This is a genomic window from Nonomuraea soli (assembly GCF_013761175.1).
GTDB classification, from domain to species: domain Bacteria; phylum Actinomycetota; class Actinomycetes; order Streptosporangiales; family Streptosporangiaceae; genus Nonomuraea; species Nonomuraea soli.
The window spans coordinates 1-55,022 of sequence record NZ_JACDUR010000003.1 but is presented as its reverse complement, the minus strand read 5'-3'; the positions used below and the strand labels follow the sequence as shown (position 1 = coordinate 55,022).

Sequence of the window (55,022 nt, the reverse complement as noted above, 5' to 3'; positions counted from 1 at the left end):
AGGATCTCGGGGTCGCCCAGCAACGCCGCGGCGATGCCCAGGCGCTGCGACATGCCCAGCGAGAACCCTCCGATGCGGCGCCTGGCGACGTCGGACAGGCCCACGGCGGCCAGGACCTCCTCGACACGTCCGCGCGGGATGGCGTTGCTCTGGGCGATGGCCAGCAGGTGGTTGCGCGCGCTCCTGCCCCCGTGCACCGCCTTGGCGTCGAGGAGCGCGCCGATGGTGCGCAGCGGATGCTTGAGGTCCTGGTACGGCACGCCGCCCACGGTCACCTGGCCGGCGCTGGGCCGGTCCAGGCCGAGGATCATCCGCATGGTGGTCGACTTGCCCGCGCCGTTGGGGCCGAGGAAGCCGGTCACCTGGCCCGGGTTCACCTCGAAGGAGAGATCCGCCACGGCCGTCGTCTGGCCGTAGCGTTTGGTCAGATGTGCCGCCCGTATCGCTGTCATGCCTCAAGGCTTCCAACCGGGGCGTCGATCGGCCTCCTGCGCGAGAACCGTTCCGCGCGCGGGGCTCTAGGACGGGGGTCCTACTCCCCGGGAGTGACCAGTCCCGCCTCGTAGGCCACGATCACCGCCTGCGCCCTGTCGCGCACCTCCAGCTTGCCGAACAGGCTCGTCACGTGGTTCTTGACTGTGCTGGGGGAGACCTCCAGCAGGCCGGCGATCTCGGTGTTCGACAGGCCGCGGCCGATGAGGGTGAGGATCTCCTGCTCCCGCGCGGTCAGGCCGGTGACCGAGCCGCGTGGCCGCACCGGGCCGCGCACGAACGTGCCGATCAGCCGCGTGAGCAGGCGCGGCGCGACGGCGGCCTCGCCACGGTGCACGACGCGCACGGCCTCGGCGAGCTCCTCGGGGGAGATGTCCTTGGGCAGGAAGCCACCGGCTCCGGCGCGCAGGGCGGCGACGACGTTCTCGTCGAGGTCGAAGGTGCTCAGCGCCAGCACTCTCGTGCCGGGCAGCGAGGCGGTGATCCGCTCGGTAGCGGCCACGCCGCCCAGCCTGGGCATGTGCAGATCCATGATCACGACGTCGGGTTCCAGCGCGCGGATGACCTCCAGCGCCTCCAGGCCGTCGCCCGCCTCGCCAACGACGCGGATGTCGGGCTCCGAGTCGAGCATGAGCCGGTATCCGGTCCTGACCAGGGCATGGTCGTCGACGAGCACAACGGAGATCACAGGGGTAGCTTCGCAAACACGCGGAAGCCTTTGGAAGGCCGTGGCCCGGTTTCGAGACGCCCGCCGCACAACGCCACCCGCTCGGCCATGCCGCCCAGGCCGAAGCCCGACCCGTTGCCGCCCACCGCGCCCAGGCCGTCGTCGAGCACCTCGACCTCGACGCCGTCGTCGAGGTAGGCCAGCCGCACGCCGGCACGCGCACCGGGGGCGTGCTTGCGGGTGTTGGTGAGAGCCTCCTGCACGATCCGGTAGACCGCGTGGTCGACGTGCGTGGGCAGAGGCACGGCCTGGCCGTCCACGGAGAAGGTCACCGGCAGCCCCGCCTTCCTGACCTGCTCCACCAGGGCGGGCAGTCCGCCGGTGCCCACCCCGGTGGCGGCGTCGGGACCGTCGCCGGAGTCGGCGCGCAGCACGTCGAGCAGGTGGCGCATCTCGGTCAGCGCCTCGCGCGAGGTCTGCTCGGCGGACGCGAGCGCCTCGCGCGCGGCGTCGGGATCGCGCGGCATGACCGAACGCGCTCCGCCCACCAGGGCGTTGATGACGGTCAGGTGGTGGGCGACGACGTCGTGCAGCTCCCTGGCGATCCTGCGGCGCTCGTTCTGCACGGCGGCGTCGGCGAGGGCCTGGGCGTCACGCGCCTTGAGCTCGCCGCGGATGCGGATGTACTGCCCGGCGCCCACACACAACATCGGGGCCGCCAGGCCGACGAGGACCGGCGGGATCAGGCTCAGCCACGAGGTGACCAGCGGCAGGTTGAAGCTGACCACGACGCCGGTGTAGACGACCGCCAGCCCCGCCCCCACTCGCCAGGCGGTGCGACCGGGAGCGTAGCGGCCCAGGCTGTAGAGGGCGATGCCGGCGACGAAGGGCATCGAGCCCGACACCCTGGTCACCGTCGGGACCAGCTCGATGGTGCTGGTCAGGATGGCGACCAGCACCGGGCGGCTGCGCCGTACCAGGAGCGGGAGTACGGCGCCCACGAAGAAGACGGCGCTGGTCAGGACCTCGGACCGGTCGGCGTAGACGGTGGTGAGGACCGCTCCGAGTACCGCGGGCACGGCGAGAACGCACACCAGCGTGATGTCGAAGATCTTGGACCGGTTCACCCGCATGGCCTCGACCCTAAGTGGATATCCGGAATCTATGCTGCGGTAACGTCGGCCCCAAGTCGCGAGGAGGGAGACCCATGTCCGGACCGGCGCGGGTGATCTGGGATGACGACCTGACGTCATACGACTTCGGCCCTGGGCATCCTCTGGCCCCCGTCAGGGTCGAGCTGACCATGGCACTCGCCCGCGAGCTGGGCGTGCTGGACAAGGTGGAGCTGACCGGCTGCGGCCCGGCCACCGACGACGAGCTGTCGCTCGTCCACAAGCGCGACTACGTCGAGGCGGTCAAGCGTGTCTCGGCCGACGGCAGGGGCGACCTGTCGGTGGGCCTGGGCACGAGCGACAACCCGGCCTTCGCCGGTGTGCACGAGGCCTCCGCGCTGATCGCCGGCGCCACCCTGGCGGCCGCGCGGTCGGTCTTCGAGGGCGCCTCCCTGCACGCGGTCAACGTCGCGGGCGGGCTCCACCACGCGATGGCCGGCATGGCGAGCGGCTTCTGCGTCTACAACGACCCGGCCGTGGCCATCGCCTGGCTGCTGTCGCAGGGCGTGTCCAAGATCGCCTACGTCGACGTCGACGTCCACCACGGCGACGGCGTGCAGGCGCTGTTCTACGACGACCCGCGGGTGCTGACGATCAGCCTGCACGAGTCGCCGCGCACGCTGTTCCCCGGCACCGGATGGCCCGGCGAGACGGGAGCGGAGGGCACGGCGGTCAACGTGGCCCTTCCGGCCGGCTGCGGCGACTCCGGCTGGCTGCGGGCCTTCCACGCGGTGGTGCCTCCGCTGCTGCGCGACTTCCAGCCGGAGTTCCTGGTGACCCAGCACGGCTGCGACAGCCACGCGCTCGACCCGCTGGCGAACCTGATGCTCAGCATCGACGGGCAGCGTACGGCCTACGCCGAGCTGCACAAGCTCGCCCACGAGACCGCGGGCGGGCGCTGGATCGCCACCGGGGGCGGCGGCTACGAGCTGGTGCAGGTCGTCCCCAGGGTGTGGACACACCTGATCGCCGAGGCCTCCGGCCACCCGATCGACCCGGCGACCCCGACCGGCGAGGCGTGGCGTGAGCTGGTCCGCGAGCGCACCCGCGAGGTGCCGCCGCTGACCATGACCGACGGCAGACATCCGGAATTTCTGGATATTTCTTCTGGTTATGACCCGGCAGACCCCATCGACCGGGCGATCATGGCCACGCGCAACGCGGTCTTCCCGTACCACGGGCTCGACCCGCTGCCCTGAAGGGAGAGCTCACGTTGTCCAGCCGCGACGAACTCCGCGAGCACCTGGTGAGGACCCGCATCGCGGGCGACGTCGCGACCCCGCGCGAGAACAACCTCGACCACTACGCCTCCCTGGCCCATCGCGACCCGCACTACACCTTCGGCCTGACGGTCGAGCAGCCGTGGTCCTTCCGCGATGTCCTGGCCCTGATGGCCAAGTCCGCGGGCGTCAGCGCCGACCCCAAGCACCGCTACGGCCAGGACACCATCGACCCCGAGCTCACCATCGACGCGCTCGACGCGATGGCCGACCGCGTCGCGGCCGTCCTTGAGCGGCCGGACCCCACGGTCATGCTGGCCACCGGCCACCCGACCGGCCTGCTCGCCATCCACCTGGAGCTGGCGCGCTTCCTGCGCGAGCGCGGGGCGCGGCTGCTGACCCCGGCAGAGGGGTGGAGCTATTGGGGTCAGGCCTTCGGCCGTAAAAGGGTCATACGCTATCTGGGCGATGTCGCCATGCTCGACGACCGCGGCGGATTCGTGCACACCCACGACCCCGCGCCGATGCAGGCGATGCTCGCCGCCCTGGGCGACGAGCGTCCGGATCTGGTCATCGCCGACCACGGCTGGGCGGGTGCCGCGGGCGAGGCCGGCCTGCCTACCGTGGGATTCGCCGACAGCAACGACCCGGCGCTGTTCGTGGGCGAGGCGGAGGGGAAGATCGATGTGGTCGTGCCGCTCGATGACAACGTGCTGCCCCGTTATTACGAGCCGTTGGTGAACAGGCTCGTCACACGAGCCTCAAGGGTCCGTTGAGTCGAATTCGGTCCTGCCTATACCGTCTTTTCGCGCCTGCATTTCGGGAGGCTCGTCGTCCCTTTGCCAACTTTTGGGAGGGGTGGGGCGACTCTTATGTGTACGAAGTTGGACAGTTCCAACCTTCAGGCGAGGGGCACGAACTGGCTGCTGGCCAGCGACTTTGCTGGTTTCGCTGACAGGAGGCTCCGATAACTGGGAAACTAGGGGGTTTGCGCACTCGGAGTCCCGACTTACGCTGACGGCAGTACACGTGCGTGAGCAATGGCACCAGTGGGGATAACCCGGAAACACGTGCGGAAGAGGCGTCCGATGGGTGCAGGCGAAAGACCTCTCAGCGAGGTGAAGTTCCTGACCGTGGCAGAAGTGGCCACTGTCATGAGGGTGTCCAAGATGACCGTGTACCGACTGGTGCACTCGGGCGAGTTGCCGGCCATCAGGGTCGGCCGTTCCTTCAGAGTGCCCGAGCAGGCGGTCCACGATTATCTACGGGAGGCCTACATCGAGGCGGGTTGAGGACGACCTTCTCAGCCCTTCGGGTAGCGTCCATCCGAGACTGGGCGTGAATACGTAGCTGGGCGGGGTGCCCTCCGGTTGGGAAAGACAACCGGAGGGACCCTGGACCCCAGGGGGCGATCTACCACGGATCGCCGGTAGTCTGTGACCCGGTGTGCGCTCGCGCACCGGTTTCACTTGTAGATCACCATAACCCTGGGGGTCCCATGGGCTCTGTCATCAAGAAGCGCCGCAAGCGGATGGCCAAGAAGAAGCACCGCAAGCTGCTCAAGAAGACGCGCATCCAGCGGCGCAACAAGAAGTAGGACGCAGCTGTGAGGCGCCGATGACCCACACCGTGCTCGTCACCGGGGTCTCGCGCCATATCGGCGCGCGGGTGGCGAGCGTGCTCGCGGCCGATCCCGGCATTACCCGAGTCATCGGGGTCGACACCAAGCCGCCGCGTGACGGCGGCTTGTCGCTCGGCAAGACCGAGTTCGTCCGTGTCGATCTGCGCAGTCCCGACATCGCCCAGGTGATGGCGGCTGCCGACATCGACACGGTCGTGCACATGAGTCTGGTGAGCGCCCCCACGAAGGGGGCCGGCCGGGCCGTCATGAAAGAGCACAACGTCATCGGCACCATGCAGTTGCTCGGCGCCTGCCAGCGTTCGGCCACCGTGTGCCGGGTCGTGGTGCGCTCCACCACGGCCGTCTACGGCTCGTCTCCCAGAGACCCCGCGGTCTTCACCGAGGAGTTCGAGCCGCACGACGGTCCCTCGCACGGATACGCGAAGGACGCCGTGGAGGTCGAGGGCTACGTGCGCGGCTTCGCCCGCCGCAGGCCCGACGTGACGGTCTCCATGCTGCGCTTCGCCAACTTCATGGGACCGGGCGTCGACTCGCCGCTGACGCGCTACTTCTCCCAGCCCGTGCTGCCGACGGTGTTCGGCTTCGATCCACGGCTGCAGTTCGTCCACGAGGACGACGCGGTCGAGGTGCTGCGACGCATGGCCACGGAAGACCACCCCGGCACGTTCAACGTGGCCGGGGCGGGCGTGCTTGTGCTGTCGCAGTGCGTCCGGCGCGCGGGCAGGTTCCCGCTACCGCTGCCTTCGCCGGCCTTCAGCATGCTCGGCGAGGCCGCCAGGAAGGCGGGGCTGGTCGACTTCTCTCCCGAGCAGCTGCGCCTGATGAGCCACGGCCGCGCGGTCGACAGCTCGCGCCTGGCCGCCGAGCTCGGCTGGCCGCTGAAGTACACGACCGCGGCGGCCTTCGACGACTTCCTGAGGTGCCTGCGATGACGGCCGAAGAAGCGCGGGTGATCCCGATCAGCGAGGCGCCCTCCTACGAGCCGCCCTCCGGCCAGGAGGAAAGGCTCGCCCGGCTGCTGGCCTTCATCAGGCGGCGGCTCACCGGCGAGTACGAAATCGACGAGTTCGGCTACGACGCCGAACTGACCGACGGCGTGCTCATGGAGCTGGTCCGCCCGCTGTACAAACACTGGTTCAGGGTCGAGACCGTCGGCCTCGACCGCATCCCCGCCGACAGCGGCGCGCTGGTGGTGGCCAACCACTCCGGCACGCTGCCGATCGACGCGCTGATGATGCAGGTCGCCCTGCACGACGAGGCAGGCCGCCCGTGCCGCCTCCTGGGCGCCGACCTGGTCTACCAGCTGCCGTTCCTGGGCCATCTGTCGCGCAAGTCCGGACACACCCTGGCCTGCCGCGAGGACGCCGACCGGCTGCTGCGCAAGGGCGAGCTCGTCGGCGTCTTCCCCGAGGGCTTCAAGGGCATCGGCAAGCCCTTCTCCGAGCGCTACAAGCTGCAGAGATTCGGCCGAGGCGGCTTCGTGGCCTCCGCCATCCGCGCCGGCGTGCCGATCGTGCCCACCGCCGTCGTCGGCGCCGAGGAGATCTATCCCAAGATCGGCGACCTCAAGACGCTCGCCCGCCTCCTCGGCCTGCCGTACCTCCCGATCACGCCGTTCTTCCCATGGCTGGGGCTGGCCGGGCTGGTGCCGCTGCCGTCGAAGTGGATGATCGAGTTCGGCGAGCCGATCCGCACCGACGAGTTCGAGCCGGCCGCGGCCGACGATCCGATGGTGGTGTTCAACCTCACCGACCACGTGCGCGAGAGCATCCAGCAGATGCTCAACGAGCTGCGGCTGCGACGCGGGCACGCCTTCCCGCCGTTCTTCTAGCGGCGCGTGAACCCCAAGGGGACGAAGCGGCGAGACATGTCCGACAGACTCCCCGACGGAAGACCTCCTCCATGACCGCACCCCCGCTCGCCCGGGTCACGGACAGTGACGTGATCCGGGAGTCCCTGGCCGAGCCGGAGGCGTTCGCCGAACTGTTCGACCGCTACTCCGGCATGATCTTCAGATACGTGTCCAAGCGGCTCGGTCCCGAGCCCGCCGAGGACCTGGTGGGCGAGACCTTCGCCGTCGCCTTCGCGCGCCGGCGCTCCTACGACCAGACCTACCTCGACGCCAGGCCGTGGTTGTTCGGCATCGCCACCAAGCTCGTCGCGCGGCACCACCGCTCCGAGGCCGCGCGTTACCGCGCCCTGCTGCGCAGCCCCCAGGACGGGCCCGTCGAGTCGCCCGCCGAGCGGGTGGCGGCCGGGGTCTCCGCCCAGGCGGCCAGGCGGCGGCTGGCGACGGCGCTGGCCGTCCTGCCCAAGAGGGACCGTGACGCGCTGCTGCTGTACGCCTGGTGCGACCTGACCTACGAGGAGGTGGCCAGAGCTCTGGACATTCCCGTGGGAACCGTACGGTCAAGGCTCAACCGGGCCAGGCGCAAGGTGCGGGCCGAACTGGGCGAGACCAACCCGTTGACCGAGGAGGCGTGACATGGACGACCTGACGATGCTGCGCGATCTGGGTCGCGAGCTGGAGAACGAGCCGCCGGCCAGGCTCGTACGGCAACGCGAACGCGTCTTCCGTAAGCCTCGCCCCCGGCTGGGATGGCTGACCATCTCGCTGGCCGCGCTGGCCACGGCGGTGGCGATCGCCGTCCCCGCCGTGATCGCCGACCTGCGGCCGGTCCTTCACGGGATCCCCGCGACAGCACCTCGTACGGCGATGAACGTGCTGCTGGTCGGCTCCGACACCCGCGAGGGCCCGGAGAACGCCAGGTACGGTCCGGCGCTGTCGCGAACGGACGCCGGGGGCAGGTCCGACACGCTGCTCGTGGCGCACATCCCCGCCGACCGCACGCGGATCAGCGTGGTGAACATCCCGCGTGATTCGCTGGTCGAACTGCCCCGCTGCGGGGGCGGGCGGCTCGGCATGATCAACTCGGCCTACAACGCCGGTGGTGTGGCGTGCGCCAGGGAGACCGTCGAGAAGCTGACGGGCCTGCGCGTCGACCACACCGTGGAGATCGACTTCGCCGGGCTCAAGGGCGTGGTCGACGCGCTGGGCGGCGTGGAGTTCACCGTCCCGGAAGACATCAGCGACCGCCAGGCCAAGCTGGAGCTCAAGAAGGGCAGGCAGGTGCTCAACGGCGAGCAGGCGCTGGGCTGGCTGCGGCTCCGTCACCTGGGCGACGGGACCGACCTCGCCAGGATCAAGCGGCAGCAGGCCCTCATGGCGGCCATGGTCGGCCAGGTCAAGCGCAGCCTCGACGATCCGGCGAAGATCAAGCGGTTCCTGGACTCCGCGGTGCGGATGGTCAGGACCGACCTCGATCCGTCGGTGCTGTACACGGTCGCGGGCAGCGAGGTGAAGTTCCTGAGTGTGCCCGTCGGGCCGCATTCCGAGGACCCGAACCGGCTCCGGTGGCTTCAGCCTGATGCGCAGAAGTTGTTCGACAAGCTCAAATAGCTCTTATTGGATAATTCGTCTAATCTCTGGCTCATGAGGAAGAGCGTCGTGCTGCTGGCCGGTGTCGGAGTCGGCGCCGCCGCGGGCCTGCTGGCCCGGCGGCGGCGCGCCCGCCCGGCCGCACCCGAGCCGGCCAGGGGCGAGCAGGTCACCGTGACCACCGCCGACGGGGTACGGCTGGCCGTCGAGGTCGACCGGGTCACCGATCCGAAGGCGGCCGTGGTGTTCGCCCACGGATGGGTGCTCAACCGGCACGCGTGGTTTCCCCAGCGGGAGGCCCTGGCCGGCGAGGCCATGCTGGTCGCCTACGACCACCGCGGGCACGGCGCCTCCACCGCGGGATCCTCCGACTGCTGCACGATCGACCAGCTCGCCGAGGACCTCGAAACGGTCATCGAGGCCGTCGTGCCCGCCGGGGTGCCGGTCGTGCTCGTCGGGCACTCGATGGGCGGGATGACCGTCATGGGGCTGGCCGCGCGACGGCCCGAACTCTTCGGCGAGCGGGTGCGGAGCGTGGTGCTGATGAGCACCTCGTGCGGCGGGATGGCGGGCAACACCTTCGGCCTGCCGGGTCCCGTCGGCCGCCTGGTGCCCCGGCTGACGCCGCTGGTGATGGAGCGGGCGCTGAAGCAGGCGGCGTGGATCGACCGCCGGGCGTCGGTTAGGGCGCGGACCAACCGGCCGGCGACCCGCTACCTGGCCTTCGGGCCCGGCGCGCGGCCGCAGGACGTGAAGCTCGTCAACGACATGATCGCCGCGACGCCCACCGAGGTGATGGTGGGGTTCTTCAACGGCATCCTGGCGCACGACAAGCTCTCGGCGCTGCGCGCGCTCGCCGGGGTCGAGACGCACGTGCTGGTGGGGGCGCGCGACCGGCTCACCTCGCCCGCCCACGCCCGCCGCATCGCCGAGGCGCTGCCGCACGCCACGCTCACGGTGGTGCCCGCGGCGGGGCACATGCTCGGCCTGGAACGCCCCGACACGGTCAACGAGGTGCTCCGACGCCTGGTGAAGACCGCTGGGCGCTGAGGCGTCAGGCCTTTCGGACGCCTGGTGAAGGCAGCACGCCTTGACAAGGCCTTGCGGACGCCTGGTGCAGGCCGAGCCGGGCGTTGAGGCGTCAGGCCTTGCGGCGGTAGTGGCGGCGCAGGGCCAGCGCGGCGGCGATGCCGCCCGCCACGACGCCCGCCCCAGCCGCGACCGGGATGGCGATCATGGTCGCCTTCCGCCCCGTGCGGTAGTCCTTGATCGGCCAGTCGTGCTTCCTGGCGTGCTCGCTCAGCTCCGAGTCGGGGTTGATCGCCACAGCGTGCCCCACCAGCGACAACATCGGCAGGTCGTTGGCCGAGTCGCTGTAGGCGGTGCACCGCGTCAGGTCGAGCCCCTCGCGACGGGCCAGCGCCCGCACGGCCTCGGCCTTGGCGGGCCCGTGCAGCAGGTCGCCGACCAGGCGCCCGGTGTAGACGCCGTCGGCGGTCTCGGCGACCGTGCCCAGCGCGCCGGTCAGGCCGAGCCGCTGCGCGATGACACGCGCCAGCTCGACCGGCGTCGCGGTGACCAGCCACACCCGCTGCCCCGCGTCGAGGTGAGCCTGCGCCAGGGCGCGGGTGCCCGCCCAGATCCGGTCGGCCATCGCCTCGTCGTAGATCTCCTCGCCGAGCCGTACGACGTCTTCGACCTTGCTGCCCGCGACGAAGGCCAGGGCGGTCTCGCGCGCCACGGCGATGTGCTCGGGGTTCTCGCTGCCGCGCAGCCGGAAGGCGGCCTGGCCGACGGCGAACTTGACCAGGTCGGAGGTGCTGAACATGCCGCGCGTGGCCAGCCCCCGCGCGAAGTGGTAGATCGAGGCGCCGCGCATCATCGTGTTGTCGACGTCGAAGAAGGCCGCCGCCTGGGTGTCGGGCGCGACCGGCAGCGTGGCCACCGCCGCCGCTGCCGCGACCTCACCGGCGATCTCCGCTTCCACCTGCTGACGTCGTCGAAGTAGCCGCCTCATGAAGTCAGCTTAAGGGGTCTCATTGAGGGGCTTCGAGCTCGGCGATGTAGTCGAGGTAGCCGTAGACCTGCTGCTGCTGATCGCCGTCCATCTGGTCGAGCATCGGCTCGATCATGTTGCGCTGGGTCTCGGCGAACTTCTTGATCTCCGCCGAGCGGGGCAGCTTGCTGATGCCCGACCTGGTCGACTCGGCCATGTCCTTGAGCGTGGCGGAGACGTGCGGGCCGCCCGTGGGGGAGTGCAGCAGCGCGTTGAGCTCCTCGGCGCGCGTCTGGGCCGACACCAGCTCGCGTTCGGCGCGGTCGACCGGGTCGGCGCTGAGCCGTACGAGAGTGTCCTCCGCGGCCCGCTTGAGCGGGTAGAGCGCGTCGCCCGGCACCGAGTGGTAGGTCAGCACGGCCGAGAGCATCATCGAGGCGGCCAGGCCCGCGGTCGCCAGCTGCGACAACCAGGAGGCGCGGCGGCGGACCGGCGCCCTGGCCGCCGAGGGCGCGTCGCCGGTCTCCGGGCGCGCGGCCATCAGCTGGCGGCGCAACCGCGCGCGGAAGTCCGCGTCGGGGTCGCCGCCCAGCGGTCCCGCTCCCAGCTCCGACAGCTGGGCCAGGAGGCGCTCCTCCTGAGCCCTGCGCTTACGCATGTCCCCCTCTTCCCGGAAGATCCACGGGTGCACAGTGCCTAACGACAGGTCGCCGGGGGAGGTTACGCCAGGTCGGCTCTGAGTGCTCTGGCGAGGGCACGGACGGCTCTGAACTGCAGCGCCTTGATCGCTCCACTCTTCTTCCCCATGATCAGCGCGGTCTCCGCAAGGGAGAGCCCGTGCAGGAACCTCAGCACGATGCACTCCTGCTGCTCGGGGTTGAGATCCCGTACGGCACGCAGCAGGTGGTCGTTGACCAGCGCGGTCACCACGGCGTTCTCCGGGATGTGCGCGCCGTCCAGGGGGACGTCGAGCACCTCTCCCGTGGCCACCTCCAGGCGGTAACGCCCGGACTTGAAATGATCGGTGACCAGGTTTCTCGCGATGGTCACGAGCCAGGCTCCGAAGTCACGGCCCTGCCAGGTGAAGTCGGTGATTCTGCGAAGCGCGCGGAGGAAGGTCTCGCTGGTGAGATCCTCGGCGAGCGGGTGGGAACCCACCCGGAAGTAGATGTAGCGGTAGACCAGATCCAGATATCGGTCATAGAGCGTTCCGAAGGCGTCGCTGTCACCGGTCTTGGCGCGTAAGACCAGGGTGCGCAGCTCGTCTTCGCGCACGGCAGGCTCGCTCGCCCGGGTCGGCTTGGTGAGAGTCCCGGCGAACGTGCCCGCGAGTGGTGCTTCTGGCATCCGGCATCCCTGGGGGTTCGGCGTGCTCGAACACTCTAGAAATCAAGCAGGAATTCCACAATGCACCAACATGCTGAGTTGAGCACGCTGGCATGGGCACCGGCGGGCTCCAGATAACGTGTGGCGCAACCCGTTTCCCCTCTTCGGCTATCCGCTGGGAGGTCTTGTCAGGCAGCATTGGAGTCATCATGGAGATCCTTGTTGCTGTATTGGCGTTCGCCGGCGCGTTGCTCGCCGTCATCGCCGCGGGCGCGCTGATAAGCCGCCTGCGCGAGGAGGCGGAGGGGTATCTCATCGCCTGGACCGTTGCAGCGATCGCCCTGGCTCTGGCGCTCGCGGCGGTGGGCACGGGTTGCCTGATGGGCTTCGGCATCGTGACCTTCAAGATCTTCCAGCTCGGCGGCTCGCTGCTGGCGCCCCTGTGGATGGCCATCGGCCTCGTCCAGCTGCTGGCCGAGCGGGTGCCCGTCAAGTTCGCCGGATGGCTGTTCGGCATCGCCCTGACCGTCGTGGCCTCCGTGGTGATGGTCTTCGACCCGTTGAAGGCCACCGTGACGGGCAACACGCTGCCGACCGGCGGCGCGCACTGGGCGATCATCCCCGGATCCCTGCTGTTCGGCGTGCACGTCCTGGTCACGCTGATCATGATCACGTGCATCGTGGTGGCGGCGCTGCGCTGGCGCACCGGCGACGAGTACGACACTGACAACCTGCACGCGGCGCTGGTCATCGCACCCTCCGGGCTCGCGCTGCTGGGCGCGCTCAGGTTCACCGTGCCGCCGATCTTCACCACCGCGCTGCTGCTCGTGGCGGGCGCGGGCATCTGGTACTCCGTGCTGCGCCCGCTGGCGCCGTACGAAGACGACGAGGAGGATGACGACATCGATCGCGCCTACGCGAAGCGCGCCGTGGACACACCGGCCGTTTCGCCCCGCCGATCCTCGTCCGGGCTGGGCGACCTGGTGGCCGAGTACCGCGCGGGCGACAACGAGCTCGCTCCCGCCCGCGCCGAGTCCTTCGACGCCGGTCCCGCCACGGGCATGTTCGCGGGCGGCGACTACGGCTCGCTCCCGCCGGAGTTCGAGCGGGTCAGCTCGTCGCGCACGACGGGCTACGGCCCGGCCGACGGCGCCGGCGGCGCCGGCGAGTACGGCGCGACCGGTGCCTACGGCGCGGCCGCCGGTTACGGCGCGGGCGGTGCCAACGGCGCGGGCGGTGCCACCGGCGCGGCCGCCGGTTACGGCGCGGGCGCCGCGGCGTCCGGCGAATACGGGCGTCATGGCGCGCCGCAGCACATCCCCGGCGACTACCGGGCCCCGCGCACCGGCCCGCACGCCGCCTTCCCCGCCGAGCCCGTCGCCCCCGCTCCCGCCACCGGCGCCTTCTACCCCGGCGCCGAGATCCAGGCAGCTCCAGGGGGCTCCACCCGCCCCTCGCCGAACATCTTCGGCATGCTCACCGTCTTCACCCTCATGGACGGCTCGGGCGACGCCTTCGACCGGCTCGCCGACGACACCGTCGAGGCCGTACGGCGCAGCGAGCCCGACACGCTCATCTACGTCTGCCACGGGGTGAAGTCGGCGCCGCTGCAGCGCATCATCTACGAGCTCTACCGCGACGAGGTCGCCTACGCCGACCACCAGCGGCAGCCGCACGTCGTGCGGTTCGTCAACGACCGCCAGGCGATGGTGCTGGCGACCAACGTCATCGAGCTCAATGTGAACGCGGCCAAGGTGATGCCGCTCCCCACGGCGATGTTCTGACGCGCTGTCGTTGGCGCCCGGCCGTCGGTGGCTATCCTCCAGGGCGCCCTAACGCTCCAGATCGCCCCATCGCCCATCCCTCGGCCAGCCTTGCCGCAGTCCTCCTCTACAGCCCTCCTCCGTCGCCTGTAGCCCCGCAGAAGGGCTTCGCATCGGGCGCTACGCGCCAGGCGGCTCAGGCTGTTGCTTCCAGTCGCGCCGAGGCCGCGACCCCTGGAGGGCCTCGCTCCGCCCGCGCACCCCGTGGTGAAGCGGTTCGAACCTGGCAGCGCTCACCCAAGGCGGGCGGCGATCAGCCATCTCGGGCCACACTGCCGCCGGAACGGGCAACTGTGTGGCGTACTCCGGTCGCTAGAGGACGCGGGTGCTTCTCCAACACCAACCGCCAGGTTTCCTGGCCTGTTCAGCACCAGACCCAAGGGGGTGCCGTGATCTCGCTGCCGGGATCAGGTTCGTGGAACTCACCCTCACAACCGCTTCCCAACCGACAACTCACGCTCGGCTTCCGCACGTCGGTCGGCGTCGGGGACGAGGGCCTGGCATGGGGGTGAGCGCCAGCCGACGCTCGAGAACTCAGCGACATTGCCGACAAGCCGGCCAGCCATCACCCCGACAGCGCCGCGCGCAGGCGGTCTTCCGAGACACGCCAGAAGTCGTGCTGCACCCCGTCCACCAGCGTCACCGGGATCATCTCCCAGTACTTGTCGTACAACTCCCGGGACGACTCGATGTCGATCTCTTCCCAGGAAACCCCCAGCTCGCCGGCCACTTTGGAGATCACCGAGCGGGCGTCGTCGCACAGATGGCAGCCCGGCTTGCCGAGGAGGGTGACGCGATGCATAGCCCCAGACTATCCACTGACTTTGTGCGTCGGTTCACAAAGGGATTAACCTGAAGGATGGTTCGATTTCATTGACGCGATCCCCACCACGGGGATCGCCCGCACGACCTGGAGCTCCGTGTCCCGTCGCCCCTCTCCGACCCGTGACCGCGGCATTCCCGAGGCGACGGTGGCAAGGCTGCCGCTGTACCTGCGGGCGCTGACCGGGCTGGCCGAACGCGGGATCGCCACGGTCAGTTCGGAGGATCTGGCCGCCGCGGCGGGCGTGAACTCGGCGAAGCTGCGCAAGGACCTGTCCCACCTGGGCTCGTACGGCACGCGCGGCGTCGGTTACGAGGTCGAGTACCTCGTCTACCAGATCTCCAGGGAGCTGGGCCTGACCCAGGACTGGGCGGTGGCGATCGTGGGAGTGGGTAACCTCGGTCGCGCGCTGGCGAACTACGGCGGCTTCGTCTCCCGGGGTTTCCGGGTGGCGGCGCTCCTGGATGCCGACCCCGAAGTGGTGGGCGACACCATCGCGGGGTTGAATGTTGTCCACATCGACGAACTTGAAACCGTGATCAAACGGCGAGGGGTGTCGATCGTGGTCCTGGCGACCCCGGCCCAGGCGGCACAGGCGGTGTGCGATCGCGTGGTCAACGCCGGAGTCACCAGCATCCTGAACTTCGCCCCCGTCGTGCTTTCCGTGCCGGAGAGCGTCGAAGTCCGTAAGGTCGACCTATCGATCGAGCTGCAGATCCTTGCGTTCCACGAGCAGCGCAAAGCGGATCGCGAAAGTGGGGGGCCACTCATGGCCGTGGAGAACCAATGAGCGTTCTCGTGGTTGGACTGAGCCACCGGACCGCTCCGGTGGCGTTGCTTGAGCGTGTCTCGCTGGGCGGCGAGCGGCTGGAGAAGCTGCTCTTCGACGTCCAGCAGGACGTCTGCGTGGCCGAGGTCATGGTCGTCTCGACCTGCAACAGGGTCGAGGTCTACGCCGCGGTGGACAGGTTCCACGCGGCGCTGAACGCGATCACCGAGCTGCTCGCCGTACACACCGGGGTCGGCGCCGACGAGCTGACCCGCAGCCTCTACGTGCACTACGAGGACCGCGCGGTCGAGCACCTGTTCTCGATGGCCGCCGGGCTCGACTCGATGGTCGTGGGCGAGGGCCAGATCCTGGGCCAGGTGCGGCAGGCGCTGCGGCTGGCGCAGGAGTGCGGCACCGTCGGCGCGGTGCTGAACGAGCTGGTGCAGCAGGCGCTGCGCGTGGGCAAGAAGGCGCACGCCGAGACCGACCTGGACCGGGCGGGGCCGTCGCTGGTGAGCGCGGGACTGGAGCTGGGCGGGCCGGTCGAGGGCAAGCGGGCGCTGGTCGTCGGGGCGGGTGCGATGAGCGGCCTGGCGGTCGCGACGCTGCGGCGCGCGGGCGCGGGCGAGATCGTGGTGGCCAACCGGACCTACGACAAGGCCGTACGGCTGGCGCAGGAGGCCGGTGGCCGGGCGATCGGGCTCGACGACGTACGGCTCGACGACGTGGATCTGGTGATCACCTGCACGGGGGCGGGCAGGCACCTGATCACCACCTCGATGATCACCGGTCCGGTGGTCCTGCTCGACCTGGCGATGCCGCACGACGTGGATCCCGCGGTGCGCGAGCTGCCCGGCGTGACCCTGATCGACCTCGAGACGATCAAGGAGTCCGGCATCGGCGCCGGCGGCGAGGCGGTCCAGGCCGTCAGGCGGCTGGTCGCGCAGGAGCTGGAGGCCTACCTCGGCGCCGAGCGCGCCGCCCGGGTGACGCCGACCGTGGTGGCGCTGCGCAGCAAGGCGGCCGACGTGGTCGAGGCCGAGCTCGGACGCCTCATGATGCGCATGCCGGACCTCGACGACAAGGCGCGCGACGAGGTCGCCCAGACCGTCAGGAGGGTCGTCGACAAACTGCTTCACGAGCCAACTGTGCGTGTCAAGCGGCTCGCGACGTCCCCGGCGGGCGATCATTATGCGGAAGCTCTGCGCGAGCTGTTCGATTTGGACCCGAAGATGCCGGAAGCGGTCAGAGAGGTGGAGGGATGAGACTCGGCACCCGTAAGAGCCTCATGGCGACCACCCAGTCGCAGATGGTCGCCGACCTCTACACGGAGCGGACCGGCCAGGCGATCGAGCTGGTCGGCATCACGACGTTCGGCGACGTGACCAAGGCCCATCTGGCCCAGCTCGGCGGCACGGGCGTGTTCGTCAGCGCCCTGCGCGACAAGCTCGTCGAGGGCGAGGTCGACTTCGCGGTCCACTCGCTGAAGGACCTGCCGACCAAGCAGGACGACCGTTTCGTGCTCGCGGCCCTGCCGGAGCGCCACGACCACCGCGACGCCCTCGTCGGCACCGCCAAGCTCGCCGACCTGCCCGCGGGCGCCAAGGTCGGCACCGGCTCACCGCGGCGCATCGCGATGCTGCGTGCCCTGCGCTCCGATCTGGAGTACGTCCCGATCCGCGGCAACGCCGACACGCGCATCGGCAAGGTGCACTCCGGCGAGCTCGACGCGGTCGTCCTGGCCAGCGCCGGGCTGACCAGGCTCGGCAGGCAGGCGGAGGTCGCCCAGATCTTCGAGGTCGAGGAGCTGCTGCCCGCCCCCGGACAGGGGTCGCTGGCCGTGGAGTGCCTGGCCGAGCGCACCGACCTGATCGAGTTCCTCAGCGTGCTCGACTGCGAGCGGACCCGCAACGCCGTGGTCGCCGAGCGCACCGTGCTCAACGCGCTCGAAGCCGGTTGCTCCGCTCCGGTGGGTGCCTTCGCGCTCGACGACGGGCACACTCTGAACATCACCGCCGCTGTCGTCGCCATCGACGGCACGCGGGCGGTTCGCAAGTCCGCCGCCGGTTCCTCTTCGGACGCCGCACGCCTGGGCCGCCTGCTGGCGGCGCAGATGCTGGCCGAGGGGGCCGACAGATTGATGGGGGAGCATTCCCATTGACCGCCGATAGTCCAACCACAGCGTTCGTGGCCTTCGTGGGAGCCGGCCCCGGCGACCCCAACCTGCTGACCCTGCGCGGTGCCGAGCTGCTGGGCAAGGCCGACGTGGTGGTCCTCGACGAGGACGCCTTCGGCCCGCTGCTGCAGCACTGCCGCGAGGGGGTCGAGGTCCTCGCGGGCGACTACATCCCGCGCGCCAAGGCGGGCAAGCTCGTCGTGCGCGTGTGCGAGGGTGACCCGATGCTGTTCTCCTCGATCTCCGAGGAGGCCGCGGCGTGCGCAGCCGCGGAGGTGGACTTCGAGATCGTCCCGGGGGTGCCGCCCGCGACCGCCGTGCTCACCTACGCGGGCATCCCGCCGGCGGCCGCCGTACCCGAGTTCAGGGTCGTCGACGCGGCCATGGAGCAGGACTGGGCCTCCCACGCCGCCTGCCCCGGCACCCTGGTCATCTACAACGGCATCGACCAGGCCGTGCCGATCGCCAAGGCGCTGATCGCGGGCGGCAAGCCCGACTCGACGCCCGCCGCGGTCTCCAGCGCCGGCACGACGACCGAGCAGTACACCGTCGTGACGACGCTCGGCCGCATGCAGCCCGACCTCAAGCACGCCGGCTTCACCGAGCCCGCGATGATCGTCGTCGGCGACGCCGTCGGCATGCGCGACCGGCTGTCGTGGTTCGAGACCCGGCCGCTGTTCGGCTGGCGGGTGCTGGTGCCGCGCACCAAGGAGCAGGCAGCGGGCCTGTCGGAGCAGCTGCGGTCCTATGGCGCGGTGCCCGAGGAGGTGCCGACCATCTCGGTCGAGCCGCCGCGCACCCCGCAGCAGATGGACAGGGCGATCAAGGGCCTGGTCACCGGACGCTACGAGTGGGTCGCCTTCACCAGCGCCAACGCGGTCAAGGCGATCCGCGAGAAGTTCGAGGAGTACGGCCTCGACGCCCGCGCCTTCGCCGGGCTCAAGGTGGCCGCCGTGGGCGAGGCGACCTCGCAGGCGCTGGTGGAGTTCGGGGTCAAGCCCGACCTGCTGCCGACCGGCGAGCAGTCGTCCGAAGGCCTGCTGGCCGAGTGGCCGCCCTACGACTCGATGCTCGACCCGATCAACCGGGTGCTGCTGCCGCGCGCCGACATCGCCACCGACACGCTCATCGCCGGTCTGACCGAGCTGGGCTGGGAGTGCGACGACGTGACGGCCTACCGGACCGTGCGCGCGGCCCCGCCGCCCCAGCCGATCCGCGAGGCCATCAAGGGCGGCGGCTTCGACGCGGTGCTGTTCACCTCGTCGTCGACCGTCAGGAACCTCGTCGGCATCGCGGGCAAGCCGCACAACGTCACGGTCATCGCGGTCATCGGGCCGCAGACGGCCAAGACGGCCGAGGAGTTCGGGCTGCGCGTCGACGTGATGGCGGACAAACCTTCGGCTTCCGCCCTGGCCGCGGCGCTCGCGGAGTACGGTCAGAAGAGACGACAGGCCGCCGTCGCTGCGGGCGATGTTCCCCGGCGGCCCTCTCAGACGCGTCGAGGGGCGCGCCGCCGACTCAAGTAGAGGTTCGTTCTATGACTAGCCAGTTCCCCGCGGCGCGACCGCGGAGGCTTCGCCGTACCCCCGCGCTGCGCCGCATGGTCACCGGGGTGCGGCTGCACCCGTCGGAGCTGATCCTGCCGCTGTTCGTGAAGGAAGGGCTGACCGAGCCCCGGCCGGTCGGTGCCATGCCGGGCGTCGTCCAGCACACCCGCGACTCCCTGCGCAAGGCGGCCCACGAGGCCGCCGAGGCGGGCGTCGGCTGCGTGATGCTCTTCGGCATCCCCGAGGAGAAGGACGGGTACGGCTCGGCGGCCGACGATCCCGAGGGCATCACCCAGGTGGCGCTGCGCGACCTGGCCGCCGAGGTGGGCGACGCCCTGGTGGTCGGCGCCGACACCTGCCTCGACGAGGTGACCGACCACGGCCACTGCGGCGTGCTCACGCCGTCGGGAGAGGTCGACAACGACCTGACGCTGGAACGTTACGCCTCGATGGCGGTCGCGCAGGCCGAGGCGGGCTCGCAGCTGATCTCCCCGAGCGGCATGATGGACGGCCAGGTCGGCTACATCAGGCGGGCGCTCGACCGCGCCGGCCACCCGCACGTCGCGATCCTGGCCTATTCGGCGAAGTTCGCCTCGGGCTTCTACGGGCCTTTCCGTGAGGCCGTCGAGATGCCCGCGAACTTCAGCAACCGCAACGCCTACCAGCAGGACCCCGCGGGCTACCGGGGCGAGTCGCTGCGCGAGGTCGCGCTCGACATCGAGGAGGGCGCCGACATCGTCATGGTCAAGCCCGCCCTGGCCTACCTCGACATCCTGCATCAGGTAAAGGCCATGTCCGACGTTCCCGTTGCGGCCTACCAGGTCAGCGGTGAGTACGCCATGATCGAGGCGGCCGCGGCCAACGGCTGGATCGACCGGGAGCGGGCGATCATGGAGTCTCTCGTCGCCATCCGGCGCGCGGGGGCCGATCTGATCCTCACCTACTGGGCGACCGAGGTGGCGCGGAGTCTCTAACCGGGGGTTTCCCCTCAGGTGCTGAGGCCTGTGCGTTAGAGTGCACAGAACAGTGCGGGTGTGTCCCATGTGAAGGCTTCTCGTGTGCGTTTCTGCCCGGGGTCTGGACCACTCCAGATTTCGGATGGGAGTTGAAGCATGGTCGGCGTACCTCTTGCCCGGCGCACCAGGAAACGGGTCGCGCACCCCACCCGCATCGACATCGTGCTCGGCTATGCGGCTCTGGGCTGGGCGTGCGCTCCCGGCGCGCATCCCATGCGCCACGGCACGCGGGCGTGTTCGTGTGACCGCATCGGCTGTCCCGACCCCGGTCAGCATCCGCTCTCGCCCGCCTGGAACGTGCAGGCCACGACGGACACCGCGATGCTCACCCTGTGGTGGCAGCGTGAGGCCGAGGCGAATGTGATTCTTCCCACGGGCAGGGTCTTCGACGTCTTCGACGTACCCGCCGCCCACGGGCTCTCCGCCCTCTCCCGCATCGACGCCGCAGGCGTCTTCACAGGCCCGGTCGCCGAGAACGGCGACCGGGTTCTGTTTTATGTGGCCACCCGTGGCAACCCGGACGACGAGGACGAGTGGTGGTCGTGCAGTCTCGACTGCGTGCCCTCGGCCATCGAGGACACGCCGGGGCTGCGCTGGCACTGCCGTGACAGCTACGTGCTCGCTCCCGGTTCGACCCTGCCGGGCGGCCGCTCGGCCACGTGGCTGCGGGCGCCCGACCACCGCCCGCTGCCCGATCCGCTGAGGATCCTCGACTTCCTGGTCTAGCCGACCGCGTTCATCGCGGGGTAGAGCTCGCGGGCGTGTGTCCCGCTTGAGCCACCCCGACCGCCGGAGCCTGCCTTGACCACGCTCCGCCATGATCACCTGCGCCGTGCCCGACGCTCACAAGATCCGGGCAAATGGCAACAAAAGGGATTCTTTCTTCACAGCAGTAACGCTCTGTTGTGAACTTCGTGCTCCCTTGACTGCCTCAATAACGGACTGCAATACTCCTTCCAGTTATGGAAGTGATGTTTCCGTTAAGTGGAAACTAGGAAATCCACCCCCCTTCTTCCTGGACGAGTGGTCATGTCAGACACCCCCGTTCTCTCCTCCGCACCAACGCCCAAGAACACGTCCGACGGATATGCGAAGCGCGCCATTTTCGCTTCCGCCTCCGGCTACGCCATGGACGGCTTCGACCTTCTGATCCTCAGCTTCGGCATGCTGGCGATCGCCCAGAGCTTCGGGGTGAGCAAGGCCGAAGCGGGTGCGCTCACCTCCGTCACCCTGTGGGGCGCCGTCGTCGGCGGCGTCCTGTTCGGGGTGCTCGCCGACCGGTTCGGCCGGGCCAAGATGCTGGCCTGGTCGATCATCCTCTTCGCCGTCTTCACCGGATTGTGCGCGCTATCACCGAACCTGGAATCCCTCGCGGTCCTGCGCTTCATCGCCGGCATGGGCCTCGGCGGCGAGTTCGGCATCGGCATGACACTGGCGGCCGAGGCGTGGCCCGCGGCCAAGCGCGCCAGGGCCACCGCGCTGGTCGGCATCGGCTGGCAGGTCGGCGTGCTCGCCGCCGCCTTCATCTCGCCCTGGGCCATCTCGCAGTTCGGCTGGCGCGGCCTGTTCGCCATCGGCGCCGTCCCCGCGGTCATCGCCTTCGTCGTGCGCAAGCGCATCGGTGAGCCGGAGATCTTCCAGCGGGCCAGCACGGAACCGAAACCGAGCTTCGGCACCCAGCTCAAGATGCTCTTCGCCGACCGGCCCACCACGATGGCCACCATCGGCATCCTGGTCCTCTGCTCGGTGCAGAACTTCGGCTACTACGGCGTGATGACCTGGCTGCCGACCTATCTGAGCGACTCGCTGGGGCTCGGACTGACCAAGTCGAGCCTGTGGACCGCCGTCACCGTCGTCGGAATGATGGCCGGAATCTTCCTGTTCGGCCAGTTCGCCGACAAGTTCGGCCGCCGGCCCACCTTCTGGGCCTACCAGGCGGGAGCCGTGGTCAGCCTCCTGGTCTACAGCCAGCTCAGCAACGAGGTCGCGCTCCTGTTCGGCGGCGCGGTGATGGGCTTCTTCGTCAACGGCATGCTGGGCGGGCTCGGCGCGCTGATGGCCGAGAGCTACCGGACGCAGATCAGGTCGCTCGCGCAAAACGTTCTGTTCAACCTCGGCCGGGGCGTCGGCGCCTTCGCCCCCGTGGTGGTCGCGCTGGTCGCCACCGAGCACGGGTTCGCCATCGCCATCGGGGCGCTCGCCGCCCTGTACGTCCTGGAAATGGTCGCCATGCTGCTCATTCCCGAACGTAAGGGCGTCGCGCTCGCCGACTAGGAGGGCCCCCGTGCAACCTCTTGTCCGCGCACTCCAGGTCATGGGCGCCCTGGCCCGGGTGGAGTGCGGGTTGACCCTGCAGGACCTGTCCACGGCCATCTCCGTGCCGATCGCGAGCGTGCACCGGCTCCTGCCCACGCTGGAGGAGGAGGGGTTCGTCGCCCGGTCGCCGAGCAACCGGCGCTACTTCATCGGACCGGCGGCCACCACCGCCGGGTTCGGCCAGACCGGGCGGCACACGCTGCTCGGCGTCGCCTACGACCACCTGCGGGAGCTCGCCAGAGCCGCCGGGCATGCCGTGGTGGTCGCGGAGAACTACGGCGGCCGGGCGGTCTGCACGGCCAGGCTCGACCCGCTGGGCGTGCGCGGAGCGGGTGTCTCCACCAGCGCGCAGGTCGGGGCGAGGCTGCCCTGGCACGCCTCGGCCGCCGCGCGGACACTCCTGCTCGACCTGGACAGGCACGAGGTGTGGCGCCTGCTCAGCGGATGGGAGTTCAACCGCTACACCGCCAGGACGCCGGCGACGGTCGAGGCGGTCTGGGCCCATCTGGAGGAGACGAGGAAACACGGGTACGGCGTCGGCTTCGACGAATGGGAGTCGGGCATCTGGACCCTCTCGGTCCCCGTGCGCGACGGGGCCAGGACCCTGACCGCCACCGTCACCGTGGCCGGTCACGCCTCCCAGGTGGCCGAACCCTCCGTCAGGGCCGGAATCAGGGATCTCACGATCGAGACGGCGGCCGTGATCGCCGCCGAGCTCGGCTACTCGGACGACCGGCGACGGTGGCCCGCCGCCGACCTGAAGGAGGAAGACGTCCATGCGGACACAGGTTGAGCAGGCTCTCGCCACCTTGCTGGACGGCCAGGAGAAGGCCGACGTGCTGACCCACCCGGCCGCGGCCGAGGAGGCGGGCCGGACGCTGGCTGCCCGCCTCGCCGGACTCGAGCCGGACGTGCTCGTGTTCTGGGAGGGCGTGGAGGACGCGGTGCTGGGTCATGTCGTCGCCCGAGCCCTGGGCGTGAGCTGCGTGGCCGCCGTCGAGGTGGCGGGCATCCTCGAATTCGCCACGCGTCTGCCCGAGGGCGCGCGTGTGGCGGTGCTCGCCGACGCCTTCCGCACCGACAAGGAGCTGAACGCCCTCCTCGGGCTCGTACGCAACCGCCACGGCCATGCGGTGGCGGTGGCGAGCCTGGTCACCAGCCCTGTCACGGACGCCTACGCCGCCGCCGGCGGAACGACGGTGACCGCGGCGGATGAAAAGGCCTGAGCAGCTTTTTCCATTTCGAAGAAATGGCCAGGAATCCTGATAGGACTGTAAGCCCCGATTCTCGCGATCGGGGCTTACCAGTTATGGAAAGTGTATTTCTGGAGTTGCGAATATGCGGAGAACCGCGGTGCGTCTGGGCCGCCTCGACCTGTGCAGCCCGGTGATGCCGGCCTCCGGTTGTTTCGGTCCCGAGTTACGCACGGTGACCGCGATGGACCGGCTCGGCGCCGTCGTGACCAAGACCGTCTTCAGCGATCTGCGGTCGGGCAATCCGGCCTCACGGCTGGCCGAGACCCGCGCGGGCATGCTCAACGCGGTCGGCATCCCCAGCCCCGGTCTCACCGGCTTCCGGGAGCGGACCCTGCCCGCCTACCGGGCGCTCGGGCCCAAGGTGATCGTCAGCATCGGCGGACTGGCCGTCCGCGACTACCTGGAGGTCGCCGCCGGGCTGGCCGACGAGGAGTTCGCCGCCTTCGAGGTCAACGTCTCCTGCCCCAACCTGGAACACGGCGGCCTCGACATCGGCACCGATCCGCGCGCCATCGAGGCCATCACCCGGGGGGTCAGGGAGAGGGGCGGCGACCGGCCGGTCATCGTGAAGATGACCCCCAACGTGACCTCCGTCGCCGAGATCGCCCGCGCCGCCGAGGATGCGGGAGCCGAGGCGCTGACGGTGGCCAACACCTTCGTGGGCCTGGCGGTCGATCTGGACAGCCGCCGCCCGCTGCTCGGCAACGTCACCGGGGGCATGTCGGGGGCCGCCATCAAACCGCTGGCGCTGCGCCTGGTGATGCAGGCATCGCGTGCCGTACGGATCCCCGTGATCGGGTGCGGCGGGATCGGCTCCGTGCGGGACGCCGCGGAGTTCCTGGTCGCCGGGGCCAGGGCGGTGCAGGTCGGCACCGCGAACTTCACCCGGCCCACCGTGATGTCCGAGATCGTCGAGGCCTTTCCCGCCCTGCTCGACCGGCTCGGTGCGCGCGACGTCGACGATCTCGTCGGAACCCTGGCAACCGCGTAGAACGGGAGTGTGCGCAAGATGCAGGTGATCGTCAGAGCGCTCAACGTCCTCAAGGCCATCTCCGCCGCCAAGGAGGGCATGACCCTTCAAGAGCTGGTCCTGGAGCTGGAGATCCCGCTGGGCAGCATGCACCGGCTGCTCGCGGTCCTGGAGGAGCAACATTTCGTCAGCCGCTCGCCCACCAACCGCCGCTACTTCCTGGGCGTCGAGGCACGTGGACTCACCGAGCGGGGCCGCGGCCGCAACCCGTCGCTGGTCACGCCGCACCCGGAGCTGGGAACGTTGGTGGAGCAGTCGGCGGAGACCGCCTTCCTGACCGAGATCTTCGGCGACCGGGCGGTCTGCACCGCGCTGGTGGAAGGGCTGCACCCTCTGCGGCTGTTCGTGCGGATCGGTCAGGAGATGCCGCTGCACGCCGCCGCGTCGGCGCGCTCCATCCTCGCCTTCCTGGAGGACCAGGCCACGCTCCAGTTGCTGGAGTCGAGGTCGCTGACGCCGTTCACCGAGGACACCCCGGCCACGCTGGCCGAGGTCACCGAGCGGCTGGCGCTGATCAGGCAGCGCGGTTACGACACCTGCGACGACGAGCTCGACAGGGGTGTGTGGGCGGTCTCCGCGCCGATCCGCACGTCGACCGGCCGCGTGTACGCGAGCGTGACGCTGGCCACGCCCTCCCACCGTTCGGAGCGTCCCGGGCAGCGTGAGGTCTTCCGGGACCTGGTGCTGCGCGCCGCGCAGCGGATGTCGGAGGACCTCGGCTACGTGCAGGCGGGACCGGCGGCCGTCTGGGACGACCTTCCGGAGATGGAACCGGCCGCCGCGCCGCTGAGGAGGGTGACGCTGTGAGCTTCCCCGTCGAGACCCCGCTCGACGTGCAGAGCATCGAGGTCCGCCGGGCCGAGCTCCGTCAGGACGTGGTCAACGCGGTGGTACGGCAGAGCGGACGCCTGGAGCTGTCGGCCATGCTGACCCGGCCGTCGATCCTGCGGCGCATGGCGTCGCTGCTGGCCGCGCACGTCCCGCCCGGCACCGACCGGCTGGTGTGCTCGCCGGGCAGCCTGCCGCTGGCGGCGGCGCTGGCGCTGGAGACGGGCGTGCCTTTCGCCGTGCTGGGTGACGTCCCGATGGGTGATCTGTTCCCCGGCGAGAAGGCGGTGCTGGTGGTCGCCGTGGTCTCCACGGGAGCGTCCGCGGCCGCGCTGGCCGGGGCGGCGGGGGCGGAGACCGTGCTGGCGGGGCTCGCGCTGCAGCAAACCCCGAAGATCATCGCAGCAGTGGAGCTGTCATGAAATATGCCGATCCAGCGCGGCTGGCCGCGCTGATCGACCGCCTCGCGACGATCAGCGATGCCGGCCCCGGCGTCACCCGCCTGGCCTACACCCCGCTCGAACGCCAGGCCCACGAGGTCTTCGCCGACCACATGAGCGCCCTGGGACTCAAGGTCTGGTCCGACGCCGCGGGCAACACCATCGCCGAACGGCAGGGCAGCGAGGACCTGCCCGCTCTCGGCACCGGCTCCCACCTGGACAGCGTGCCCAGGGGCGGCAGGTTCGACGGCATCGCGGGGGTGGTCGCCGCCATGGAGGTCGCCACCATCCTGGCCGACTCCGACGACCTGCACCATCGTCGCCCCCTGCGCTTCGTCGCCTTCGCGGCGGAGGAAGGAGCCCGCTTCGGCCTGGCCTGCCTGGGCAGCCGCCTGGCCGCCGGGCTCAACACCCCGGACGACCTGGAGCGTTTGAAGGACGCCGACGGCGTCAGCGTCGCCGAGGCGATGCGCGGCGTCGGCCTGGACCCCGCCCTGACGGGTGAGGCCCGCTGGGATCCGCAGGACTGGTACGCCTTCGTCGAGCTCCACGTCGAGCAGGGCGACGTCCTGGAACGTGCCGGACTGCCCATCGGCGTCGTGGACACCGTGTCCGGCTCGACCCGGCTGCGTCTCGACCTGATCGGCAGGCCCTCCCACACCGGGGCGACCCCTATGGCTGGCCGCTCGGACGCGCTGGTCGCCGCCGCCCAGGTGGTGCTCGCCGCCGACGCCGTCGCCGGTGACGCCCGTCACCGGGGCACCCGGGCCACCGTGGGCGAGCTGCGCGTCAGCCCCGGCTCCGTCACGACCATTCCCGGTCAGGTCTCCCTCTCCCTCGACGTGCGCGACGTGGACAGCGACCGGCAGCGCCGTACCGCGGCCGAGATCGTCAGGCACGCGCAGGCAGCGGGGGACGACCGGGGTGTACGGCTCGACTACCGGCTGATCGGCGACTCCTCGCCGGTCGTGCTGCCGCTGTGGATCCGCGACGTGCTCACCGCCGCCGCCGCCTCCCACGGGGCCGCGTACCGGGTGATGACCAGCGGTGCGAGCCACGACGCGCAGATCATCAACAAGATCATTCCAGCCGGCATGCTCTTCGTGCCCAGCCGGTCGGGCGTCAGCCACGTGCCGGAGGAGTGGACCTCGCCGGAGGAACTGGCCACCGGCGTGGACGTCCTGCTGAGCGCGTTGCTCCGGCTCTCCGACGAAGGAACTTCATGATCACCACTGGCTTCTTGGACGTGCTTCCGGCGAGCGAGGAGGTCCAGCCCACCTGGATCGACGCCCCGGTGCTGAGCAACGTCCACCTGGCCGACCGTTACCATCGGCTGCGGCTGGCCGCCCCGCTCGCCGCCGAGCGCGCCAGGCCCGGTCAGTTCGTCATGCTGACGATCTCCTCGCCCGTCCTGGCCCTGCCCCGCCCGATGGCCGTGCACGACGTCGACCCGGAGACGGGCACGATCGACATCATCTACGGCGTCGTCGGTGTCGGCACGCGCGAGATGGCCGCGCTGCGTCCGGGCGCCACGGTCGGCACCCTCGGGCCGCTCGGCCGCCCGTTCGCCCCGCCGCCGTCCGCCCCCGGCCGGGCGCTGCTGCTCGGCCGGGGCATCGGGATCTGCTCGCTGAGCCTGCTCGGCCGCGAGTTGCACGCGGCCGGATGGGATGTCCTGGTCGTGGCCAGCGGCAGGACCCCGCAGGCCGTCGTCGGCACGGAAGAGCTGGACGCGGCCGGAGTGCGCGTGCTCCGCGTCGACGACGAGAGCGGGACCAGCGCCCCCGAACTCCTCAGGGACCTGGACTTCGCCCCCACCTACGTGACCGCCTGCGGCTCCGCGCGGCTGGAGCAGCTCGCTGCCGACCACGCCCACACCGCCGAGGTCCAGATCGCCCTGGAAGCGCCGATGGCCTGTGGCCTGGGCTACTGCCACGGCTGCTCCACCGGCGCCCGCACCGCCCAGGCCGAAGCCCCGCTCGTCTGCGCCGACGGCCCTGTCTTCCGCTACCGCCCGGCCACACCGTGACCCGCCGTCTCCTGCGCGGAGTCAGGCCGTACGGCGCAGCTCCCATGGACGTGCTGATCGAGGACGGGATCATCACGTCGATCACCCCGGCCGTCACGCCGGGGTCCCTCGTCCTGCTCCCCGGCTTCGTGGACCTCCACACCCACCTGCGAGAACCGGGTGGCGAGGAGGGCGAGACCATCCTGACCGGCACCCGGGCCGCCGCCGCGGGCGGATACACGGCGGTGGTGGCGATGGCCAACACCGATCCGGTGGTCGACACCCCGGCCCTGGTCAGGCGGATCCTGGCGGCCAGAGCGCACGCCGACGTGCACCCGGTCTCGGCGATCACCCACGGCCTGGCCGGGGGCTCGCTGGTGGACATGGAGGCGATGGCGGAGGCCGGCGCACGGGTGTTCTCCGACGACGGCCGATGTCTGTCGGACCCCGTCCTGATGCGTACGGCGCTGCGGCGCGCGGGCGGCCACGGGCTCCTGGTGGCCCAGCACGCCCAGGACCCGGTGCTGGCCGGAGGCGACACCCGGGCGCTCGACCGCACGGGCGTGGTGCTGGACGTCCAGGAGTGGCCCGCCCTCGCCGAGGCGGTGATCGTCGCGCGCGACGTGCTGCTCGCCGCCGACACCGACGCCCGGCTGCACGTCTGCCATGTCTCCACCCGTGCGAGCGTCGAGGTGCTGCGATGGGCCAGGAGCCGGGGGCTTCCGGTCACCGCCGAGGTCACGCCGCACCACCTGGCACTGACCGAGGCGGACGCGGCGGGACGAGATCCGAGGTTCAAGATGAACCCGCCGCTCCGGTCGCGCGACGACGTGCTCGCGCTGCGAGAAGCGCTGGCCGAGGGGATCATCGACGTGGTCGCCACCGACCACGCGCCGCACCCGGCGGACAGGAAGGCCCTGCCGTGGCCCCAGGCGCCCTTCGGGGTGATCGGCCTGGAAACCGCCCTGCCGGTGGTGGCCGAGGCCATGGAAGGCCTGTGGCCCGCCCGCGACGGTTCGTCGTGGGAGAACCTCGCCCGTGTCATGTCCACGGAGCCGGCCCGGCTGGCCGGGATCGGCGACCGCCACGGCCGTCCGATCGCCGTGGGAGAGCCCGCCCACCTCTGCCTCGTGGACCCCGACGCCCACGGCCCGGTCGACCTCTACGGCAGGAGCGCCAACACGCCGTTCGCCGGGCGCGGCTTCGGCGTGCGGGTGGTCGCCACCCTGCGCGCCGGCGAGCCGACCCACGATCCCGGCGGATCCCTGGATTAAGAATTGTTTCGCACTCCTCACTCGACAGGAGTGGAAAAGACCTGCCGCACCTTTCCAAAACACGCCTCCGCACCCGATCCGCTTTTGCGCCAGACGGAAATCTTGGCACCCGCAATTGCACACCGTTGACGCGCTAAAACGCCGCTCTGTTGAATGACTTCTGACCGAGAAGACCCGATGGGAGGTTAGCAATGAAGAAGATTTCCGCCGACGTTCTTCGCCAGCTGTCCACTGGCGCCGTCAAGCGTGGCTGCCAGAACGGCGGCAAGTAGTCCGACACGATCACGGCGGCCGCCGCGCGAGGCCGGCCGCCGTGGTCCGGAAGGTGAGTGAGAGAAGAACATGCTCCTCGACGAGATCCTCGGGGACCGGCGCCGCGAAGGCCGAGCCGAGCTGGCCGAGGCCATGCGGATGCTGTCCCACGAGGCCGAGCCCGAGGTGGAGCAGGCGCAGACCGCCGCCTACTTCGAGCCCCGCCTCTACACCCAGCTCGCCCAGGGCGGCATCGACCGCGCGACCCTCACCGGGTTGCTGCACGGCCCCCGCGACGTGACCGTCGTGCCCGGCACGACAATCGAGCTGGTCACCGGCCTGGACCCGATCCTGGCCGCCTTCCTGGCGGACAACCTGGACCGGCCGGAGGAGCTCAGCCTGGTCGAGGATCCCGCCTCCCACCTGCCCGCCCTGGAGCGGGCCCTGGCCCTGATCGCGGCGGTGCGCCCGGTCTTCCACGAGGCGCTCACCGAGTCGCTCAGGGCGGTGCTGCTCTTCCGCCACCCGGACGCCGAGTCCTTCGCCGCTCTCGGCATGCACGGCATGATCTTCCTCAACACCCCGGCCGGCGCGGGTCCCGCCTACTTCGTCGAGCAGCTCACCCACCAGGGCGGCCACGTGCTCTTCAGCGAGGCCACCCTGAGCCGGGGCGACTTCTTCACCGGCGACCCCGAGGACTCGCTCTCCGGCTATGTCGGCGGCGACGACCCGCGCGCCCTCTACGACGCCTTCCACGGGCTCTACACCGAGTCCATGGAATGCCAGGTCTACACCGCCCTGCTCGCCGGAGACCTGCCGGCGGAGGCGGAACGAGCCGATTTCGCGGAGCGCCTCAAAGAAACGGGAGAGCGCCACGAAATCGACCTGGAATTGATTTCCCCGCACGCCGCCGAGATTTTCTCAGAAACCGGCCTCGCCATTCACGACTGCATCCGGGAGCTGAAGAAATGAGCATCGAGCGGGTTTTCCGCCGCGAGCGCGGCGGCCGCGGCCTGCTGATTTCCGTGGTCGGCTTCGACGGCTCCGGCAAGACCACCCAGATCGAGCGGCTGGGCGACCATTTCCGCGCCCAGGGCCGCGAGGTGGTGGAAACCAGGCAGCCCACCGACTGGTACCGCGAGTTGTCCGAGGTCCAGGTCTTCCACGACCAGGGCGGCTCGGCCGAGACCGCGCACGTGCTGGCCCTGCTGTCGGCGGCCGACCGCCGACGCCACGTCATGGAGGTGGTGGACCCGGCGCTGGCCAGGGGAGCGGTCGTGCTCTGCGACCGCTACGTCTACGCCACGTTCGGCGTCTTCGTGCACCGGGGGGTCGATCTCGACTTCCTCGTCACGATCAACGAGGGCGTCCCGCGTCCTGACCACGCGTTCTACCTGCGTCTGCCCGCCGAGGACCTGGTGCGGCGCCTGCGTGCCCGTGACGGGGACAAGCTGAAGCACGAGGAGAAGACGACCGCGCGGATCGAGTCGATCACCGGGACGTACGAGCGGCTGGGCGACGAGCTCACCGTGATCGACGGCACGATGGGCCGCGACGAGGTCACCAAGGCCATGATCGCCCACATGGGCCCCGACGCCGACGCCTCCGCGGACAGTGACGCCGGGCCCACGAGCGACTGTGCGGGCAGCGATGCTGAGCGCGGCTGAGCTCCTGGCCGGCCTGGTCGGCATCCCCAGCGTCAACCCGTTGCTGCCCGGCGCCACACCGGACGACGACGAACGCCGGGTCGCCGCCTTCCTGGCCGACTACCTGCGCGCCGAGGGCGTCGACGCGGAGTTGCAGGAGGTCAAGGACGGCCGCTGCAACGTGGTCGCCCGTATCGCCCGCGCGGGAGAGGCCGACGACGCGGTCGTCATGCTGACCGGCCACATGGACACCTACCCCGCCGGCGGTCCCCACGCCGCCTACCAGGCCGTCGTCAAGGACGGCATGCTGTACGGCAGGGGCAGCGCCGACGCCAAGGGCGTGCTGGCCGCCATGACCACGGCCTTCCTCACGGCCGCCCGCGCCGAGCACCGCCGCGAGACCCACCTGGTGGCGACCCTCGACGAGGAATGCCTGATGCTGGGCGTCAAGGCCCTGGCGGCGCTGCAGGTCAGGCCCACGCTGGCGATCACCGGCGAGCCCAGCAACCTGATCCCGGTCGTGACGCAGAAGGGCATCGTGCGTGGCTCCTGGCGGGTGAGCGGCCCCGCTGCCCACGCCGCCTATCCGACGGAGAAGACGGCGATCACCGAGGCAGCCCGGCTGGTCGAGGCGGTGGGCGTGCTCAACCGCCGCTACGCCGGGCAGCCCCCCGCGCCGATGCTGGGGGCGCCGACCGTGACGGTGACCCGCATCGCCAGCGACGGCGGCATGAACCTCGCCGCGCGCGAGGTGGTCGTCTGGTTCGACGGCCGATTCCTGCCGGAAGCGACGCCCCCCTCCGAGGCCGGAGGCCGGGCCTTCGCGCGACAGGTCGACCGCGACCTGCGCACCCTGATCGACACCGACTTCGTCATGGACGAGCTGACCTTCGTCTCCCCGCCCAACGCGGCCGACGTGGACACCCCCCTCGTCGCCGAGTTCCTCGGCCACGTCCGCCAGGTCGCCGGTCGCTGCGAGCCGGAAGGTTTCTCCTACGGAAGCGAAGCCGGTGTCCTGGCCTCCTTCGCGGACGCCGCCCTGGTCTTCGGCCCCGGCGACGCCCGCTTCTCGCACGCCTGGGAAGAGGGCGTGCCGCTGGCCGAGCTCGACGCCGCGACCGAGATCTTCCGCCGCCTGCTCACCCCGTCACCGCTGGAGAACTGAGATGCCCGCCGACGACAGGCTCTGCCTCGCCCTCGACATGTCCGGCCGCGACGAGATCCTCGCGCTGGTCGACGAGCTCAAGGAGCACGTGGGCTGGTTCAAGGTGAACTCCGCCTTCACTCTGCACGGTCCCGACCTGGTCCGCGAGATCCTCGCCCGGGACGTGAAGGTCTTCCTCGACCTGAAGCTGCACGACATCCCCAACACCCTCGCCGGGTACGCCCGCGCGGTCACCCGCCTGGGCGTGCACCTGGTCACCCTGCACACCGCGGGCGGCATCGAGATGATGCGCACCGCCGCCGCCTCCGCCGACGCGCAGGCGGCCGAGCTCGGGACCGCGCGTCCCAAGCTGGTCGGCGTCACCCTGCTGACCAGCGTCGACCAGCAGGTGCTCAACGACGAGCTCAACGTGCCCGGCTCCGTCGAGGACGAGCTGCGCAGCCGCGCCGCTCTGGCCGCCAAGGCGGGGCTCGACGGCATGGTGTGCGCGCCGCCGGAGATCCCGCTGGTGCGCGGCGTCGTGCCCGACGACTTCTTCTTCGTCACCCCCGGCGCCCGCTCGCCCGGCCAGAGCGACGACGACCACCGCCGCACCGGCACGCACGCCGAGGCGGTGGCGGCCGGCTCCAGCCTGCTGGTGGTGGGCCGCCGCATCCTGGACGCGCCCGACCGGGTCGCCGCCGCCCTCGAGGTCACGGCGGAGATGTCGTGAACCTGCCCGGCAAGGCGGTCATCGCCTGCGTCCACCTGCTGCCCACACCCGGTTCCCCGCGTTACGGCGGCGACGTCGAGGCCATCTACGAGCGCGCGCTGAGGGAGACCGAGGTCTTCCTGCGCGCGGGCGTGGACGCCCTGCTCGTGGAGAACGCGGGTGACCTGCCCTTCTACCCGCAGGCCGTACCCGCGGAGACCGTGGCGATCATGGCGGGCGTGACCCGCGAGATCGTGCGGGCCTCCAGCGTGCCGGTCGGGGTGGCGGTGCTGCGCAACGACGCGCACGCCGCGCTGGCCGTGGCGGTGTCGGCGGGGGCCCGGTTCGTGCGGGTGAACGTGCACGCGGGCGCGGTGCTGGCGGCGCAGGGTGTGCTGACCGGCAGCAGCCACGAGACGATGCGCCTGCGCCGCACGCTCCAGGCGGACGTGGCGGTGCTGGCCGACGCCGGGGTGAAGCACTCCCAGCCGTTCGCGTACCCGGACCTGGCCACCGAGGTGCGGGACCTGACGGCGCTGGCGGACGGGATCATCGTGTCCGGCGAGCTGACCGGGCTGGAGACCGCCCCCGACGACCTGATCGCCGCGCGTTCCCGAACGAAGGGCCCGGTCTACGTGGGCAGCGGGGTCACGCCGGACAACGTGGACCGGGTCCACGACCACGCCGACGGGTTCATCGTGGGCAGCTACTTCAAGGTCGACGGGCTGGCCGCCAATCCGGTGGACGAGGGCCGGGTACAGCAGTTCATGAAGAGCCTCGGCCGTGGCTGACCTCCCCGTCTCCTGCGCCTTCCACCTGCGCTTCCAGCTGGGTGACGACGCCGTGGCCTCGACCAGGGCGCAGTACGTGCTGGACGCCGGGCCGTACGGGACGGTGGTGGGATCGAGTCTCGCGGACCTGGACCGCGACGCGCGGTTGCTGCCGGCCGGCGTGCGCCGTGAGGACTGGACGGACCCGTTCCCGGCGGAGGTCGCCAGGGCGCACGAACTGGTGCGGGTGGCCCGCGCCTGCGGGCGGCGCGCGATCGTGGAGTCCTCCTGGCGCAACGGCCGCGGCCACGCGCGGGTCAGCGCGATCGTGGGCGACAAGGCGAGCGTGCCGATCGGACGGCAGGGACGCTCGGCGGTGCTGTCCGCCGACGGACTGGCCGGCATCTCGGCCGACGCGGTCGCCGAGGCCTTCGCCACCGCCTCCGCACGGGCCGCCGACCTCGCCGCCGCACCCGACTTCCCGGGCTACAGCGGCCTTGTCAGCTTCTCGCCGGCCGCCTCGGGCGTCCTGCTCCACGAGGCGGTCGGGCATCTGGTCGAGGCCGACAACTACGTGAGGTCCTTCCGCTCGCTGGAGCAGCGCATCGGGCCCGACCTGCTGTCGGCGCGCGATCTCGGGCTCGCCTCCGGCGCCGACGACGAGGGCTCGGCCTCGGGCCCGGTCGACCTGGTACGGCAGGGCAACGTCGTGGGAGTGCTGACCTCCAGGAAGTACGCGGCTCTGTCGGGCAGGGTCCCCACCGGTCATGCCCTGGCCCCCTGGCACGGTGAGACCCCGGTGCCGCGGCTGGCCAGGCTGCTGCTCGAACCGGGCGACTCCGGCGACGTGGCGGCCGGGCTGCACGTGGAGAGCGTCGCCTGGGGCCGGATGAACCCCGCCACGCGCGAGGTGGTCCTCACGCTGGGCCGTACGTCGCTGGGCGTCGGCGGGGAGATCCGGATGGGACTCGAAGACCTGCTCGGCCGGCTGGCGGGGGTGGGCTCCGACGTGGAGTGGCACCCCAGCCTCTGCCTCAAGCACGGGCACGCCGTCCTCGTCGAGAGCGGCGCCCCGACCACTGTGTTCGCCGACGTTCCGGTAGGGGTGGCATGAGACTCGGCACGTACGACCCGCATCAGGTGGCCGCCGTCCGGGCGGTCCTGGAGTCGCTGGGCGGCTCCGAGGTGTTCGGGGTCGCGGTCCTTTCCGGGAGCAGGGCCGCCGGGCTCGGGCACGCCTACTCCGACACCGACGTGCACGTGGTGCTGCGCGAGGGCGCCTCGCTGCCGCGCCGCACGTTCGCCCACGACGGGGTCGAGGTCCAGCTCACGCTGGTGCCCAGGCAGGTGCTGCTGGAGTACGTGTCGCTGGCGGAGGCCTACGTCGCGACGGCGGCCTCGCGGGCGCAGTCCACGCTGACGTTCGAGCAGCTGTGGAACTTCGTCCGGCTCGCGAGCGGCACCGTCCTGCTGGCCGACGACGAGTGCTCCGACCTGCTGGCCCGCTGCGACACGGAGGTGGCCAGGCAGGTCGTCATGGCCAACTTCATGCACAAGGTGGCCAGGAACGCCGAGGACGCGGCGGGCATGCTCGCCTTCGACGACACCTTCGGGGCTTCACACGCGGCGCTGCTGGCGCTGAAGGCGGCTCTGGAGGTCGCCCTCGCGAGCACCGGCGACATCTACGCCATGGACCGGTTCCTGCTGCGGCGCCTGGGCAGGTCAGGCCTGCTCACCCCCGAGCTGTGGGGGCTGCTGAACCAGCCGGAACCCGACGTGGCGGCCAGGCTTCACGCGGCCGCCGCGTTGAGCGGCTGGTCGCTGGTCCACGGATGGGACAAGCCGCTGGAGTCGCTGCCGGTCCTCGGTACCGGCAGGACCGGCCATTCCCTGCGCGATCCGGCTTTCGGGCTGCAGCGGTTCGCGGACCGGTGGGCGCTGTCCGGCCCCGGCAAGAGCATGCGGGTGACCGAGCTCGTCGCCGCGGTGTGGATCAGGCTCGACGGCCGCGCGCCCGAGGTGATCGCCGGCGAACTCCAGGCTGCCGGATACGGCGACGTATCGGCCGACCAGGTCGTCTCCTGCGTGGAGGGCCTGGTCCGATCAGGTGTGGCGACGCGGCCCGCGTCGTCAGCGGACACGGCGACGTGAGGGAGGGGGTGGAGGAAATGGCCAACGAGTGGGAGATCGTCGAGGACGAGTTCTGTGACGCGGACCCGATGTAGGTCGGTCTGTGGGTGGCGGGCCCGCGGGCCCGCCACCCGCCTTCTGGAGGATGTGTGTCGATCGTGGTGGAGGGCCTGAGCAGGTCCTTCGGTGGAGTGCGGGCGCTGGACGACGTCTCGTTCGAGGTGGCTTCCGGCGAGGTGGTCGCCCTGCTCGGGGTCAACGGAGCGGGCAAGACCACGCTGACCAAGATTCTGTCCACGTTGCTGCTGCCCGGCGGGGGAAGCGCCCGGATCATGGGGCACGACGTGGTCGGCGAGGCGAAGGCCTGCCGCAGCGTCACCGGCGTGGTGTTCGGCGGCGACGGCGGGCTCTACGGACGGCTCAGCGGCCGCGACAACCTGCGCTTCTTCGCCATGCTGGCCGGGCTGGGCCGCCGCGGGCTGCGCGCCCGGGTGGACGACGCCCTGGAGCGGGTCGGCCTGGGCGCGGCGGCCGACCGCGCGGTCCAGACCTACTCCAAGGGCATGCGGCAACGGCTGCACCTGGCGGTCGGCTTCATCGCCTCGCCCCAGGTGCTGCTCCTGGACGAGCCGACCGTGGGCCTGGACGTGATCGAGGCCCAGCGGCTCAGGGACACCGTGCGCGACCTGCGTACCTCCGGGCTGACCGTGCTGCTCACCAGCCATCTGCTGGTGGACGTCGAGCAGCTGGCCGACCGGGTGCTGCTTCTCCAGGACGGGCGGATCGCCGAGGACCTGCCGCTGGCGTCGTTCACCGGGCTCGCGGGCTACGCGGCCCTGGTCGTGGTCCGTGGGCGCGGCCCGCATCCCGTCCCGCGCGACGCCACCGTCGCGGTCGACGGCGACACCTGGGAACTGAGCCTGCGCGTGCGCCGGTGGGACGCGTCGGTCTTCGCCGAGCTCGGCCAGGAGCTCGCCGGATACGAGGTGAGCGACCTGTCGGTCAGGGAGGTCCGGCTGGAGGACGCCTTCACCAAACTGGCCACCGCATGATCTTCTTCGCCGCGATGCGGCACCAGATGGCGCTCATGCGGGCCTCCTGGCAGTTCCTCGTGCTGCTCGGCGTGCTGCAACCCGTCGTGTACCTGCTGATCGTGCTGTCGAGCAACCCGACGGCCGCGACGGTGACCGCCGTCATGCTGATGAGCTTCTGGGGGTCGACCGTCTGGAGCGGGGCGGGCATCCTGCGCCGGGAGAAGATGGAGGGCACGCTCGCCCCCACGATGCTCGGCGTGCGCGACCCCCGGCTGGTGCTCCTGGGCAAGACCACGGGAGCGAGCCTGCTGATCCTCGTGGTGATCTCCGCGACGGTCTCGCTCTTCCTCCTGCTGTCGGGCCATGCCGTGGTGATCGCGATGCCGTTCTGGTTCGCCGTGGGGCTCGCTCTGGTGGCCGTGACCGGGACGGCGGCGGGATTCCTGCTGAGCTGTCTGTTCCTGCTGTCGAGGTACGGCCCGCAGCTGTCGGCGCTGGCCGTGGCCCCGGTGACGCTGCTGTCGGGGCTGCTCATCCCGGTCTCCGTGCTGCCGGGCTGGATCCAGCCGCTGAGCTGGGTGATCAACCTGCGCTGGGTGCAGGAGTTCCTCGGCGGGGCCGCCCGCGGCGCTCCTGACTTCACCGCGCTGGGGCTGGGTGCCGTGCTGACGGTGGTCTATTTCGTCCTGGGAGCCGTCGCCTTCGAACGGGTGGCCGTTCTGGCCAGGAAGGAGGGGACCCTTGATCTATCTTGAGGTCGTACGGCTCGGCCGCCTGCTCTTCCGCGCCTCCGAGCCGTGGTCGATCACGGTCACCGCGGTCTGGCCGCGCGTCGTGCTGCAGGGCCTGTTCTTCACCCTGCTCGGCCAGGTGCTCGGTTTGGAGGAGCACGCGTTCGCCGGGGCCCTGGCCATCACCATGCTGGCCTCCACCGTGGTCGGCGTCGCGGACGTCCCGATGGCCGACAAGTGGAACAGGACCTACTCCCGGCTGCGGCTCAGCGAGGTCCACATCCCGCTGGTGTTCGCTCTCCGCACGCTTCCGATGATCCTGCACGGCGGCATGGCCGTCCTGCTGGTCTGGGCCGTCGCGGGCCCGGTCAGCGGCCTGACGCTGGAGGTCCTGCCCACCCTGCCGATCTACGCGGTCATGTTGTTCAGCACCACGGCCCTGGGCCTGGCGGTGGTCGCCCAGGTGGTGGGCCACCGGGCCGACGTCTTCGCGGGCAACGCGGCGACGTGGCTGGTCATCGCCTGTTCGGGTGCGCTCGTCCCGCACGGCCGCCTGCCCGTCCTGGACGCGGTCGGTGCCGTTCTGCCGGTACGGCACGGCCTCGACGCGGTGCGGTCGGCCATGGCGGGAGGTCCCTGGCTCACGCCGCTGCTGTGGGAGGCCGCCGTCGGGCTCGGCTGGGCCCTGGTCGCCTGGCTCGCCTACCTGTGGCAGGGGAACCGCGCCCGCCGGCTGGGCCTGGACGACTACAGCTGAGTCTCGTGACCGAGCTCCTCCGACATCGCCCGCGCCGTGCGCAGCACGATCTCGGTGGCCCGCACCCGCCGGATCGGATCGCGCATCCGATGCCCGGCGGCGGCCAGCGTCACGCTCGCCACCACGACACCCGTGCTCGTGAACACGGGAGCGGCCACGGCCCACACGTTCTCGTCGAGTTCGTTCTCGCACACGTCGTAGCCACGGGAGCGGATCTCGGCCAGATGGGCCAGCACCTCCTCCGGCGTCTTCGGCGTGCCGGGCGTGTAGGCGTTGAACTCCAGGCCGGACACGATGGCCTCGACCGTGTCCTGCGGCAGGTAGGCCAGCACGCTCCGGGCGGCGGCCGCGGCGTGCCAGGGCAGCTCCTGGCCCAGCTGGACGAACAGCCGCAGCGGATGGGTCGCCTCCACGATGGAGATGCACACGATGCGTGAACCCGTGAGGGAGGTCAGGAAGACCGTCTCTCCGCTCTCCTTGCTGGCTCGCACCAGTAACTCGGGCGCCGGGACCAGGGAGCTGTGCGCGGCCGCGCTCGGGCCGACCAGCTCGGCGGCGGCCGAGCCCAGGAAGTAGCGGCGGTTGTGCGGCGAACGCGTGACGTACTGCTCGTCGACCAGGGCGGCCAGCAGCCGGTGCATGCTGCCGATCGGGATCTCCAGCTCTTCGTGCAGTTCTTGCAGTGTCATCCCCTGAGGCGTGGCAGACAACTTCTTGAGGACGTTCAGGGCTCGACTGAGAACTTGCATGCGTCACTATCCCCGTTCTCCGACGCTTGGTTCGGCCGCGTCCCCGATTGCGCGCCCACCCGAGATCCGGGTAGGGCCAGTTTAGGCTTTTGATCACCCCGCCGGGTACGGCTCCAGAACCCGGGCGGTGTGGACCGCGAGCCGCAGCATGGCCAGCTGGGCGGGTTCGTAGTCCTCCAGCCACGCGTCGGTGGCGCGGTTGGCGTGGGCGACCAGGAGCGCGCCCGCCCGGAGCCCCACGGCCCGGGCCACGGCCAGGACGGTCTCGGTCTCCATGTCGACGCCGTCCACGCCGCAGGACTGGAGCTCCTTGAACCGGTGCGCCGCCTGGGTTTCGTATCCGGGGAGGGGGCGGCCCTGGCCCAGGTAGTAGGAGTCGATGGAGGCCACCCGGACCTCGGTCAGGGGGATGCCCAGCCGTGCCGCCTGGTCGTGGAGGCGGGCCAGGACGTCGGCGCTCGCCGTACGAAACGCGCCGGGGGAGTAGTACGTGCCCGCTCCGCCGCCGGGGACGGCGCCGGAGACCGCGCAGACCGAGCCGGGCGCCAGGTCCTCGCGCAGGGCGCCCATGCCGCCGGTGCGCAGGACGGTGCGCACACCGAGGCGGGCCAGCTCGACCACGGTGATCTCCGCGGACGGGCCCCCGATCCCGGTGGAACACACCGCGATCCGCACGCCGTCCAGCGTTCCGGCCCCCAGCCGGAACTCGCGGTTGTGGCCCAGGATCTCGAAGTCGTCGAGCACGCCCGCGGCCAGATCGACCCGGGCGGGGTCTCCGGGGAGCAGGCAGACGGGTGGCAGGTCGCCGAGCCGGGCGGGCAGGTGGGGAGCGGTGTCCTCGCGCCAGGGGTCGCGGGCGCTGCGAGTCATAGACACCGGCTCCTTGGATGGAGGGACTTTTTCCAGATTCGGCAGTTTGAGGGCATTTCGGTGCCGTCGTCAAGGCCGTTTCCACGGGATTGACACCGAAACGATCGAGGTTGCACGCTGACCACCTCTTGATGGAAGACACGTTTCCATCAGTGGAAACGAGGAGTCTTCGAAGTGGGTGAACTCCTGTCCGTCCGTGAGGTTGGCAAGACCTACACCGGCGCCAAGGGCCAGCAGGTCACGGCGCTGGCGGATGTGGACCTCGACGTCGCCGAGGGGGAGGTCGTGGCTCTCATCGGGCCGTCGGGATGCGGCAAGTCCACGCTGCTGCGCATGATCGCCGGACTCGACGGCGCATTCGACGGGGAACTGACCTGGACAAAACCTCCGCGTCCCGGAAAGGACATCGGGTTCGTCTTCCAGGAGCCCGCGTTGCTGCCGTGGCGTTCGGTGGAACGCAACGTCTCGCTGGGGTTGGAAGCGCTCCGCGACAACTCGTCGGAAGCCCGTCAGCGGGTGCGTGATCTGCTGGAGCTGGTCGGCCTGGCCGACTTCGCCCAGTGCTTCCCCAAGGAGCTGTCCGGAGGGATGCGGCAGCGAGCCGCCATCGCGCGTGCGCTCGCCTACGACCCGCGCATCCTGCTCATGGACGAGCCCTTCGGCGCGCTCGACGCGATCACCCGGGACCGGCTGCACGACGACCTGCTGCGCATCTGGGAGGCCACCCGCAAGACCATCATCCTGGTCACCCACAGCGTCGAGGAGGCGACCTACCTCGCCGACCGGGTGGCGGTGATGTCGGCGCGGCCCGGACGGATCAAGGCGGTGCACCACGTGCCGCTGGACCGCGACCGTGACCCCTCGACCCGCCGGTTGCCGCAGTTCGCGGAGTTCGCCGGGATGCTGCGGCAGGAGCTCGAATGAGCCGCCTGCTCAGAACCCTGGGATACGTGGCCGTCATCGTCGGCGGATGGAGCCTCTACGTCCGGGTGGCCGACGTCCCGGCCTACCTGCTGCCCGCGCCGGAGGAGGTCCTGGGAGCGCTCGCCACCCTGGTGGGCGAGGGTGAGCTCCGGCCGCACCTGTCCTACACGGCGCGCAACATCGTGCTGGGCTTCGCGGGCGGCTCCCTGATCGGGATCGCGCTGGGCTGGGGGTTGTGGTCGTCGCGGTTGCTGCGGGAACTGCTCAATCCCTACCTGGTGCTGCTCCAGGCCGCTCCCAAGATCGCGGTGGCTCCGCTCCTGGTGCTCTGGTTCGGGCTCAGCCTGACCTCCCAGTACGTCCTGATCCTGCTGCTGGTGTTCTTCCCGATGATGGCCGCCACGATGATGGGGCTGCGTGACGTCCCGGCCGACGTGGCGACCCTGGGCAGGCTGCTGAACCTGTCACGCCCGCGCTACCTGTTCACGATCCAGATCCCGGCGGCGACCCCGGCCCTGCTGGCCGGGGCCAAGATCGCCGTGATCGACGCGATGACCGGGGCCTTCCTGGCCGAGTACCTCTCCGCTCAGCGGGGGCTCGGGTACCTGATGATCCTCGGCAACACGTCCAACGACACCCCACTGCTCATCGCGGCCGTCCTGGTCACGGTGCTGGTCGGGCTGACGGGCTTCGGCCTGGTCTCGCTCGTGGAAAAACTGAGGAGAATCTGATGAAGAAGACCTTTTTCGCCGTGTTAATAGCCCTCCTGGCCGCCGGGTGCAGCCCGGCCGCCTCCACGGAGTCGGCCGACGGGGTCAAGCGGGTCACCATCCAGATCGACGGCGCCGCCGTGCCGTACTACGCCCCCCTGTACGCCGCCAAGGAGCAGGGCTTCTTCTCCAAGGCCGGGCTGGACGTGTCGTTCACGTACGCGGCCGGGTCCGACATCGTCAAGAACGTGGCCGCGGGCAACGTCGACTTCGGCTTCCCCAACGGCGACTCGGTCATCACGGCCTACGGCAAGGGCGTGAAGACCCGGGTCGTGCACACCACCTACCAGCAGGGCATCGGCGCGCTGCTGTCCACGGGCCAGGCGAACATCAACTCGCCCGCCGACCTCAAGGGCAAGAACGTGGCCGTGACCGATCTCGGCAGCCCCAACTACATCCAGCTCCAGGCGATGCTCAAGCAGTCCGGCCTGAGCCTCGAGGACGTGAAGGTGACCACGATCGGCACCGGCGCCATCGTGGACGCGCTGAAGAACGGACAGGTGGACGCCATCGTCTTCTCGCGGCTGCGCTACTACGCGCTCAAGTCCGCGGGGGTGGACGTCCGGCAGATCCTCAGCGACGAGTTCCTGCCGTCCTTCGGCAACGTCGTGGTGACCAGCCCGGAGAAGGTGAAGGACGACCCGGCGACGGTCAAGGCGTTCGTCACCGCCCTCGACCAGGGCCTCGACTTCGTGACCAAGGACCCGGCCGGTGCTGTCTCGATGGCCGTCGACAAGTACGCGCCGACGTTCAACGGGCAGCAGGAGGCGGTCACGACCATCGTCAAGGACGTGTTCGTGAAGACCCTCTGGCACTCGCCCGAGGGGTTCGGCCACGCGGACGAGAACCGCTGGCAGCAGGCGATCGAGGCGCAGGTGGGATACAAGCTCATCGACGCCTCCTTCAAGGCCGGCGAGCTGGTGGTGAAGCCGGATGCGCTCGGCTAGTCTCGGCGCTCTTTCGCTCCTGGCGGGGGTGGGTCTGTGGTGGCTGGTCGCGGTGGTCTTCGCCATCCCGGCCTACCGTCTGCCCACGCCGGGGGCGGTGGCCTCGCACGCCCTGGCTCTGGCCGGGGAGGGCGCGCTGACCCTGCACATCCAGCAGACCCTGGCCGAGGTCGTGCAGGGGGTCCTGCTGGGCAGCACGCTCGGGGTGGTCGTCGCGGTCGTTTTCGTCCGGATGCCCGTGGCCGAGAGGCTGCTGATGCCGGTCATCGTGGTGGCTCAGGTCACGCCGAAGATCTCGATCGCGCCCTTGATCGTGTTGTGGCTGGGGCTGGGCATCGGCTCCAAGATCGCCCTGATCGCGCTGGTGTCGTTCTATCCCGTGCTGGTGAACATGGTCACGCGGTTGCGCAGCATGCCGCAGGGAGTCGAGGACCTGGTCAGGCTGCTGCGGCTGGGGCCGCTCGCCCGGCTGGTCAAGATCGACCTGCCGTACGCGCTGCCCGCCGTGGCGCTGGGCCTGCGGCTGGGAGTGCTGGCCGGCGTCACGGCCGCGGTGATCGGAGAGTTCATCGGGGCGGAAGCCGGTCTCGGCTACCTGGAACGGCAGGCGGCCGAGAACGACGACATCCGCCTCGTGATGATCTCGCTGGGGATGCTGTGCCTGGTGGCCTGGGTGCTGTACGCCGTGGTGGGACTGGTGGAACGTCGCGTCAACGATCGTTTCGGCGGCCAGTCGGCGTGAGCCCTCCGGGTCACCTCGGCACGGCGGCTGCGAGCCCGGCCTAACCCCTCTTGGCCGGCTCCCAGCCGTAGCCCCATCCGCCCTGGACCATGGTCTGGAACGCCCAGCCGTCCTCGGTGCGCACCAGCAGGTCCGCGTAACGCATGGTCTGCTCCTGGCCCTCGATGGTCATCGTGGCCTCGGTCTCCACGAGGCAGAGGTTCTCGGTCAGGTGGTGCGGGGTGCGCTTCGACCTGAGGTTCAGGTCCGCCGTGCCACCGCCCATCGCCTCCTTCATCGCCGCGACGTACTCCTCGCGCGTCCACTGCTTGGCCGCCGCGTAGCCGCCCGGCACGTCGGTGACCACGTTCATGGGGAAGACCGCCATGTCGGCCAGCTTCTCGATGTCCCCGGTCTCCGCCAGCTTGTCGTAGTCCTCGAACCACTTCTCGATACTCATACGTACGTTGTACCGTACGTCGTACGGAATTGCCAAACGGTAACGTGGATGCGGTGAGCATCGAGAAGTCCGAGGCCCTGTTCGCCCGCGCCCGCGCCATCGTCCCCGGCGGCGTCAACTCCCCGGTCCGCGCCTTCGGCGCCGTCGGAGGCACCCCGCGCTTCATGGCCTCAGGCCAGGGCCCCTACATCACCGACGTCGACGGCAACACCTACGTCGACCTGGTGTGCTCCTGGGGCCCGATGATCCTCGGCCACCGCCACCCGTCGGTCGTCACCGCCGTGTCGGCCGCGCTCATGGACGGCTTCTCGTACGGCACCGCCACGCCGGGCGAGGTCGCCCTGGCCGAAGAGATCGTCTCCCGCGTCGAGCCCGTCGAGCAGGTCCGCCTGGTCAGCTCGGGCACCGAGGCCACCATGAGCGCCGTCCGGCTGGCCCGCGGCTTCACCGGGCGCTCGAAGGTCATCAAGTTCGCCGGCTGCTACCACGGGCACGTCGACGCGCTCCTGGCCTCAGCGGGCTCCGGCGTGGTCACCTTCGGGCTGCCCGACTCGCCCGGCGTCACCGGAGCCTCGGCCGCCGACACGATCGTCCTGCCGTACAACTCCTTCGACGCGGTGCGCGAGGCCTTCGCCGCCTTCGAGATCGCCTGCGTGATCACCGAGGCCTGCCCGGCGAACATGGGCGTGGTCCCGCCCGCTCCCGGGTTCAACGCGTTCCTGCGCGAGATCTGCACGGCCAACGGGGCGCTGCTCATCGTCGACGAGGTGCTGACCGGCTTCCGCGTGTCGAGCGCAGGGTGGTACGGGCTCGACCCGGTGGCCGCCGACCTGATGACCTTCGGCAAGGTCATGGGCGGCGGGCTCCCGGCCGCGGCCTTCGGCGGGCGCGCCGACGTGATGGCGTACCTGGCGCCCAACGGGCCCGTCTACCAGGCGGGCACCCTGTCGGGCAACCCGCTGGCGTGCGCCTCGGGGCTCGCGACACTCCAGGCGCTCACGCCCGAGGTCTACGCGCGCGTCGACGCCGCCGCCGCGGCCGTGGCGGAGGCGGCCTCCTCCGCGCTCGGCGCCGCCGGGGTGCCGCATCGCCTGCAGACGGCGGGAAGCCTGTTCTCGATCTTCTTCACCGATCGCGAGGTCACGAACTTCGAGGAGGCCCAGACGCAGGACACGGGGGCCTTCCGCGCGTTCTTCCACGCGATGCTCGACCAGGGTGTGTATCTCCCGCCGTCGGCCTACGAGGCCTGGTTCCTGTCGGCCTCCCACGACGACGAGGCGATCGGGCGCATCGTGGAGGCCCTGCCCGCGGCGGCCAAGGCGGCGGCCTCGGCCCAGGCGTAGGCGGGTTGACAACGCATCCACCGATCCAACACCCTTTCACTATTCGAATAGTGAAAGGGTGTTTTGCTTGATCGAGTTCACACTCGACCGCTCCTCTGGTGTGTCCACCTACCTCCAGCTGGCCCACCAGGTGAAGCAGGCACTCCGCCTGGGCACGCTCCGCCCCGGCGACCAGCTGCCCACCGCCCGCGAGGTCGTCGAGAGCCTGGCCATCAACCCCAACACCGTTCTCAAGGCCTACCGCGAGCTGGAACGCGAGGGCCTGGTCGAGGGGCGCCCGGGAATGGGCACGTTCGTCCGGCAGGGCGTGGCGGGCCCCACGCTGGCCGACCACACGCGGGTACGGCGCGGCCTGGAGGCATGGGTGCGCGACGCCCGCGCGGCCGGACTCGATCAAGAGGACCTGCGCGTGCTCTTCGCCGTCGTCATCGCCGACCTCGCGAAGGAGGACGTGGCGTGAGCGCGGCGCTGGAGGTCACCGGGCTGGGCGTGCGCTACCGCCGCACCTGGGCGCTGCGCGACTGCTCGCTCTCGGTGCCGGCCGGACGCGTCGCCGCGCTCGTCGGGCCCAACGGCGCAGGCAAGACGACGCTCATGCACACCGCCGTCGGGCTGCTGCGCGCCACGGAGGGGAGCGTCCGCGTGGCCGGCGAGGCGGCGTTCGTCGCCCAGGACAAGCCCCTCTACGACGACTTCACCGTCGCCGAGATGCTCACCTTCGGGCTCAGGACGAACCGGCGCTGGGACGGCGAGGCCGCCGCCGCACGGCTCGCCGGGCTGGGCATCCCCCTCAAGCGGAAGGTCGGCGGGTTGTCAGGTGGCCAGCAGGCCCAGGTGGCCGTCACCCTGGCGCTGGCGAGCAGGCCTGACCTGCTCGTGCTGGACGAACCCCTGGCCAACCTCGACCCGCTCGCCCGCCACGACGTGATGCGCACGATCATGGCCGAGACGGCCGGGCGCGAGCTGACCGTGCTGCTGTCGTCGCACGTCGTCTCCGACCTGGAGGAGACGTGCGACTGGCTGATCGTGCTCAACGGAGGACGGATGCAGGTCAGCGGCGACATCGAGGAGCTGCTCGACGACCATCTCGTGCTGACGGGACCGGTGGGCGCGTCGGAAGCGGGCATGCGGGTCGTGAGCGCCGGCCGTACGGACAGGCAGGTCGGCCTGCTGGTCAGGGGCGCACCCTCGCCCGACCCCCGATGGCAGGCGCGGCGGCCGGGGCTGGAGGAGCTCGTGATGGGCTACCTGCGCAACCCTGAGTCCACGGCGATGCCCGCGCTGACGGGGGTGCGCCCGTGATCTGGGTGACGTGGCGCCAGCACCGGGCGCAGATCCTGGTGACGGCGGCCTTCCTGGCGCTGCTCGGGATGTTGCTGCTCGGCTCGGCCGTGGAAGCGAGCCGGTACGTGGCCGAGCACGCCCCGCCCGGCTGCCCCGGGCCCGCGGTCGCGTGCGGAGAGGTGGCGGTGGCGCTCGGGCAGCGCTACGACACGGTCTACTCCGTGTTCGGCTGGATGCCCCTGGTGGCGCCCGCGCTGATCGGGGCGTTCTGGGGCGCGCCCCTGCTCGGCCGGGAGTACGAGCGCGGCACCCACCGCCTGGCCTGGACCCAGGCCGTGCCCGTGTGGCGGTGGCTGGCGGTCAAGCTGACGGTCCTGGGCGGCGCCGTCGTGGCTGGCGGGCTGCTGCTGTCGCTCATGGTCAGCCTGTGGCGGCCGGTGTTCAGGTCGGGCGTCGGCTCCGCGTTCGGCAACGTCGGGGTGTTCAACATGGTCGGGGTGGCCCCGGCGGCGTGGTGGTTGTACGCGTTCGCGCTGGGCACCGCAGCCGGCACCCTGTTCAGGCGCACGCTGCCCGCGATGGCGCTGGTCGTGGCTGGAGTGGCCGCGACGATGTTCACGCTGGTCCAGGTGAGCGACCACTACGCCGAGCCCGCGCGGACGCAGTTGTCGGGCACCGTCGTGCTGGACGACCCTGACGTGCGGCTGGTGAGCTCGGCGTGGGTGGAGCCGTCGGGCCGTGAGGTCGGCGAACCGTCGGAGAGCGGGTGCGCCCGCCGGGTGGACGTGGGACAGAGCAGCAAGAACACCGACGCCTGGCAGGCCTGCCTGTTCGGCAAGGGCTACAGGTTCGCGGTGTACTACCACCCGGCCTCGCGCTTCTGGCTCTTCCAGTGGACGGAGGCGGGCATCCTGACCGTCGCGGCGGCGGCGCTCGGCGGCCTCGCCGTTCACCGCACGCTGCGGCGGCCAGGCTGACGGTCAGGGCCTGGGCGCGCCCTGGACAGGCACGGGGAAGGCGATGACCTGCCCGCTCGGCCGGGCGCCTGGCCCGCCCCACTCCTGGCCGACGACGAACAGCCGCGGCTTGTCCTCGCGGCTGAGCGCGCAGGCGAAGGCGCCCCGGTCGATGGCGAGGACCGCGTCGATCTTGCCGCCCTCGCGCACCAGCACGCAGTGCTTGTTGCCCACGTCGGCGTACCAGACCGAGCCGTCCTCGTCGAGGCAGATGCCGTCGGGGTGGTCGCCGGGCGTCTCCGCCCAGACCCGCCTGCCGCCCAGGCCGCCGTCGGCGGCGATGTCGAAGGCGGTGAGCCGGTTGGCGTACGACTCGGCCACGATCAGCGTGGAACCGTCGGGCGTGATCGCCATGCCGTTCGGGAAGGCCAGGTCGTCGGCGACCCGCTCCGCCCGCTGCCCGTCGGCCGAGACGCGCACGACGAACCCCGGCGCGTACTCCCCTTCGGGGAAGTCGAAGCCGATGCTGTTCACGTAGGCGTTGCCCTGAGCGTCGACCACGATCTCGTTCCAGGGCTTGCTCGAGACCCCCGACAGTTCAGCGTGCCGTACCAGCGAACCGTCGGCCTCCTGCCGCAGCACCTGCTGGTGCGCCGAGTCCACGACGAGCAACCTGCCGTCGGGCAGGAAGTCGATGCACATCGGGAACGACGGCACCGACGCCCTCACCACGCCGTCGAGCGTCACCACCTGGTTGGCGCCCCAGTCGGACACCCACAACTGCCCGTCGTGCCAGCGGGGCGACTCGCCGAACACGATGCCATCCATCAACACTTCGCCTGCGCTCACATCAGGTCCTTTCCCTCGGTTGCAAGGACAGACTGGAGGGAAGGGAGAAACTCATCGTAAAGGACGACCGCATGGCGCTCTCGACCTCGTTCACGCAGCTGCTAGGCGTGCGGCACCCGATCGCGCTGGCGCCGATGGGCGGGTCCGCCGGAGGCGCGCTGGCCGCCGCCGTCTGCCGTGGCGGCGGCCTCGGGCTCTTGGGCGGAGCGTACGGGGACGCGGCGTGGCTGGCCCGCGAGGCGCCGATCGTGGCAGCCACCGGGCTGCCGTGGGGCATCGGCTTCCTGACCTGGAGCATCGACGCCACCGCCGTGGAGCGGGCGCTGGAGTACGATCCGCGGGCGGTGATGTTGTCCTTCGGCGACCCGAGCCCTTACACGCGGTCGGTCCACGACGCGGGGGCCCTGCTGATCCTCCAGGTCGGCGGGCTCGAGGAGGCCAGGCGGGCCGTCGACCTGGGCGCCGACCTCATCGTCGCGCAGGGGACCGAGGCGGGAGGACACGGCGCACTGCACGGCCGATCCACCCTGCCCTTCGTGCCCGCCGTGGTGGACCTCGTGGCGCCCGTGCCGGTGCTGGCGGCAGGCGGAATCGCCGACGGCAGGGGAGTGGCGGCAGCCCTCGCGCTGGGGGCGGCGGGCGCGCTGGTCGGCACCCGCTTCCAGGCCACAGCCGAGGCCCTGGTCGACCCGTCGGTCACCAAGGCCATCGTCGAGGGACGCGGCCAGGACACCGAGCGCAGCCGCGTGCTGGACATCGCGCGTGGCTCGGCGTGGCCGCAGGAGTACCCGGCGCGGACTCTCGGACACCCGTACCTCGACCGCTGGCGCGGCAGGGAGGACGAGCTCGCCGCCGATCCCCGGGCCCGCCAGGACTACCAGGACGACGTGGCGCGCGGGGCCATCCCACCCCTGCCGGTGTGGGCCGGCGAGGCCGTCGACCTCATCGCCGACGTGCCCTCCGCGCGAGACCTCGTCGTCGCCATGGCCGCCCAGGCCGAGGAGTCCCTGGCCAGGGCGCTGGGCCGTTAGCGGGCGCACATGGCCGCGTCGAACACCCCGAAGAGCCGCTTCTCGTCCTTGGGCACGCCCGTCACGTAGAGCGTGACCGCGCGGCCTGCGCGGTCGCGGCCGCTCAGGCTCCTGACGCCGGGAAGCCCGCCGCCGTGCATCCACACGGGCCCGCAGCTCAGCCGGACGACCGCAGGACCGAGTCCCTGGCGCGCGCCGGGCGGGTCGGCGGCCGGGACGGTCGAGGCGCTCATCGTCTTGAGTGTCGAGGCGGGCAGCGACTGCCAGAAACGGTTCAGGTCCTCGGGCGTCGAGATCAGCCCGCCCGACGCCCCGAACAGGTAGCCGGGCTGCCGGGTCGTGTCGACGACCTTCTTGCCCTGGCTCTGCGGGTTCAACGGGTCCACGCCGTAGGTGTGCGCGTGCTCGCCCCGGATGCCCGTCTCGTCCTGGCGCGGCCAGTACGTGTCGTCGAGCGAGCGCAGGACGGTCTGCCTGGTGTAGGTGCGGAAGCCCTTGCCGGTGACCTTCTCGATCAGCATTCCGGCCACCAGGTAGTTGGTGTTGGCGTACGACCATCCTGGACCCACCGGATCGGCGTCGAGCGCCGCGCGCAGGAACACCCGATCGTTCAACGGCCCCGACGGGTCGACGTGATCGACGTATTCGGGCAGGCCGCTGGTGTGATCGAGGAGCTGCCTGACCGTGATCGGCCGGCCGTCGAGCAGCCCGGGGGCGTACTTCTCCACCGGCGCGTCCAGCTCGATCCTGCCCTGCCGTACGAGATCGAGCACCGCGGCGGCGATCACCGGCTTGGTCACGCTGGCGATGCGGAAGCGCGCGTCCGCGCCGACCATCGGCCGGCCCGTGCCGCGCTCGGCGGTGCCGGAGGTCAGGGTGCGGACGGTGCCGTCCGGCTCCCGTACGGACAGCACCGCCCCGGGCAGGCCGTCACGGGTGGTCAAGTGGTCGAGCTGCTTCTGGAGGGGTTGGACCGCGGCCACCGCCGGGGCCGCGGTGCCAAGGACGACGGCCGCGAGCACCGCGGCTGCAAGGTATCGACGCATGTGATCATCCTGTCGAGGCGGAGCCGCGAGATCAGTCACGTCACCCCGCCTCCTGGAGGTAGGGCCTGCCCTACCGTGGAAACGCTTCGTGCCGCCCGGCCCAAGAACAGTCGTAAGGGCGAACGACGAAGGGAGCGAGGCCGGTGCGCCTCCACGATGATCCCGGGGCCTTCGAGGCCTTCTATCGCCGCCACATAGACAGCGTCCTGAGGTTCGTGGCGCGCCGGGTGGATGACCCCCACCTGGCCGCCGACCTGACGGCCGACATCTTTCTGGCGGCACTCGACTCCGCGCACGGCTACCGCTCCGGCAAGGGCACGCACACGGCCTGGCTGTACGGCATAGCCCGCAACGTGATCGCCTCCCACCGGCGCGACCGGGCACGGGAGGCGGCGGCCAGCAGCCGCATGGCGGGCAGGCGCCTCATGGACGACGACGACCTGGCCAGGATGGAGGAACGGATCGATGCCGAGCGTGCGGGGCGCGAGGCGATCCTGGCCATGGCCGGCCTGCCCGAGGGCGAACGCGCCGTCCTGGAACTGGTCGCGATCGACCAGCTCACGGTGACGGAGGCGGCCGCGGCGCTGGGGATCAGGCAGGTGACCGCGAGGGTCAGGCTGCATCGGGCGAGACGGGCCCTGGAAGACGTCGCTTCGCCGTCGGTGGCACTGGTGGAGGAGAAGGCATGAGCAACTTCGAGGAGCGCCTGCTGACCGCGCTCAAGCAGGAGCTGGCCACGCGGGAGACGGTCGTCCCGCTGCGGCGCAACACGGGACGCCGGGTGGCGGGCTGGTCCGCGGCGGTGGCGGGAGTCGCCGCGGCCACGCTGTTCGCGTTCAACCTGTACGGCGGTGCGTCCGCCGCCTACGCGGTGACCGAGGACCCGGACGGCACCGTGAAGGTGCAGGTCAACGAGCTGAGCGATCCGGAGGGCCTGGAGGCGGCGCTGCAGGCCAAGGGCATCGCGGCCGTGGTGGACTTCCTGCCGGAAGGCCGCACCTGCAAGGCCCCCCGTGGCAGGGCTTCCGGCCCGGACGGCAGGCTGGCCGTCGGCATGAGCGCCGGCAGCGGCGGTTTCACCTTCGAGGTGACCGAGGGCCAGATCGGTGAGAACCAGACCCTGGTGCTGACGCTGTCGGGCGTGGGCGCGTCGGTGTTCGGCAGCCAGCTGGAGATCGTCGAGGGCCCGGTGGCGGCGTGCGAGGAGGTCGACATGCCCAAGCCGTCCGGCGGGCCGGCTCGTGACGGTGACGGCGGCCCGGCCCTCAACGTGGAGCCCGAGGGCTCCGGGCCGAAGGAGACCATCCTCAAGGAGAGCGGCGGACAGTAGCCCTCTCCGCGCGAAGGCCCGGCGACCCCGGTCGAGCAACGGGGCCGCCGGGCCTCATCGGCGTCGAGCGGTGAGGCGCAGGCAGCCCGCGGTGACGTCTCCCGCGTCGATCGCCGCGAGCTCCTGTTCGACCGTGACCCCGTCCAGGTCGGCGAAGTAGTACGGACCCCAGCTCTCCTCGGCGATCGTGAAGCGCCCGGCGACGGCCTCGCGGATGCGGCCCGCCGGGTGCATCCCGTGCTCCTTGGCCCATCCGGTCACGAAGTCGTCCCAGCCCAGCCCCGACTCGCGCCATCCGGCCGCCCGCCGCGCCAGCCACCCTCCGGTGGCGCCGAGACGCTCGAAGCACCAGCGCGCGGTGGCCTCGTCGAAACGTTCGCTCGCCCACTCCACGATCACCAGCCGACCGCCCGGCGCCAGCAGGGAATGCAGCAGCGAGACCACCTGGCCGGGGTCGTCGACGTGATGCAGGGAGAGGCTGGCGACGACGACGTCGTACGGGTCGCGGTCAGGCAGCTCCTCGACGGGCGCCCGGTGGAACGGCGGGCCCTCGGGAGCCTCCGGATCGACGCCGGTGACGTCGTGGCCGAGCGCCGCCATCGCGGCGACGTGCCCGCCGAGCGGCCCGCAGCCGACCTCCAGGATCCGGGCGGGCGCGGGCGGCAACTGCGCGCGCACCAGCGCCCACGAGTGCGCCAGCCAGGCCAGATCGGGCAGCGAGCTGACGAAGGGCGCCTTGCCCTCGGTGTACGCCGGCCGGTCGGAGGGGAAACGCCCGGCCAGCGAGCGCTTCAGCCCCGCGTAGGACTCGCGCAACGTCGCGTCGCTCCTGAGCCGGTCGCGGAAGTCCAGGTAGCGGGCCCACTGCGGGTCGCCGTGCCGTACGGCGTGCACGTGCGCGACGCCGACGTCGGGACCGGAGCGCAGCTCGAACAGCAGCCCGCCCTGGTCACCCTGGTCACCCTTGAACAGGTAGCCGAGCCCGGTGATCGCGGCGACCACGGCGCCGGCGTCCGCGTCGCCCGTCAGCCCGACGGCGACGTCGATGATCGGCTTGGCGGGCAGGCCGGGGACGGCGGTGGAGCCGATGTGCTGGATGTCCGCCGCGAGCGGGCCGAGCGCGGCGGCGAGCGGCGCCCTGACGTCCTCGAAGGCGGCGGCCCAGCGGGGGTCGTGATCGACGAGCCTGACGCGGCCGCGCTCCAGCCCGACGGAGGAGAGATCGCTCACACCTTCAGGCTAGCCAGTTCCCTGGCGGGTGGCGTGGTGCGTGCCCTGGTCCCCGCGTAGAGCACGCCGGAGACGACCAGGATCCCGGCGGCCACGTCGACGGCCGAGACGCTCTCCCCGGCGAACAACGCCGCGGAGGTCAGCCCGAAGACCGGCACGAGCAGGGAGTACGGCGCGACGGTCGAGGCGTCGTATCGTTTGAGCAGCCAGCCCCACACGCCGAATCCGCCCAGCGTCGAGATGAAGGCGACGTAGCCGAGCGACAGCCATCCTTCGAGCTCGAAGGAGATCGTGGGCACCCCCTCGACGAGGACTGACAGCAGGAGCAGGGGAGGCGCGGACAGGGCGCTCACCCACACCATGAAGCGCAGGGAGTCGGGCGGGGTCGCGCGGCGCTGGATCACGTTGCCCAGTCCCCAGGCGGCCGCGGCGCCGACGCAGAGCAGGAAGGGCAGCAGCGGCGCGCTGAGCCCGAAGTCGACGGCGACCAGGAAGATGCCGACGAAGGCGATGCCCAGGCCGACCACACGGCGGGTGGTGAGTCGCTCCCCGAGCAGGAGGACGGCGAAGACCACGGTGAACACGGCGGAGGCCTGCAGCACGAGGGACGCGAGCCCGGCGGGCATCCCCAGCTTCATGCCGACGAGCAGGAGGCCGAACTGCCCGATGCCGATCGCGCCCGCAACGCCGAGGACCCAGCGCCATGCCACTCCGGGACGGCCGACGAACAGCAGCGCGGGAAAGGCTGCCAGGCCGAACCGGAGGGCGGCGTAGAGCAGGGGCGGGAAGTGGCGGAGGCCGACTTGCATGACGACGAAGTTGAAGCCCCAGACGGCCGCCAGTGCGACGGCCAGTGCCACGTGGCGGGGGCGCACGCTACTTCTTGGAAGTGGCGGAGGCGCGGCGGTTGCGGGCCTGCTCGGCGAGCACCCGGAGGTAGGAGGACTCGGACGACTGCTGCTTGTTCCGCTTAATCATTCGCATGCATATATTTTCCAACGCTACATCTTCAACCACAAGCGAGACTTTCTACGCTAAACCCTTTAGGCTTGCTTACATGTTGGACTTGAACCGGCTCAAGGCCCTTCACGCCGTCCACGTCTACGGATCCGTCGGTGCGGCCGCCGACGCGCTGATGGTCACCCCGAGCGCGGTCTCCCAGCAGCTGGCCAAGCTGGAGCGGGAGACCGGCGCGACCCTGGTCGAGCGCAACGGGCGCGGCGTGCGCCTGACCGACGCCGCGGGCCTGCTCGCCGAGCACGCCGAGCGCATCCTGGCCCTGGTCGAGACCGCCGAGGCCGACTTCCAGGCGCTGCGCGGCGCGGTCGTCGGCCGGCTCAACGTGGGAGCCTTCCCGACCGCCGCGCGCGGGCTGCTGCCGCGGGCGCTGGTGATCCTGCGCGAGCGCCATCCCGAGCTCGAGGTCCACCTGTTCGAGCGCGAGCCCGACCGCACACTGCGCGAGGTCGCCCGCGGCGAGCTGGACCTGGTGGTCGCGCAGGACTGGATGAACCGCCCGCTCGCCACGCCCGACGGGTTGTCGCGGCGCACCCTCTTCGACGACATCGCCGACCTGGCCCTGCCCGCCGACCACCCGCTGGCCGGGCGGCGGGAGCTGGAACTGCCCGACCTCATCGGCGAGAAGTGGATCAGCAGCTCGGTGGGCCAGGTCTGCTACGACTGGCTCGTCTACACGCTGCGCAGCGCCGAGCTGGAGCCCGACATCAGCATCACGGCCGACGAGTACCCCACCCAGCTCGCCCTGGTCGCGGCGGGGCTGGGGTGCGCGATCGTGCCGCGGATGGGGCGCACGAGCGTGCCGGAGGGTGTGCGCATGGTGCCGCTGCTGCCGCGGCTGACGCGGCGCATCTACACGCTGTGGCGCGCCGACGCCGCCCGCCGCCCGGCGATCAGGGCCGCCGTGGAGGCGCTGGCCGAGGCGAGCGAGGAATTCAGCGCCCGGCTCTAGCAGCGCCCGCCTCTAGACGAGTAAGTCCTAAGTCGCTGTCATGCCAGTGCGGGCAGAGCGAAGGGTGTCGAGGATCGATGTGTGACGAACGACCTCAACACCCTTCT

The 55,022-nt window shown here is 70.8% G+C and carries 61 protein-coding genes (1 of these 61 running past the window's edge); 47 read left to right on the top strand and 14 right to left on the bottom strand.

Going from position 1 to position 55,022, the window contains the following annotated elements:
- From HNR30_RS13040 to HNR30_RS50095, 3 genes are all read right to left on the bottom strand, one after another.
- Nucleotides 1-452: the 5' portion of an ABC transporter ATP-binding protein gene (locus tag HNR30_RS13040; RefSeq protein ID WP_181610105.1), read on the bottom strand. It extends 439 nt beyond the left edge of the window; 452 of the gene's 891 nt are visible here — the first part of the coding sequence; it begins with the start codon at nt 450-452; the stop codon falls past the left edge of the window.
- Nucleotides 453-532: 80 nt separating this feature from the next.
- On the bottom strand, nt 533-1,180 hold the full coding sequence (locus HNR30_RS13035) for a response regulator (protein ID WP_181610104.1): 648 nt from the start codon (nt 1,178-1,180) through the stop codon (nt 533-535).
- The gene (locus HNR30_RS50095; RefSeq protein WP_181610103.1) at nt 1,177-2,292 is read right to left on the bottom strand and encodes a sensor histidine kinase; all 1,116 of its coding nucleotides are present in this window, start codon (nt 2,290-2,292) and stop codon (nt 1,177-1,179) included. The genes HNR30_RS13035 and HNR30_RS50095 overlap by 4 nt, the downstream gene beginning before the upstream one ends.
- A gap of 74 nt (nt 2,293-2,366) precedes the next feature.
- On the opposite strand from HNR30_RS50095, the gene HNR30_RS13025 reads away from it, so the two are divergent.
- The 9 genes from HNR30_RS13025 (at nt 2,367) to HNR30_RS12985 (ending at nt 9,682) form a co-directional block, all read left to right on the top strand.
- Nucleotides 2,367-3,530, top strand: a complete 1,164-nt coding sequence (locus HNR30_RS13025) for an acetoin utilization protein AcuC (protein WP_181610102.1) — start codon at nt 2,367-2,369, stop codon at nt 3,528-3,530.
- 14 nt (nt 3,531-3,544) lie between these two features.
- Complete coding sequence (locus HNR30_RS13020; RefSeq protein WP_181610101.1) at nt 3,545-4,327, top strand: phosphatase; 783 nt, start codon at nt 3,545-3,547, stop codon at nt 4,325-4,327.
- Nucleotides 4,328-4,639: 312 nt separating this feature from the next.
- Nucleotides 4,640-4,843: a helix-turn-helix domain-containing protein gene (locus tag HNR30_RS13015; RefSeq protein ID WP_026214222.1), complete on the top strand. Its 204-nt coding sequence runs from the start codon at nt 4,640-4,642 to the stop codon at nt 4,841-4,843.
- Between the two features lie 206 nt (nt 4,844-5,049).
- A complete protein-coding gene (locus HNR30_RS13010; protein WP_018654693.1) occupies nt 5,050-5,148 on the top strand; it encodes a 30S ribosomal protein bS22 in 99 nt (32 codons plus the stop codon).
- Nucleotides 5,149-5,168: 20 nt separating this feature from the next.
- Nucleotides 5,169-6,125, top strand: a complete 957-nt coding sequence (locus HNR30_RS13005; RefSeq protein WP_181610100.1) for an NAD-dependent epimerase/dehydratase family protein — start codon at nt 5,169-5,171, stop codon at nt 6,123-6,125.
- On the top strand, nt 6,122-7,024 hold the full coding sequence (locus HNR30_RS13000) for a lysophospholipid acyltransferase family protein (RefSeq protein WP_181610099.1): 903 nt from the start codon (nt 6,122-6,124) through the stop codon (nt 7,022-7,024). Before HNR30_RS13005 ends, HNR30_RS13000 begins: the two co-directional genes overlap by 4 nt.
- Nucleotides 7,025-7,095: 71 nt before the next feature.
- Nucleotides 7,096-7,677, top strand: a complete 582-nt coding sequence (locus HNR30_RS12995) for an RNA polymerase sigma factor (protein WP_181610098.1) — start codon at nt 7,096-7,098, stop codon at nt 7,675-7,677.
- A gap of 1 nt (nt 7,678) precedes the next feature.
- A complete protein-coding gene (locus HNR30_RS12990; protein WP_181610097.1) occupies nt 7,679-8,653 on the top strand; it encodes an LCP family protein in 975 nt (324 codons plus the stop codon).
- A 33-nt stretch (nt 8,654-8,686) separates the two neighbouring features.
- On the top strand, nt 8,687-9,682 hold the full coding sequence (locus tag HNR30_RS12985; RefSeq protein WP_181610096.1) for an alpha/beta fold hydrolase: 996 nt from the start codon (nt 8,687-8,689) through the stop codon (nt 9,680-9,682).
- A 91-nt stretch (nt 9,683-9,773) separates the two neighbouring features.
- On the opposite strand, the gene HNR30_RS12980 is transcribed toward HNR30_RS12985, so the two are convergent.
- The 3 genes from HNR30_RS12980 to HNR30_RS12970 form a co-directional block, all read right to left on the bottom strand.
- Complete coding sequence (locus HNR30_RS12980) at nt 9,774-10,649, bottom strand: HAD family hydrolase (protein WP_181610095.1); 876 nt, start codon at nt 10,647-10,649, stop codon at nt 9,774-9,776.
- A 19-nt stretch (nt 10,650-10,668) separates the two neighbouring features.
- On the bottom strand, nt 10,669-11,286 hold the full coding sequence (locus HNR30_RS12975) for a DUF5667 domain-containing protein (protein ID WP_181610094.1): 618 nt from the start codon (nt 11,284-11,286) through the stop codon (nt 10,669-10,671).
- A gap of 62 nt (nt 11,287-11,348) precedes the next feature.
- Entirely contained in the window at nt 11,349-11,975 is a 627-nt protein-coding gene (locus HNR30_RS12970) for a sigma-70 family RNA polymerase sigma factor (protein WP_181610093.1), read from the bottom strand.
- A 188-nt stretch (nt 11,976-12,163) separates the two neighbouring features.
- Between HNR30_RS12970 and HNR30_RS12965 the strand changes: the two genes are divergently transcribed.
- Entirely contained in the window at nt 12,164-13,738 is a 1,575-nt protein-coding gene (locus HNR30_RS12965) for a putative quinol monooxygenase (RefSeq protein WP_181610092.1), read from the top strand.
- Nucleotides 13,739-14,342: 604 nt separating this feature from the next.
- On the opposite strand, the gene HNR30_RS12960 is transcribed toward HNR30_RS12965, so the two are convergent.
- Nucleotides 14,343-14,579: a glutaredoxin family protein gene (locus HNR30_RS12960; protein WP_181610091.1), complete on the bottom strand. Its 237-nt coding sequence runs from the start codon at nt 14,577-14,579 to the stop codon at nt 14,343-14,345.
- 118 nt (nt 14,580-14,697) lie between these two features.
- Here HNR30_RS12960 and HNR30_RS12955 point away from each other — a divergent pair, with 118 nt between their 5' ends.
- The 25 genes from HNR30_RS12955 (at nt 14,698) to HNR30_RS12835 (ending at nt 38,436) form a co-directional block, all read left to right on the top strand.
- Nucleotides 14,698-15,390 (top strand): redox-sensing transcriptional repressor Rex, encoded by a 693-nt coding sequence (locus HNR30_RS12955; protein ID WP_181610090.1) that lies wholly within the window; start codon nt 14,698-14,700, stop codon nt 15,388-15,390.
- Entirely contained in the window at nt 15,387-16,634 is a 1,248-nt protein-coding gene (locus HNR30_RS12950; RefSeq protein WP_181610089.1) for a glutamyl-tRNA reductase, read from the top strand. Before HNR30_RS12955 ends, HNR30_RS12950 begins: the two co-directional genes overlap by 4 nt.
- Nucleotides 16,631-17,530 carry a hydroxymethylbilane synthase gene (gene hemC, locus HNR30_RS12945; RefSeq protein ID WP_181610088.1) on the top strand — a complete coding sequence of 300 codons (900 nt, stop codon included), beginning with the start codon at nt 16,631-16,633 and terminating at the stop codon, nt 17,528-17,530. The genes HNR30_RS12950 and hemC overlap by 4 nt, the downstream gene beginning before the upstream one ends.
- 35 nt (nt 17,531-17,565) lie before the next feature.
- Entirely contained in the window at nt 17,566-19,071 is a 1,506-nt protein-coding gene (locus HNR30_RS12940; protein ID WP_181611072.1) for a bifunctional uroporphyrinogen-III C-methyltransferase/uroporphyrinogen-III synthase, read from the top strand.
- A gap of 11 nt (nt 19,072-19,082) precedes the next feature.
- Entirely contained in the window at nt 19,083-20,066 is a 984-nt protein-coding gene (hemB, locus tag HNR30_RS12935; RefSeq protein WP_181610087.1) for a porphobilinogen synthase, read from the top strand.
- A 138-nt stretch (nt 20,067-20,204) separates the two neighbouring features.
- The gene (locus HNR30_RS12930) at nt 20,205-20,834 is read left to right on the top strand and encodes a bifunctional DNA primase/polymerase (protein WP_181610086.1); all 630 of its coding nucleotides are present in this window, start codon (nt 20,205-20,207) and stop codon (nt 20,832-20,834) included.
- 303 nt (nt 20,835-21,137) lie between these two features.
- Nucleotides 21,138-22,382 (top strand): MFS transporter, encoded by a 1,245-nt coding sequence (locus tag HNR30_RS12925; protein WP_181610085.1) that lies wholly within the window; start codon nt 21,138-21,140, stop codon nt 22,380-22,382.
- A gap of 10 nt (nt 22,383-22,392) precedes the next feature.
- Nucleotides 22,393-23,217: an IclR family transcriptional regulator gene (locus HNR30_RS12920; protein WP_181610084.1), complete on the top strand. Its 825-nt coding sequence runs from the start codon at nt 22,393-22,395 to the stop codon at nt 23,215-23,217.
- Nucleotides 23,201-23,650, top strand: a complete 450-nt coding sequence (locus tag HNR30_RS12915) for a hypothetical protein (RefSeq protein WP_181610083.1) — start codon at nt 23,201-23,203, stop codon at nt 23,648-23,650. Before HNR30_RS12920 ends, HNR30_RS12915 begins: the two co-directional genes overlap by 17 nt.
- A gap of 112 nt (nt 23,651-23,762) precedes the next feature.
- Nucleotides 23,763-24,671 (top strand): dihydroorotate dehydrogenase, encoded by a 909-nt coding sequence (locus tag HNR30_RS12910; protein WP_181610082.1) that lies wholly within the window; start codon nt 23,763-23,765, stop codon nt 24,669-24,671.
- A gap of 18 nt (nt 24,672-24,689) precedes the next feature.
- A complete protein-coding gene (locus HNR30_RS12905; RefSeq protein ID WP_181611071.1) occupies nt 24,690-25,517 on the top strand; it encodes an IclR family transcriptional regulator in 828 nt (275 codons plus the stop codon).
- Nucleotides 25,514-25,960, top strand: a complete 447-nt coding sequence (locus tag HNR30_RS12900) for a hypothetical protein (RefSeq protein WP_181610081.1) — start codon at nt 25,514-25,516, stop codon at nt 25,958-25,960. Before HNR30_RS12905 ends, HNR30_RS12900 begins: the two co-directional genes overlap by 4 nt.
- The gene (locus HNR30_RS12895; protein ID WP_181610080.1) at nt 25,957-27,204 is read left to right on the top strand and encodes a Zn-dependent hydrolase; all 1,248 of its coding nucleotides are present in this window, start codon (nt 25,957-25,959) and stop codon (nt 27,202-27,204) included. Before HNR30_RS12900 ends, HNR30_RS12895 begins: the two co-directional genes overlap by 4 nt.
- Entirely contained in the window at nt 27,201-28,007 is an 807-nt protein-coding gene (locus HNR30_RS12890; RefSeq protein WP_181610079.1) for an iron-sulfur cluster-binding protein, read from the top strand. The genes HNR30_RS12895 and HNR30_RS12890 overlap by 4 nt, the downstream gene beginning before the upstream one ends.
- Nucleotides 28,008-28,051: 44 nt before the next feature.
- Nucleotides 28,052-29,260 carry a dihydroorotase gene (locus tag HNR30_RS12885; protein WP_181610078.1) on the top strand — a complete coding sequence of 403 codons (1,209 nt, stop codon included), beginning with the start codon at nt 28,052-28,054 and terminating at the stop codon, nt 29,258-29,260.
- Between the two features lie 342 nt (nt 29,261-29,602).
- Nucleotides 29,603-30,484: a hypothetical protein gene (locus HNR30_RS12880; protein WP_181610077.1), complete on the top strand. Its 882-nt coding sequence runs from the start codon at nt 29,603-29,605 to the stop codon at nt 30,482-30,484.
- Nucleotides 30,481-31,179, top strand: a complete 699-nt coding sequence (gene tmk, locus HNR30_RS12875) for a dTMP kinase (RefSeq protein WP_181610076.1) — start codon at nt 30,481-30,483, stop codon at nt 31,177-31,179. Before HNR30_RS12880 ends, tmk begins: the two co-directional genes overlap by 4 nt.
- Complete coding sequence (locus HNR30_RS12870; RefSeq protein WP_181610075.1) at nt 31,151-32,323, top strand: M20 family metallopeptidase; 1,173 nt, start codon at nt 31,151-31,153, stop codon at nt 32,321-32,323. The genes tmk and HNR30_RS12870 overlap by 29 nt, the downstream gene beginning before the upstream one ends.
- Before the next feature lies 1 nt (nt 32,324).
- On the top strand, nt 32,325-33,035 hold the full coding sequence (gene pyrF / locus HNR30_RS12865; RefSeq protein ID WP_181610074.1) for an orotidine-5'-phosphate decarboxylase: 711 nt from the start codon (nt 32,325-32,327) through the stop codon (nt 33,033-33,035).
- Entirely contained in the window at nt 33,032-33,805 is a 774-nt protein-coding gene (locus tag HNR30_RS12860; RefSeq protein ID WP_181610073.1) for a BtpA/SgcQ family protein, read from the top strand. Before pyrF ends, HNR30_RS12860 begins: the two co-directional genes overlap by 4 nt.
- Nucleotides 33,798-34,898, top strand: a complete 1,101-nt coding sequence (locus HNR30_RS12855) for a metallopeptidase TldD-related protein (RefSeq protein WP_181610072.1) — start codon at nt 33,798-33,800, stop codon at nt 34,896-34,898. Before HNR30_RS12860 ends, HNR30_RS12855 begins: the two co-directional genes overlap by 8 nt.
- Complete coding sequence (locus HNR30_RS12850; RefSeq protein ID WP_181610071.1) at nt 34,895-35,935, top strand: hypothetical protein; 1,041 nt, start codon at nt 34,895-34,897, stop codon at nt 35,933-35,935. The genes HNR30_RS12855 and HNR30_RS12850 overlap by 4 nt, the downstream gene beginning before the upstream one ends.
- A gap of 128 nt (nt 35,936-36,063) precedes the next feature.
- Nucleotides 36,064-36,966, top strand: coding sequence for an ABC transporter ATP-binding protein (locus HNR30_RS12845; protein WP_220133557.1), 903 nt, complete (start codon nt 36,064-36,066; stop codon nt 36,964-36,966).
- Nucleotides 36,963-37,703, top strand: a complete 741-nt coding sequence (locus HNR30_RS12840; RefSeq protein WP_181610070.1) for an ABC transporter permease — start codon at nt 36,963-36,965, stop codon at nt 37,701-37,703. The genes HNR30_RS12845 and HNR30_RS12840 overlap by 4 nt, the downstream gene beginning before the upstream one ends.
- Entirely contained in the window at nt 37,690-38,436 is a 747-nt protein-coding gene (locus HNR30_RS12835; RefSeq protein WP_181610069.1) for an ABC transporter permease, read from the top strand. Before HNR30_RS12840 ends, HNR30_RS12835 begins: the two co-directional genes overlap by 14 nt.
- On the opposite strand, the gene HNR30_RS12830 is transcribed toward HNR30_RS12835, so the two are convergent.
- Nucleotides 38,427-39,185, bottom strand: coding sequence for an IclR family transcriptional regulator (locus tag HNR30_RS12830; protein WP_181610068.1), 759 nt, complete (start codon nt 39,183-39,185; stop codon nt 38,427-38,429). The genes HNR30_RS12835 and HNR30_RS12830 overlap by 10 nt on opposite strands.
- 93 nt (nt 39,186-39,278) lie before the next feature.
- Nucleotides 39,279-40,055 carry a nucleoside phosphorylase gene (locus HNR30_RS12825; RefSeq protein ID WP_181610067.1) on the bottom strand — a complete coding sequence of 259 codons (777 nt, stop codon included), beginning with the start codon at nt 40,053-40,055 and terminating at the stop codon, nt 39,279-39,281.
- Nucleotides 40,056-40,229: 174 nt separating this feature from the next.
- On the opposite strand from HNR30_RS12825, the gene HNR30_RS12820 reads away from it, so the two are divergent.
- Genes HNR30_RS12820 through HNR30_RS12805 form a run of 4 tightly spaced genes read left to right on the top strand, consistent with a single transcriptional unit; the run spans nt 40,230 to nt 43,438 of the window.
- A complete protein-coding gene (locus HNR30_RS12820) occupies nt 40,230-40,979 on the top strand; it encodes an ABC transporter ATP-binding protein (protein WP_181610066.1) in 750 nt (249 codons plus the stop codon).
- Entirely contained in the window at nt 40,976-41,710 is a 735-nt protein-coding gene (locus HNR30_RS12815; protein ID WP_181610065.1) for an ABC transporter permease, read from the top strand. The genes HNR30_RS12820 and HNR30_RS12815 overlap by 4 nt, the downstream gene beginning before the upstream one ends.
- On the top strand, nt 41,710-42,696 hold the full coding sequence (locus HNR30_RS12810; protein WP_181610064.1) for an ABC transporter substrate-binding protein: 987 nt from the start codon (nt 41,710-41,712) through the stop codon (nt 42,694-42,696). Before HNR30_RS12815 ends, HNR30_RS12810 begins: the two co-directional genes overlap by 1 nt.
- Nucleotides 42,683-43,438 (top strand): ABC transporter permease, encoded by a 756-nt coding sequence (locus HNR30_RS12805; RefSeq protein WP_181610063.1) that lies wholly within the window; start codon nt 42,683-42,685, stop codon nt 43,436-43,438. Before HNR30_RS12810 ends, HNR30_RS12805 begins: the two co-directional genes overlap by 14 nt.
- A gap of 40 nt (nt 43,439-43,478) precedes the next feature.
- Here the strand turns inward: HNR30_RS12805 and HNR30_RS12800 are convergent, their stop codons facing one another.
- Nucleotides 43,479-43,877 carry a nuclear transport factor 2 family protein gene (locus tag HNR30_RS12800; protein ID WP_181610062.1) on the bottom strand — a complete coding sequence of 133 codons (399 nt, stop codon included), beginning with the start codon at nt 43,875-43,877 and terminating at the stop codon, nt 43,479-43,481.
- Nucleotides 43,878-43,930: 53 nt separating this feature from the next.
- On the opposite strand from HNR30_RS12800, the gene hemL reads away from it, so the two are divergent.
- From hemL to HNR30_RS12780, 4 genes are all read left to right on the top strand, one after another.
- Nucleotides 43,931-45,220, top strand: coding sequence for a glutamate-1-semialdehyde 2,1-aminomutase (gene hemL, locus HNR30_RS12795; RefSeq protein ID WP_181610061.1), 1,290 nt, complete (start codon nt 43,931-43,933; stop codon nt 45,218-45,220).
- A gap of 67 nt (nt 45,221-45,287) precedes the next feature.
- Nucleotides 45,288-45,680, top strand: a complete 393-nt coding sequence (locus HNR30_RS12790) for a GntR family transcriptional regulator (protein WP_181610060.1) — start codon at nt 45,288-45,290, stop codon at nt 45,678-45,680.
- Nucleotides 45,677-46,522, top strand: a complete 846-nt coding sequence (locus tag HNR30_RS49200; RefSeq protein ID WP_312894376.1) for an ABC transporter ATP-binding protein — start codon at nt 45,677-45,679, stop codon at nt 46,520-46,522. The genes HNR30_RS12790 and HNR30_RS49200 overlap by 4 nt, the downstream gene beginning before the upstream one ends.
- Nucleotides 46,519-47,481: an ABC transporter permease gene (locus HNR30_RS12780; protein ID WP_181610058.1), complete on the top strand. Its 963-nt coding sequence runs from the start codon at nt 46,519-46,521 to the stop codon at nt 47,479-47,481. The genes HNR30_RS49200 and HNR30_RS12780 overlap by 4 nt, the downstream gene beginning before the upstream one ends.
- Nucleotides 47,482-47,484: 3 nt before the next feature.
- Here HNR30_RS12780 and HNR30_RS12775 read toward each other — a convergent pair whose 3' ends face one another.
- Nucleotides 47,485-48,288 carry an SMP-30/gluconolactonase/LRE family protein gene (locus HNR30_RS12775; RefSeq protein WP_181610057.1) on the bottom strand — a complete coding sequence of 268 codons (804 nt, stop codon included), beginning with the start codon at nt 48,286-48,288 and terminating at the stop codon, nt 47,485-47,487.
- Nucleotides 48,289-48,380: 92 nt separating this feature from the next.
- On the opposite strand from HNR30_RS12775, the gene HNR30_RS12770 reads away from it, so the two are divergent.
- Entirely contained in the window at nt 48,381-49,340 is a 960-nt protein-coding gene (locus tag HNR30_RS12770; RefSeq protein WP_181610056.1) for an NAD(P)H-dependent flavin oxidoreductase, read from the top strand.
- Here HNR30_RS12770 and HNR30_RS12765 read toward each other — a convergent pair.
- Nucleotides 49,337-50,386 carry a serine hydrolase domain-containing protein gene (locus HNR30_RS12765; protein ID WP_181610055.1) on the bottom strand — a complete coding sequence of 350 codons (1,050 nt, stop codon included), beginning with the start codon at nt 50,384-50,386 and terminating at the stop codon, nt 49,337-49,339. The genes HNR30_RS12770 and HNR30_RS12765 overlap by 4 nt on opposite strands.
- 143 nt (nt 50,387-50,529) lie before the next feature.
- Here HNR30_RS12765 and HNR30_RS12760 point away from each other — a divergent pair, with 143 nt between their 5' ends.
- Both HNR30_RS12760 and HNR30_RS12755 read left to right on the top strand, forming a co-directional pair.
- Entirely contained in the window at nt 50,530-51,075 is a 546-nt protein-coding gene (locus HNR30_RS12760; RefSeq protein ID WP_181610054.1) for an RNA polymerase sigma factor, read from the top strand.
- The gene (locus HNR30_RS12755) at nt 51,072-51,716 is read left to right on the top strand and encodes a hypothetical protein (protein ID WP_181610053.1); all 645 of its coding nucleotides are present in this window, start codon (nt 51,072-51,074) and stop codon (nt 51,714-51,716) included. Before HNR30_RS12760 ends, HNR30_RS12755 begins: the two co-directional genes overlap by 4 nt.
- Before the next feature lie 54 nt (nt 51,717-51,770).
- Here HNR30_RS12755 and HNR30_RS12750 read toward each other — a convergent pair whose 3' ends face one another.
- Nucleotides 51,771-52,946 (bottom strand): GrpB family protein, encoded by a 1,176-nt coding sequence (locus HNR30_RS12750; protein WP_220133555.1) that lies wholly within the window; start codon nt 52,944-52,946, stop codon nt 51,771-51,773.
- Nucleotides 52,943-53,821, bottom strand: a complete 879-nt coding sequence (locus tag HNR30_RS12745; RefSeq protein ID WP_312894375.1) for an EamA family transporter — start codon at nt 53,819-53,821, stop codon at nt 52,943-52,945. Before HNR30_RS12745 ends, HNR30_RS12750 begins: the two co-directional genes overlap by 4 nt.
- 182 nt (nt 53,822-54,003) lie before the next feature.
- Between HNR30_RS12745 and HNR30_RS12740 the strand changes: the two genes are divergently transcribed.
- Entirely contained in the window at nt 54,004-54,915 is a 912-nt protein-coding gene (locus HNR30_RS12740; protein ID WP_181610051.1) for a LysR family transcriptional regulator, read from the top strand.
- Nucleotides 54,916-55,022: the final 107 nt, after the last annotated feature.

Coding starts and splice junctions, on each gene's coding strand:
- HNR30_RS50095 (WP_181610103.1), bottom strand. CDS start 2,292: ATGCGGGTGAACCGGTCCAAGATCTTCGACATCACGCTGGTGTGCGTT.
- HNR30_RS13025 (WP_181610102.1), top strand. CDS start 2,367: ATGTCCGGACCGGCGCGGGTGATCTGGGATGACGACCTGACGTCATAC.
- HNR30_RS13015 (WP_026214222.1), top strand. CDS start 4,640: ATGGGTGCAGGCGAAAGACCTCTCAGCGAGGTGAAGTTCCTGACCGTG.
- HNR30_RS13010 (WP_018654693.1), top strand. CDS start 5,050: ATGGGCTCTGTCATCAAGAAGCGCCGCAAGCGGATGGCCAAGAAGAAG.
- HNR30_RS13005 (WP_181610100.1), top strand. CDS start 5,169: ATGACCCACACCGTGCTCGTCACCGGGGTCTCGCGCCATATCGGCGCG.
- HNR30_RS13000 (WP_181610099.1), top strand. CDS start 6,122: ATGACGGCCGAAGAAGCGCGGGTGATCCCGATCAGCGAGGCGCCCTCC.
- HNR30_RS12995 (WP_181610098.1), top strand. CDS start 7,096: ATGACCGCACCCCCGCTCGCCCGGGTCACGGACAGTGACGTGATCCGG.
- HNR30_RS12990 (WP_181610097.1), top strand. CDS start 7,679: ATGGACGACCTGACGATGCTGCGCGATCTGGGTCGCGAGCTGGAGAAC.
- HNR30_RS12985 (WP_181610096.1), top strand. CDS start 8,687: ATGAGGAAGAGCGTCGTGCTGCTGGCCGGTGTCGGAGTCGGCGCCGCC.
- HNR30_RS12980 (WP_181610095.1), bottom strand. CDS start 10,649: ATGAGGCGGCTACTTCGACGACGTCAGCAGGTGGAAGCGGAGATCGCC.
- HNR30_RS12975 (WP_181610094.1), bottom strand. CDS start 11,286: ATGCGTAAGCGCAGGGCTCAGGAGGAGCGCCTCCTGGCCCAGCTGTCG.
- HNR30_RS12970 (WP_181610093.1), bottom strand. CDS start 11,975: ATGCCAGAAGCACCACTCGCGGGCACGTTCGCCGGGACTCTCACCAAG.
- HNR30_RS12965 (WP_181610092.1), top strand. CDS start 12,164: ATGGAGATCCTTGTTGCTGTATTGGCGTTCGCCGGCGCGTTGCTCGCC.
- HNR30_RS12960 (WP_181610091.1), bottom strand. CDS start 14,579: ATGCATCGCGTCACCCTCCTCGGCAAGCCGGGCTGCCATCTGTGCGAC.
- HNR30_RS12950 (WP_181610089.1), top strand. CDS start 15,387: ATGAGCGTTCTCGTGGTTGGACTGAGCCACCGGACCGCTCCGGTGGCG.
- hemC (WP_181610088.1), top strand. CDS start 16,631: ATGAGACTCGGCACCCGTAAGAGCCTCATGGCGACCACCCAGTCGCAG.
- hemB (WP_181610087.1), top strand. CDS start 19,083: ATGACTAGCCAGTTCCCCGCGGCGCGACCGCGGAGGCTTCGCCGTACC.
- HNR30_RS12930 (WP_181610086.1), top strand. CDS start 20,205: ATGGTCGGCGTACCTCTTGCCCGGCGCACCAGGAAACGGGTCGCGCAC.
- HNR30_RS12925 (WP_181610085.1), top strand. CDS start 21,138: ATGTCAGACACCCCCGTTCTCTCCTCCGCACCAACGCCCAAGAACACG.
- HNR30_RS12915 (WP_181610083.1), top strand. CDS start 23,201: ATGCGGACACAGGTTGAGCAGGCTCTCGCCACCTTGCTGGACGGCCAG.
- HNR30_RS12910 (WP_181610082.1), top strand. CDS start 23,763: ATGCGGAGAACCGCGGTGCGTCTGGGCCGCCTCGACCTGTGCAGCCCG.
- HNR30_RS12905 (WP_181611071.1), top strand. CDS start 24,690: ATGCAGGTGATCGTCAGAGCGCTCAACGTCCTCAAGGCCATCTCCGCC.
- HNR30_RS12895 (WP_181610080.1), top strand. CDS start 25,957: ATGAAATATGCCGATCCAGCGCGGCTGGCCGCGCTGATCGACCGCCTC.
- HNR30_RS12890 (WP_181610079.1), top strand. CDS start 27,201: ATGATCACCACTGGCTTCTTGGACGTGCTTCCGGCGAGCGAGGAGGTC.
- HNR30_RS12885 (WP_181610078.1), top strand. CDS start 28,052: ATGGACGTGCTGATCGAGGACGGGATCATCACGTCGATCACCCCGGCC.
- HNR30_RS12880 (WP_181610077.1), top strand. CDS start 29,603: ATGCTCCTCGACGAGATCCTCGGGGACCGGCGCCGCGAAGGCCGAGCC.
- tmk (WP_181610076.1), top strand. CDS start 30,481: ATGAGCATCGAGCGGGTTTTCCGCCGCGAGCGCGGCGGCCGCGGCCTG.
- pyrF (WP_181610074.1), top strand. CDS start 32,325: ATGCCCGCCGACGACAGGCTCTGCCTCGCCCTCGACATGTCCGGCCGC.
- HNR30_RS12850 (WP_181610071.1), top strand. CDS start 34,895: ATGAGACTCGGCACGTACGACCCGCATCAGGTGGCCGCCGTCCGGGCG.
- HNR30_RS12840 (WP_181610070.1), top strand. CDS start 36,963: ATGATCTTCTTCGCCGCGATGCGGCACCAGATGGCGCTCATGCGGGCC.
- HNR30_RS12830 (WP_181610068.1), bottom strand. CDS start 39,185: ATGCAAGTTCTCAGTCGAGCCCTGAACGTCCTCAAGAAGTTGTCTGCC.
- HNR30_RS12825 (WP_181610067.1), bottom strand. CDS start 40,055: ATGACTCGCAGCGCCCGCGACCCCTGGCGCGAGGACACCGCTCCCCAC.
- HNR30_RS12815 (WP_181610065.1), top strand. CDS start 40,976: ATGAGCCGCCTGCTCAGAACCCTGGGATACGTGGCCGTCATCGTCGGC.
- HNR30_RS12810 (WP_181610064.1), top strand. CDS start 41,710: ATGAAGAAGACCTTTTTCGCCGTGTTAATAGCCCTCCTGGCCGCCGGG.
- HNR30_RS12805 (WP_181610063.1), top strand. CDS start 42,683: ATGCGCTCGGCTAGTCTCGGCGCTCTTTCGCTCCTGGCGGGGGTGGGT.
- HNR30_RS12800 (WP_181610062.1), bottom strand. CDS start 43,877: ATGAGTATCGAGAAGTGGTTCGAGGACTACGACAAGCTGGCGGAGACC.
- HNR30_RS12775 (WP_181610057.1), bottom strand. CDS start 48,288: ATGGATGGCATCGTGTTCGGCGAGTCGCCCCGCTGGCACGACGGGCAG.
- HNR30_RS12770 (WP_181610056.1), top strand. CDS start 48,381: ATGGCGCTCTCGACCTCGTTCACGCAGCTGCTAGGCGTGCGGCACCCG.
- HNR30_RS12765 (WP_181610055.1), bottom strand. CDS start 50,386: ATGCGTCGATACCTTGCAGCCGCGGTGCTCGCGGCCGTCGTCCTTGGC.
- HNR30_RS12755 (WP_181610053.1), top strand. CDS start 51,072: ATGAGCAACTTCGAGGAGCGCCTGCTGACCGCGCTCAAGCAGGAGCTG.
- HNR30_RS12740 (WP_181610051.1), top strand. CDS start 54,004: ATGTTGGACTTGAACCGGCTCAAGGCCCTTCACGCCGTCCACGTCTAC.